Origin of the sequence: Paenibacillus paridis, assembly GCF_006345825.1 — a bacterium.
Taxonomy (GTDB): domain Bacteria; phylum Bacillota; class Bacilli; order Paenibacillales; family Paenibacillaceae; genus Pristimantibacillus; species Pristimantibacillus paridis.
Map to the genome: position 1 here is coordinate 2,246,241 of NZ_VCIX01000092.1, position 57,671 is coordinate 2,303,911.

38 protein-coding genes and 3 pseudogenes (2 of these 41 cut by a window edge) are annotated in these 57,671 nt (G+C 44.2%); 11 read left to right on the forward strand and 30 right to left on the reverse strand.

Annotated elements, in window-relative coordinates; genetic code table 11:
• The 8 genes from FJQ58_RS31810 to FJQ58_RS31845 all read right to left on the reverse strand — a co-directional run.
• Positions 1–816 carry the 5' portion of a response regulator transcription factor gene (locus tag FJQ58_RS31810; RefSeq protein ID WP_139999843.1) on the reverse strand. It extends 783 nt beyond the left edge of the window, so the window shows 816 of its 1,599 coding nt (coding positions 1–816); it begins with the start codon at positions 814–816; its stop codon lies beyond the left edge, outside the window.
• On the reverse strand, positions 797–2,548 hold the full coding sequence (locus FJQ58_RS31815) for a sensor histidine kinase (RefSeq protein WP_139999845.1): 1,752 nt from the start codon (positions 2,546–2,548) through the stop codon (positions 797–799). Before FJQ58_RS31815 ends, FJQ58_RS31810 begins: the two co-directional genes overlap by 20 nt.
• Positions 2,548–3,417: a helix-turn-helix transcriptional regulator gene (locus tag FJQ58_RS31820; protein WP_162341905.1), complete on the reverse strand. Its 870-nt coding sequence runs from the start codon at positions 3,415–3,417 to the stop codon at positions 2,548–2,550. The genes FJQ58_RS31815 and FJQ58_RS31820 overlap by 1 nt, the downstream gene beginning before the upstream one ends.
• Positions 3,418–3,552: 135 nt before the next feature.
• Positions 3,553–3,933: a Rieske (2Fe-2S) protein gene (locus tag FJQ58_RS31825; protein WP_139999849.1), complete on the reverse strand. Its 381-nt coding sequence runs from the start codon at positions 3,931–3,933 to the stop codon at positions 3,553–3,555.
• On the reverse strand, positions 3,930–5,060 hold the full coding sequence (locus tag FJQ58_RS31830) for an amidohydrolase family protein (RefSeq protein WP_139999851.1): 1,131 nt from the start codon (positions 5,058–5,060) through the stop codon (positions 3,930–3,932). Before FJQ58_RS31830 ends, FJQ58_RS31825 begins: the two co-directional genes overlap by 4 nt.
• 160 nt (positions 5,061–5,220) lie before the next feature.
• Positions 5,221–8,349, reverse strand: coding sequence for a fibronectin type III domain-containing protein (locus FJQ58_RS31835; protein WP_139999853.1), 3,129 nt, complete (start codon positions 8,347–8,349; stop codon positions 5,221–5,223).
• Between the two features lie 258 nt (positions 8,350–8,607).
• Positions 8,608–10,014, reverse strand: coding sequence for an ADP-ribosylglycohydrolase family protein (locus FJQ58_RS31840; RefSeq protein ID WP_139999855.1), 1,407 nt, complete (start codon positions 10,012–10,014; stop codon positions 8,608–8,610).
• An 83-nt stretch (positions 10,015–10,097) separates the two neighbouring features.
• On the reverse strand, positions 10,098–10,952 hold the full coding sequence (locus tag FJQ58_RS31845) for an AraC family transcriptional regulator (protein ID WP_139999857.1): 855 nt from the start codon (positions 10,950–10,952) through the stop codon (positions 10,098–10,100).
• 415 nt (positions 10,953–11,367) lie between these two features.
• Here FJQ58_RS31845 and FJQ58_RS31850 point away from each other — a divergent pair, with 415 nt between their 5' ends.
• The gene (locus FJQ58_RS31850; protein WP_139999859.1) at positions 11,368–11,754 is read left to right on the forward strand and encodes a hypothetical protein; all 387 of its coding nucleotides are present in this window, start codon (positions 11,368–11,370) and stop codon (positions 11,752–11,754) included.
• Between the two features lie 451 nt (positions 11,755–12,205).
• Here the strand turns inward: FJQ58_RS31850 and FJQ58_RS31855 are convergent, their stop codons facing one another.
• Both FJQ58_RS31855 and FJQ58_RS31860 read right to left on the reverse strand, forming a co-directional pair.
• Positions 12,206–12,604, reverse strand: a complete 399-nt coding sequence (locus FJQ58_RS31855; RefSeq protein WP_139999861.1) for a hypothetical protein — start codon at positions 12,602–12,604, stop codon at positions 12,206–12,208.
• 470 nt (positions 12,605–13,074) lie between these two features.
• Positions 13,075–13,842 carry a MarR family transcriptional regulator gene (locus FJQ58_RS31860; protein WP_238404417.1) on the reverse strand — a complete coding sequence of 256 codons (768 nt, stop codon included), beginning with the start codon at positions 13,840–13,842 and terminating at the stop codon, positions 13,075–13,077.
• Between the two features lie 135 nt (positions 13,843–13,977).
• On the opposite strand from FJQ58_RS31860, the gene FJQ58_RS31865 reads away from it, so the two are divergent.
• Positions 13,978–15,516 (forward strand): FAD-dependent monooxygenase, encoded by a 1,539-nt coding sequence (locus tag FJQ58_RS31865; protein WP_139999863.1) that lies wholly within the window; start codon positions 13,978–13,980, stop codon positions 15,514–15,516.
• 709 nt (positions 15,517–16,225) lie between these two features.
• Here the strand turns inward: FJQ58_RS31865 and FJQ58_RS31870 are convergent.
• The 3 genes from FJQ58_RS31870 to FJQ58_RS31880 are packed head-to-tail and all read right to left on the reverse strand — an operon-like array spanning position 16,226 to position 17,331.
• The gene (locus FJQ58_RS31870) at positions 16,226–16,795 is read right to left on the reverse strand and encodes a manganese catalase family protein (protein ID WP_139997396.1); all 570 of its coding nucleotides are present in this window, start codon (positions 16,793–16,795) and stop codon (positions 16,226–16,228) included.
• A 45-nt stretch (positions 16,796–16,840) separates the two neighbouring features.
• Entirely contained in the window at positions 16,841–17,104 is a 264-nt protein-coding gene (locus tag FJQ58_RS31875) for a spore coat protein CotJB (RefSeq protein WP_139999865.1), read from the reverse strand.
• Positions 17,105–17,121: 17 nt separating this feature from the next.
• Positions 17,122–17,331, reverse strand: coding sequence for a spore coat associated protein CotJA (locus FJQ58_RS31880; RefSeq protein WP_139999867.1), 210 nt, complete (start codon positions 17,329–17,331; stop codon positions 17,122–17,124).
• Between the two features lie 366 nt (positions 17,332–17,697).
• Here FJQ58_RS31880 and FJQ58_RS31885 point away from each other — a divergent pair.
• The 5 genes and pseudogenes from FJQ58_RS31885 to FJQ58_RS31900 form a co-directional block, all read left to right on the forward strand.
• Positions 17,698–19,193, forward strand: a pseudogene (locus FJQ58_RS31885) (ribonuclease J); the annotation flags it as partial.
• Positions 19,194–19,629: 436 nt separating this feature from the next.
• Positions 19,630–19,782 (forward strand): annotated as a pseudogene (locus tag FJQ58_RS32475) (WGxxGxxG family protein); the annotation flags it as partial.
• Between the two features lie 959 nt (positions 19,783–20,741).
• Positions 20,742–22,241, forward strand: coding sequence for a spore germination protein (locus FJQ58_RS31890; protein ID WP_139999869.1), 1,500 nt, complete (start codon positions 20,742–20,744; stop codon positions 22,239–22,241).
• A 6-nt stretch (positions 22,242–22,247) separates the two neighbouring features.
• Positions 22,248–23,333, forward strand: a complete 1,086-nt coding sequence (locus FJQ58_RS31895; protein WP_139999871.1) for a GerAB/ArcD/ProY family transporter — start codon at positions 22,248–22,250, stop codon at positions 23,331–23,333.
• Positions 23,326–24,456: a Ger(x)C family spore germination protein gene (locus FJQ58_RS31900; protein ID WP_139999873.1), complete on the forward strand. Its 1,131-nt coding sequence runs from the start codon at positions 23,326–23,328 to the stop codon at positions 24,454–24,456. The genes FJQ58_RS31895 and FJQ58_RS31900 overlap by 8 nt, the downstream gene beginning before the upstream one ends.
• A gap of 136 nt (positions 24,457–24,592) precedes the next feature.
• Here the strand turns inward: FJQ58_RS31900 and FJQ58_RS31905 are convergent, their stop codons facing one another.
• The 9 genes from FJQ58_RS31905 to FJQ58_RS31945 all read right to left on the reverse strand — a co-directional run bounded on the left by FJQ58_RS31905 (position 24,593) and on the right by FJQ58_RS31945 (position 43,913).
• On the reverse strand, positions 24,593–25,933 hold the full coding sequence (locus tag FJQ58_RS31905) for an ABC transporter substrate-binding protein (RefSeq protein WP_139999875.1): 1,341 nt from the start codon (positions 25,931–25,933) through the stop codon (positions 24,593–24,595).
• Between the two features lie 22 nt (positions 25,934–25,955).
• A complete protein-coding gene (locus FJQ58_RS31910; protein ID WP_139999877.1) occupies positions 25,956–27,533 on the reverse strand; it encodes a response regulator in 1,578 nt (525 codons plus the stop codon).
• 2 nt (positions 27,534–27,535) lie between these two features.
• On the reverse strand, positions 27,536–29,311 hold the full coding sequence (locus FJQ58_RS31915) for a cache domain-containing sensor histidine kinase (protein WP_139999879.1): 1,776 nt from the start codon (positions 29,309–29,311) through the stop codon (positions 27,536–27,538).
• A gap of 87 nt (positions 29,312–29,398) precedes the next feature.
• Positions 29,399–31,039 (reverse strand): extracellular solute-binding protein, encoded by a 1,641-nt coding sequence (locus FJQ58_RS31920; RefSeq protein WP_139999881.1) that lies wholly within the window; start codon positions 31,037–31,039, stop codon positions 29,399–29,401.
• A 71-nt stretch (positions 31,040–31,110) separates the two neighbouring features.
• Positions 31,111–32,013, reverse strand: a complete 903-nt coding sequence (locus FJQ58_RS31925; protein ID WP_139999883.1) for a carbohydrate ABC transporter permease — start codon at positions 32,011–32,013, stop codon at positions 31,111–31,113.
• Positions 32,014–32,031: 18 nt separating this feature from the next.
• The gene (locus tag FJQ58_RS31930) at positions 32,032–33,024 is read right to left on the reverse strand and encodes an ABC transporter permease subunit (RefSeq protein WP_238404418.1); all 993 of its coding nucleotides are present in this window, start codon (positions 33,022–33,024) and stop codon (positions 32,032–32,034) included.
• A gap of 202 nt (positions 33,025–33,226) precedes the next feature.
• The gene (locus FJQ58_RS31935) at positions 33,227–38,980 is read right to left on the reverse strand and encodes a carbohydrate-binding protein (protein WP_139999885.1); all 5,754 of its coding nucleotides are present in this window, start codon (positions 38,978–38,980) and stop codon (positions 33,227–33,229) included.
• A 72-nt stretch (positions 38,981–39,052) separates the two neighbouring features.
• Positions 39,053–40,069, reverse strand: a complete 1,017-nt coding sequence (locus FJQ58_RS31940) for an S-layer homology domain-containing protein (protein ID WP_162341909.1) — start codon at positions 40,067–40,069, stop codon at positions 39,053–39,055.
• Between the two features lie 787 nt (positions 40,070–40,856).
• Positions 40,857–43,913, reverse strand: coding sequence for a glycoside hydrolase family 2 TIM barrel-domain containing protein (locus tag FJQ58_RS31945; protein ID WP_139999889.1), 3,057 nt, complete (start codon positions 43,911–43,913; stop codon positions 40,857–40,859).
• A 212-nt stretch (positions 43,914–44,125) separates the two neighbouring features.
• Between FJQ58_RS31945 and FJQ58_RS31950 the strand changes: the two genes are divergently transcribed.
• A complete protein-coding gene (locus FJQ58_RS31950; protein ID WP_139999891.1) occupies positions 44,126–44,965 on the forward strand; it encodes a helix-turn-helix domain-containing protein in 840 nt (279 codons plus the stop codon).
• A 132-nt stretch (positions 44,966–45,097) separates the two neighbouring features.
• Here FJQ58_RS31950 and FJQ58_RS31955 read toward each other — a convergent pair whose 3' ends face one another.
• Complete coding sequence (locus FJQ58_RS31955) at positions 45,098–47,800, reverse strand: glycosyl hydrolase family 95 catalytic domain-containing protein (protein ID WP_139999893.1); 2,703 nt, start codon at positions 47,798–47,800, stop codon at positions 45,098–45,100.
• A gap of 134 nt (positions 47,801–47,934) precedes the next feature.
• Here FJQ58_RS31955 and FJQ58_RS31960 point away from each other — a divergent pair, with 134 nt between their 5' ends.
• Positions 47,935–48,822, forward strand: a complete 888-nt coding sequence (locus tag FJQ58_RS31960; RefSeq protein WP_139999895.1) for an AraC family transcriptional regulator — start codon at positions 47,935–47,937, stop codon at positions 48,820–48,822.
• 802 nt (positions 48,823–49,624) lie between these two features.
• On the opposite strand, the pseudogene FJQ58_RS33465 reads toward FJQ58_RS31960, so the two are convergent.
• From FJQ58_RS33465 to FJQ58_RS31975, 4 genes and pseudogenes are all read right to left on the reverse strand, one after another.
• Positions 49,625–49,866 (reverse strand): annotated as a pseudogene (locus tag FJQ58_RS33465) (glycosyl hydrolase family 95 catalytic domain-containing protein); the annotation flags it as partial.
• On the reverse strand, positions 49,781–50,074 hold the full coding sequence (locus FJQ58_RS33495; RefSeq protein WP_139999897.1) for a glycoside hydrolase family 95 protein: 294 nt from the start codon (positions 50,072–50,074) through the stop codon (positions 49,781–49,783). The gene FJQ58_RS33495 and the pseudogene FJQ58_RS33465, both read right to left, overlap by 86 nt.
• 24 nt (positions 50,075–50,098) lie before the next feature.
• The gene (locus FJQ58_RS31970; RefSeq protein ID WP_139999899.1) at positions 50,099–50,278 is read right to left on the reverse strand and encodes a hypothetical protein; all 180 of its coding nucleotides are present in this window, start codon (positions 50,276–50,278) and stop codon (positions 50,099–50,101) included.
• 42 nt (positions 50,279–50,320) lie between these two features.
• Positions 50,321–51,910, reverse strand: a complete 1,590-nt coding sequence (locus FJQ58_RS31975; RefSeq protein WP_139999901.1) for a GH39 family glycosyl hydrolase — start codon at positions 51,908–51,910, stop codon at positions 50,321–50,323.
• Between the two features lie 222 nt (positions 51,911–52,132).
• Between FJQ58_RS31975 and FJQ58_RS31980 the strand changes: the two genes are divergently transcribed.
• Together FJQ58_RS31980 and FJQ58_RS33475 are read left to right on the forward strand one after the other, a co-directional pair.
• Positions 52,133–52,747: a hypothetical protein gene (locus FJQ58_RS31980; protein WP_139999903.1), complete on the forward strand. Its 615-nt coding sequence runs from the start codon at positions 52,133–52,135 to the stop codon at positions 52,745–52,747.
• A gap of 981 nt (positions 52,748–53,728) precedes the next feature.
• Positions 53,729–53,872, forward strand: coding sequence for a helix-turn-helix transcriptional regulator (locus FJQ58_RS33475; RefSeq protein WP_139999905.1), 144 nt, complete (start codon positions 53,729–53,731; stop codon positions 53,870–53,872).
• Here the strand turns inward: FJQ58_RS33475 and FJQ58_RS31990 are convergent.
• The 3 genes from FJQ58_RS31990 to FJQ58_RS32000 form a co-directional block, all read right to left on the reverse strand.
• Complete coding sequence (locus tag FJQ58_RS31990; protein WP_139999907.1) at positions 53,866–54,618, reverse strand: response regulator transcription factor; 753 nt, start codon at positions 54,616–54,618, stop codon at positions 53,866–53,868. The genes FJQ58_RS33475 and FJQ58_RS31990 overlap by 7 nt on opposite strands.
• Positions 54,593–56,356, reverse strand: coding sequence for a sensor histidine kinase (locus tag FJQ58_RS31995; protein ID WP_139999909.1), 1,764 nt, complete (start codon positions 56,354–56,356; stop codon positions 54,593–54,595). Before FJQ58_RS31995 ends, FJQ58_RS31990 begins: the two co-directional genes overlap by 26 nt.
• A 102-nt stretch (positions 56,357–56,458) precedes the next feature.
• A protein-coding gene (locus FJQ58_RS32000) for an extracellular solute-binding protein (RefSeq protein ID WP_162341911.1) crosses the window boundary here: on the reverse strand, positions 56,459–57,671 show its 3' portion. It continues 359 nt past the right edge of the window; 1,213 of the gene's 1,572 nt are visible here — the last part of the coding sequence; its start codon lies off the right edge, out of view — the gene reads right to left on this strand; it ends in the stop codon at positions 56,459–56,461.

Below are 57,671 nucleotides of genomic sequence, written 5' to 3' on the forward strand. Positions count from 1 at the left end.
CGCGCTGGCTGTTAGCTTCAAACAGGATTTAACCGTGCTCAGCAACCTGCCAAGGTGCTGATTGACTTTGAGTTGAAATCCTGACACCTCTACACCCGAAGGGGCAAAGAAAATAATTGCTGTCAATCCGTCATCATCATGTATAACGATACCATCCATATCTTCCATGACATCCCGTGTAATGTTGAAGAGAGAATACTGAATTAACGGCCGCTCCCCTGAATGGAAACGGTTATCGGTTTCAGCAATCGGATCCATATCGAGCGTGACAGGCAAATAGATGTTGCCTGCTAGAGAGAAGCCGATCTCCTGACTGCGTTTCTCTATCTCCCACGTAGACAAACGCCCGTTCAACCAATTTTTATAAAAGGATTGTTTAAGATGCGGCAGATGCTCCATCCATCTCTGCTTCAGCAGAACGATGTTATGAATGGCGTTCAGTTCCTGTTCACGAAGCTGTTTGGCTCTTATCACCGTTTCCAGTATGAGCTCATTTTCCGCTGGCTTCACTAGATATTTAACGACTCCATAATCGATGCTGTCACGTGCATATTCGAAATGGTCAAAGCCCGTTAAAATGATGACCTTAACATGAGGATATTCACTCTTCAGTTCCTTTGCAAGCTCAAGGCCACTCATATCGGGCATATGGATATCGGTAATGACGATATCAATGCATTCCTTCTCTACAGCCATGATCGCTTCCCTGCCGTTTGCGACAGCTCCAGCAATTTCAATGTCATAATCTTCCCATGAAATGCCATAGGCAATCCGCTCTCTGACTTGAAATTCATCTTCAACGACGAGCAGCTTCATGTTCTTCCTCCTCCTCTCGAATAGGAATGATTAAGGTGACCTTTGTTCCGAGTCCCTCTTCACTTTCAATCTGGACATCTGCTTCTTCTCCATAGTAGAGCTTCATTCTCGATTTCACATTTTTCATGCCAAAAAATTGAACCGAAGGGCTTTCTTGCGGCACGCGATACAGCTTACTTGTCAGTATGCTAAGCTCACGTTGAATTTGTTTCAGCAAAGTATCTGGTATTCCCAAACCAGTATCCTCTACTTCAATGAATAAAAAATGTTGATGAACTCTGGAGCGTATGCGCAGCTCGCCCTCGAACGGACATTTCTCAAGTCCATGAATAATGGCGTTTTCCACTATGGGCTGCAGCAGCAGCTTGAGTATAGGAATGGTCTCAGAGCCTTTCTCCAGATCAATCTCAACTGAAAAATGTTCTGTTCGCATCTGTTGGACACGTATGTAATACAGTAAATGCTGCATCGTTTCCTCTAATGTAAAATGACTCCGTCCTTTTCCCAAGCTTACTCTAAAAAATTTGGCCAAATTTAAGACCATTTCACTAATTTCCTTCATTCTGAATTTGATAGCCACCGAATAGATCGAATCTAGTGTATTATACAGAAAATGTGGATTAACCTGGGATTGCAGCAAGCTGAATTCCGACTTAGCTAGGCGCAGCTCCTTCTCATAATCCTCCTCGATCATCCTTCTCTGTGACTCTGCCATCTGATTAAAACCGTTCATCACGAAGCCGAACTCATCTCTCCGAGCATGCTTAATTCGATAATTCAAATTTCCCTTGCCTACGAATTTGAAAGCGCTTGACAATTGGTGCAATGGCTTTAAAATTTGATTGTAAATCAACCAAGCCGTCCACACAGCAAGAAGGATGCTGAGTAGAATCGTAACGTAGGTAAAGAGCTGCAGCCGATGCGATTGCTTGAATATCTCATCCTTTGGCTGCTCTAATTGAATAGACCACGCACCGCTAGCCTCTTTCATAGTGAACATATCAGAAGCATAGGCTTGCTTAGCTGCAGGATTCGTTTCCAGAATGAGTCTGTTATTATAAAATAAAGAAATGTTCATTCGTTCAGTCGTTTGGAGATGTTGAATCATATTCTGAAGCGACGATTTATTTACAGCAAAAATCAACGCATTCGGCTCAGGATTATCTCTTAAAACGTCTAGCAGTCGAATATAGTATAGATTAGATTCTCTTAAATAGTAGTTTTGATCCCCGCTGGAATCCTCATCAGGTATATAAATGACGAGAGAACCAATTCCTTGAACGACTTGCTGGAACCAGCCTTCTTCACTTACCTGAGGCCATCTGAGTGCCCCCAGCGCTGTAGAAACGCCATTCCCACTCGCTCCATGTACAATATACGCTTCCTGAATGGCACCGTTAATATTGACAAGAGAGCTTAGCTGTTGCATAACGGTATGAATATCATACAAATGTGCAGGGTTAAGCGGATCTTCAATATCTCTAAAGATGTTTACAATATTAGGATTGGAGCTAATCAGCAGCGTTTGCTGATCCATCGTATTCGCTGTTTGCTCCATATAAGCAAGTGACGTTAGGAGTGCCCCTTTCGTCCGGTCACTAATTTGCACATTCATAATGCCCTGCGAATAATTGTTTGCAAATAGACTTACACCGACCAAAGGAATGAGGATGAGCAAAAAGGTTAAGGTAAGCTTGAGCTGCAAGGAAAACGTAGTTCGCGTGCTCTTCACTATTGCTCCTTCCTTTCTATGCCTGAAACTCGTTGCGCAGCTCTCCAATCGCCTGGAGGTCTGCCGTAATATTTGCTGAAAGCATGTGTGAATGCATAGGAATCAGAATAACCTAACATGGATGAAACCTCACTAATCATAAATTGAGAGGATAGTAGCTCTGCTGCTTTTTCCATTCGTAATCGGTGCAAATATTGGATTGGGGATACCCCCATAGCCTCCGAGAACATCTTCGAGAAATATGTACGATGAAGAGATAAGAAATCAGCAACATCACGAACGGTAATATGTTCCATATAGTACGTGTCCATAAAAGCAACGCTTTTAGGAATCCAGTTTTCTTTGCCGCTCTGGTTCTTTTCGGACGAATCAGTTGAAATCATCAGACCAAATATGCGATATAGGAGTGAACAAATTTCATTATGCCGTTTTAGATCATATTTTTGAGGAAGAAATAGCTGTCGAAACGTGGTCTCAAGCTCCTTGGTCATTATCCCTAGAAGGTAAGGAGATGCCTTACTAAAGCCAGCCGCGGCAAAGAGCTCCGGTGCCTGCGGTCCGTCTATGGAAATCCATATCATCTGTAGATGACTCTCACTCGGAGCTAACCGGTAACGAAATGTACTTCCCGGAACCATCGCAAACACATCGCCTTTAGACAACACAACGTGTTCTTTGTCAAAGGTAAACTCTACCTTACCTTCCATAATAAAATGCATATTATAATACTCTAGAATCATTGGCCCTGAATGATAGCTAGGCTTAGCAATATTTCGACCAAGTCGGAGCGGCCAGATGCCTCCTTTTTTTGCGAATTCGTCAGGAACGAATAGCTTAGATTCAAAAAATTCCTTTGCCGTTTCTTGCATGCCGATCACCATCCTTTCATTATTCACTTCTATTGTAGCAAATGATTAAGAGGCTTGAATATCACGTATAAGCGAAATAAAAACCTCTCTCTTTGGCAGCTGCTACTGGCCCATCTGAGAGAGGTCTTCATTGTCTTACATATGAATTAAAATAAGATCGTTATCAATGGAGACACCGAACTTCTCCACCGTGACTTCATACGTTTTGGTGCGCATCACCGCATCCGTGATCATGCAGCCTGTAGGGATATCGAACTCCCACTGATGCCAAGGGCAACGTACGATTTCACCCTCTCTATCGAACTGAAAATCACCTGGTCCATCGGAAGTAACGTAGGCACTGACTATTCCTTTACACAGCTCCGCTCCCTGATGCGGGCAAATATTTCGCAGGGCATGAAAGGCTCCGTTGATATTATAGATGCCGACACTGCGTCCCCCGACCTCAACAATCTTATGAGTGCCAGGAGGAATCTCACCTACCGTCCCTACGATGTGCTGCGAGCTTGGCTTCATTTTGTTTCCTCCGCTTTGCGAGGAGGCAAGCCATATAGCTTAGCTGCATTCTGGTAGTAGATGCTGTCCCATAGCTCCTGCTCCAGTTTCGGCAATGCTTGACTCGGTGAATCATAATCCCAATGCGGATAATCACTGCAAAACATGAGCGTTTCCTTGGCATAAATGCTTTCTAATAAATGATCAAAGATCTGACGATTTGGTGTCTCCTCGAACGGCTGTGTGGTCACGCGAACATGCTCTCGGAAATATTCGCTAGGCTTCTTGCGAACCCAAGGTGTCTGCACCCGCAGCCCTTTCCATTCTTGGTCGAGCTTCCATAGAAATGGGGCGAGCCACAATACGCCAGCTTCCTGTAAGACGACCTTCAATGTTGGGAATCGCTCAAACACCCCATCGAAGATAAAGCTTGCCAAATGCGCACCCATTACCGCGGGACGTGCACATCTTTGCTCAATATAGTGAGTGACATACCCTGCCCCTGTGTGCGGGCTATTAATACCTTCTCCTTCTAATCCAACATGGATGGTGAAGGGAAGATTATGACGGACGCACGCTTCATAGATGGGATCATAATGCCTGTTTCCATAAGGTATGGAAGAGCCACTGGAAACAATAACCTGAACCATATCCGATCGGCCACCGACCCGATCAATTTCTTGCGCTGCAAGGCTTGGCGCTTGCTTCGAGATAAATACGGAGCCTCTCAGCCTGCTATCTCGCGATAGCCAATGTTCGATTGTATATTCATTAATCGCCCGGCACATGGCAGCAGCGTAATCATAATTGGGAATCGCATGCACAGCATAGCCCTCTCCAGTGAGAATGCCATACTCGACATTGTAGCGATCAAGATGCTGCTTTTGCATCAATTCCAGATCACTTCCTGCATTCCCGCCGCCTTCGGGATACGCGTCAGCCATTCGGCCGCCGACACCTCCATTAAAGTGCATGCCTCCCGGCAGCGCAGGACCGTATTGCTTCACAAGCTCTTGATACGCTCGCGGCAAATAAGGCTTTATTGCATCCAGCCCCGTTCCCTGATGAATGTCGCAGTCAATAATGGATCGTTTCAGCTTCGGACGTTTGTCCGCTGGTAATTGTGTGTTGGTATTCGAAGTCTGCATATCTTTTGTCCCTCCAGCAATTCACATTAGATAGCAGGATGTGAGGTCGTAGCTACGATCCATCCTTGCTCCTTGACCTTAATGTTACGTTTCCAGCGGACAAACAACAATGCTGTCGTGTCTTGTATCATTTGCGATTTTGTAAGGTGGCTACATTCTCCTAGAGAATCGCTCTAACAAAAACATCATCAAAATCGGCCTGCGCAAAATGTGTATATACACCAATTTTCCCTGTTGGCAACGCACTCTCGGTAACATCAATTTTGAGCTGTCCATTAACATACGCCTTAATGGCGGTTCCGTTAACTTCGAGCTTGAACAAATGCTGAACGCCAGTACTCAGAGATAATGAAACATTCGCAAGGCTGCTTTCAACGCCGTCCACAGTCTTTCTGAGAATGAGTCGCCCTGCATGATCGTCATAATACACATAAAAATAATTATGATTATCACTAAATCTGGCAACCAGCCCCATACGGCCAACAGTACCACTCCAGCTGTTCGCCTTCACTTTAGCTTCTACGCTATAATTTTGCCAATTGGTATCCCCGGCTGTGGATTTGGAACCGCCTTTGGTGAAATTGTCAGCCCGATAGGCACTCAAGCCTCCGTCTGTAACGATGCTGTAACTGCCCCAGGAACTCGCTACTGTCCACGCTGTACTCCCACTCTCGAAACCTTCATAAAAGATGATATCCGAGGTGGTCACCGATACTGTACTGCTCGCAGATGAATAATTTCCAGATGGATCAATCGCTTTGATCACGTAGTTGTATGTCGTTAATGCATTTACTCCATTATCTGTATACTTGTGCACATTCCCATTCACTGACGCATATTCAATGCCATTGCGATAGATTTTATATCCTGACACACCAGCGTTGTCTGTAGATTTGTCCCAGGATAGATCCACCTTCGTTGAGAATGGAGAAACAGCTGTAACATTGGCTGGGGATGTAGGGGCCGTCACATCGGTACCGATTAGCGGCGCATACACAAGTTCAAAGCCATAACCCTTGTCGGTCTCCATTGGAACTGTAATCGTATCGCCAAGCACTGTTGTTGGAATTTCCTGCAATCTTACGCCATTCATCGATAGCTTATAGGCTTTGTAGTCTCCCGCGGGTCGAGTGGTCTGGAGTTGAACTTCCGCAGTGCCATACTTAGCGAGCGTCGGTGCTGTTCCGCGATGATAATAGGTCGAACCGCTAACCGTTACTTCATATTCACCAGTCGCTGCAGCGTCAGTTGTATAGATGATCAGCATTCTATCACTTTCATCCAGCGGTTCGTTATCTAATGAGGCTACAGATAAGGTTCCTTTCGGCAGATTCGCTGACATCGTAACAGGACCAAGCTCATAGCTGTTGTTATCCAACGTCCCTGCTGCGGCCACCACGTAAGGTGTGTTGATGAAATAGGTGTTCAAGTTAAGGTCAAAGAGGAGTTCGCCCGTATCGGAAACTAGCTTGTTATTATTTAAGTTCGTTAACATACTGGTTTTAAGACCGATATCATCAATTGCATGGATAAAGGTTTCTGCTACTTCCTTCAGCGTCATACTGTTCGTAATCGTAATCTTGTTGGCTGCAGGAATATCACCGCTTGCAATCTGCTCGTCCGTAAGTTCAGGGGTAATCTTATAGATGGCATAAGGCTCTGCTGGATGATCGGCATAGACTGTTACCATTTTGAATAGATGAGGAATGTAATTTCGATTCCTTTCGGGAGATTCATTTTCCGTAGCGGAGGCATGTGTCTTCACATAGGTTTTATCCCTCACAATTACAAATTTCGCATCCGCTGGCGTGAGATGGGCTTGCCTGAATACAAGCGTACCCTGATACTCGGACATAGTCGCAATCACATCGGTCAAGGAGTCAAATGAGGTCGTTCCTCCTTGCGGCGTTTCATTAATGGCTTCATTAACTCGGCTCACATAATGAAATCGGTTCAGCATATCCCATCCTTGATACGCACCGGTCGCTGCCGTCATCAAGCCAATGTCGTCTCGGCCTTTATTGGGAAATTCATGATTGAATTCTGTCAACGCAAACGGCTTGTTATACAGTTGGCCCAGTGCAAGTGCCGGTACATAATTTTTGAAAATAAACGATCCAAATTGTGGTGCATAGTTCGCGTTCGATTCCGGAGCAAAAATCATGCTATAACGCGGATGGGTCAACGGATTGTATTTGAAGCTTGCCCCTCTGCCATCAACAATACCGTTGTAGAGATGTGTTTCATGTACATCAGCCTGCGTCCGCCAATAATTTGCTAAGGAATCATTGATATAATTGATGCCGCCAATCGGCGCTTTCACTCCAATCGTGTCCTTAAGATACGACATCATTTCACCATAAGTTGCAAACTGCTTCTCTGTGAAATACTCAGCGAGATCATCTCGAAGGCTGGAAGGTTCTCCCCAAAAACTGTTGGGAAATGTAGTGATTGACGATTTTCCTTTGCCAGCCAAAAAAAGATTGAAATCAGCAAGCACCCAAGCATTAAAATTGGGGTTTGAGAAATTCGCATTGTAGAGAATCACTTCGTTTATAGGAGACACGCCCATAACTTGGGGCTCATCCTTTAAAGCATAGCCGGTATACGGATTCACATGGTTAAACAGCTGATTAGCAAAAGATTTCCAGATCGCTTTCCCATCCGGAAGGAGTGTAGCCAAATACTTGGACGCAGTTGTGCCGTACACACTTTCACCTATGCTAGGCACATCTTTAAAATTAGCAAAGGACATGATATCCAGATCAATGTACACGCCGCGCGACTTCAGCAAGGCGTTAAAATAATCAAAATTATCAAGTTTGTACGTATTCAAGGTCACCGTCGTGGAAGTGAGCGGCTGCATGAGTCCTTTGGCCCAATCATAATTTTGGTCTATGGACGAATAGCGCACCACATTGTAGCCCATTGCAGCGATCCGGTCTGCCATGACGACCATTTCCGCTCTCGTTGGATCGACCATATAACTGCCATTCAAATTTCCGCCATAGAACTTTACTTTCGTTTCGGGATCATCCTCAAAATAATAATCACCGTACTCATCGATTTGTACGTTACCATACGTGCCCGCTGGCTCGGCATTCAAATGGGACAAATCCATTGCACTGCCCGGTGCTACGACCATGGTTGTATCAATTGGCCGCCAATTGATATCTGCTACAATGGGGGCTGCGCTAACTGCTGGTGCATGACCTAAGGTACTGCCAAGGGGAAGCACAAGGGCTGCAATCAATATTCCCGCAAGCTTTGATCTTATCTTTTTTCTCATCTTTCATACCTCCTGCATTCGTTTGAGTTTTTTAAAACACTCTAATGTAAGCGCTTTTAAAAATTTGTTGCCTTCGTTAACCTCCCCCCCTTATGAATCGTTTCATTTAGAATGAGATGCCAGATTAATATAAGGGATTTCCCGAGAAAGCAACAATGATCAAATGTCTTTGAAATTTGTGATTTTGTAGGCTGAGCAGTGTGACCAATAAAAAAAGACCAGCCCACTTGAGCTAGTCTTCGACCACTATGCATGAATCTATGAAAGCTTCTTTCCAGCAGCATAATCGGCAGAAATCTTCTTAAATACCTCATAGCTGCGGTTGGCGCATTCTGAAATCGCAATCGGATGAAATCCAGTCACTTCTGCGTATAGCGTATCGTGAAGCGGTTCGACCCACGGTGCTGGAAGCTTATCCGCTCCTAGCTTTGCACCTAGGATCGAGCCAACAGTTGCTCCATTGCAATCGGTATCCCAACCGCCTAACACAGCTGTCGTAATAGCGAGTTCAAAATCATCCTTAGCGAAAATGAGTGCAGCTGCAACTAAAGCGGCATTATTGTTCGTATGGACACAATGATAGTGCTTGAACGATTCCCAGATCCGATCGACCAAATCCAATTGATCCACAGCTGTATGCGCAATTTCTACCGCTTTGCGAATATCATGAGCCAAACGACAATCCTTCGGTATTTCGCTAAGTCCAATTTCTACGATACGTTCATTATTAGTTTCGTTAAAAGCCGCTGCAATCATAGCAGCCACAAACATCTCCCCATAAATACCGTTCTTCACATGGGAAAAGGAAGCATCCCGCCAAGCAAATTCAGCTGCCAGCTCTGGATTTCCCGCCGCACCGTAAGCAAAACCATCGGCTCTAATCTGTGCTCCAATCCACTCCCGATACGGATTTAACCAGGTACGCACCCATTCACTTTTCTGTGGCCAGTCCTCTGTTTTCTCACCTTGTATATGGGAGGTTACGTGAGCGAAATTCAAATAGGCCTGCGTCTCCGCTGTGCACACCTGCTGATAGGTTAAATATTTATGCCACAGCTTGCCAATATCCCAAGAATCAAACTCCAATCCCTTTTCCTCTAGCAGAATTAAGCCTAACACAGTATAACGAATATCATCATCGGATTCCATATACTGAATCTGCTCTTTCCAGCTCTTCTGGCACCAGTCGTTTACTTTCAAATCGTACTCAGCAGATGCCCGTGAGCTCCCCGGGGTATAGCCTTGAATCGGCCAAGCATCTGCCCCTTTGAACCATAGCTCGATATTTTTCCAGCCCGCTCTACCTGCGCTTCCATCCATAAATTGACGGTTTTCAAGTGGCTTCCCTAAGGCACACCCTATACTTCGACCGAGCCACGCACCTTGAAATTGGTTAAGCCATTCCGATTCAGATTTATCTACCGTTAGTTGCCTTGGGCCTTCAGGCCTCGCAGAAAGAATACCTGGCAAATCTGAGGGCTCTATGTACGGGAAATCTGCACTAATCGCAAGCTCCATCAACTGCTGATATACTGTCATTAGCTTCTGTTCATCATCACCAGCTGCGGCCCACTTTTCTTGAAATCCGCTTACATCGCAGCCCTCTTCTCCCCTTTGTATGATTTCCAAGTAAACAATGTCCTTCAATCGTTCCCAGCCAGCCATCGTACAACCACCTTTTTTGTCAGATTTTAAGCTGATTATACGGATTTGGCTTTCGTGAATCTTCTCAATTTCTTTTACATTTCTCAAAATAATTGCTTAACGCCAAATTGTTTTCGGTAATCTTGCGGTGATATGCCGACAACAGCGCTAAAGGCTCGATAGAAGGACGCCATGCTCTGAAACCCGCTGGAAAAACTAATATCTGCAATACTATCAAGGTTTGTGACAAGCTGCTTCTTAGCCTCTCCAATCCGCAGCTGTGTCACATAAGCATTAAAGCTCATGCCTGTATGCTCCTTCACAAATCGGCTTGTCCGTGCGGTACTCCAACCCAGATGCTCAGCAACATCGGTTAGCTGCAGGGGCCCTTGAAACCGTTCTTTCATAAAAAAAATCATTTCCTCAATCTCGCGCTTCGAATTGTACATTTTCCTCCATTGCTCATTGCTAAATGCACTTCTGTAATGGCGAAGCAAAATGACACCAAGCTCTAGCAATTTGCATCGAGTAATGGTTAGATAACCCTCCGCTTTTGCGTTAAGCTCATCATGTATCTGTTGAATAAGCAGACCGATTTGCTGCGAAAGCGGTGTTCCCGCTGCAATATGATTCTCAAATCTCTCCGATCGATAGGCAAATGGAAGCAATAATTTTTCATCCTCCGCGAGAAAGAGACTGGGATCAAAATTCAAAAAAATATATTGGCTTGGATCATGCAGCGCGGATTGGGCAATATGAAGCTCTGTATTATTGACAATGAAGACATCGCCTTTGCGAACCTCATAAAGCTTATTTTCAAAAATAAATTGCCCCCGCCCTCCCAGGCAATAACCAATTTCCAAGCTAGAATGGAAATGAAGAGGCTGCGGATACGGTTTTGGACACCAAAGATACGCATTAATCGGAATGAGATGATCATATTCTATCTTCTGCTTCATTGGGTTACAGTCCACCTTTGAATGAAGCCGCCTTGAACATTGCGCAGCCTCAGAATGTTCTCTCCATTATACGTAGTAGAACGTTTCTATCTTCAAGACCAAGGTTCTTCGTTTTCACAAAAGCACCAATAACGAATAACTTTAGTCCATATTTTAACATACTTTATTTGGATACACGTATGGATTAATTTGAATCACGACGTAGAAAAATCATTAAGCTATCGTTACGATCCATACCCATATCCTTCGTCCCGCATCGTGTTGCTTTCTTTACTGCCTCTGGGAAAAAATGATTTCATTCTTTATCACTTGCTAAGTGACTAAAAAAAGCCCCTTCTAACGAATAGTATGATATAAAACCAAAATGGTAACAGCACCTTATAATACTATTCCCGTTACTAGGAGGGGAAAATCCATGACTATCCAAATCACTGATAGTATCAATTACTCCAATCAAAAAAATCATAATATACTTTCTATTATGGCAGAAATGATCGCAACTATGGAGAATGATGCCAAACTCAACAAAGAAATTCTATTCAAAGTTGATGAAATCAGTATGGAGATTTCCAGAAAAGATAAACTCTATTATGACGTAGTGAATGCTACTGGTCATAACAATGACTATTACAAAGCTAAGATGGTATGGGAACAATTTAGAAATAGAGTAGAACATGCCCTTGGAAAGCTGAATAAGCGAATTCAAAGGACAAGATACCCTGACGAGTGGAACGAGACATATGAACTCCTAAAGCGTCGAGCAGCTTTACATGATGATGACGTGGAAAGATTAGAGCGGTAAAAGTTATTGAGCGTATCACCTGACGTTTAGATTCTCTCCATAATTCTACCATCTCCCATTAGTATTCCTGTATAGTGTTTATTTTGCGCTGTGCACAAAAACGAGCGACTCCGGTTCGATGGGGTAGTCACGGGGCATAGCACTTTAGCCATCTTTAAGGAGATTGCAGTTACAAAATGAAGAATATCCTCATTTGTTTTTACCTCATAAGGGTTTAAGCTCATTATTTTGTATCACCTCTGGAAAGATACTTAGCTAGCCTTATTGGTTATTTATTTTTAGCACCTATTGAAACTATTCTGCTGTTCGTATTATGAATCCTTATACCTTATCCTTTAAGGGATAGGCAATTAATAAGCAAAAAAAACCACCCAAAAGGTGGCACGTACTCATGATGAGCACTATAGGATTTGGATAGGAGTGGAGAGTCCTGTCCTGAACCTATAGATTTTTAGTTGTGATTAATAATAGAATTTTTATTGTTACCAAAAAACATTTGTCCCCAAAATCCTTCATGTAAATATACAGTCTTTACTCCCTCTTTGTCATGAGTCAAACGAACTTCACCAAGGATACGGGTATACGATGGATTGGCACCTAATAATTTTGCGATGGAGGCTTTAAGTGGCGCAACTTTACCCAAAACACTTATCAAGATGATACCTCTTTTTCTAATAAATTCAATCATATAAGTTTCCGAATTGGAGACCAGTTGTTTATAAATTAGGTGGTTATCTATAATTTTTTTGGTCGTAGGATGTTCAAATGTGTCTTCCCTGGTAATCTGGGTAATGGACTGGTCATCGGTTAAGATTTCACCATCTTTTGCGATCATAAAGACCTTATTCATGCCAATATTTCACCAGTTATGGTCATGATAGCCCATTCCTTTAAGTTTCGTTGTTTGGTTCCCAATGGTTAAATTAGCTTCGATAGCCGAAGCAGGCTGAGCGACGAACCATACAAAAAATTGTTCATCCTAATCACCATAAAACCAATGTCCTGTATCAGGACGCCAGTATCACAAATGTCTTTTTTTGCGTTGATTACCGTCCCTTTAGCTTGTCAAAAAGACTTTAAAGTCTTTGTACCATCAGGATGTGTAATATCAATATCCACTGTCGGTTGTGCGGGACCAGGAACATCAAAGTAATTTTTCGTATAAAAAATAGTTATTGAAAATAATTTAATCAACCTGTTGAATAAAACAATGCCAAACGAACAGTTGGCATTGTTGGTAAGTGATATTCTTGATGATTGTTTTTTTGTTTATAATGAACGTCGCTCATTAAGTAAATATTTGATTTAATTTTCGTATTTCTATTCCTCATAAACGGTAAAAAAAACATCGTTAAGAATCGTTTTCGCCTTCTTTAAGCTTCGTGAATCCAACTTACCGAGCATCACTATAATATCGTTTATTTCCTCATTCACAAATAACGAACCAAGATTTATGTTCGTTTCTATCTCTTCGCTTATGAGTGAATTCTTCTGACTAAGTGCGCTTGATTCAGAAATTGTGTTCGGATAAATCCATGATGTACGAACAATTTCCCCAAGTGAACTTACAATAAGTCTCAAATCATCTTCTTTATAACGCTGCAAGAATCTATTCATATTGCTTTCAATTTGATTATGTAACGCTGCATGCAAATGATAAATCTCTTTGCCCAACGAGGTAGTGCGAAACAGAATTTCTTTTTTGTTATCCGGCAGATGTTCAATAATGATGAATTGTCGATCAACCAGTTTTCTTGTAATTTTAGAGACACTTCCTTTGGGAATGCCAAATTTCTTTGAGATCGTATTCCCGTTTACAGGCTCAAGCTTGCCAATCGCATCCAGCACATGAAGACTCAAAACGGTCATTTCTTTCATCATTTCTGCAATAACAAGATTAGGACTATTCTCGATCATCCATTTTTTCTCTTCATCATCTTCCGTTTGAAATCTACGCTGTATTTCATTTGCTGTTCCCAGAAATTCCTTGATCAAATCATCTTTATTCTGCTTTTCCTTTGAATGATAGATAATTAATTCCCCTCCAATTGTTGATTTGATATCAGTATACCAAAGGAAAAGCTGCAACTAAAGTTTCCTAGAAACAATATTGACACATAGAATAATATCATTCATTATAGTTTCAAGGAAACTTTTTATTTCTCAGAAACAATATTCAAAAAAAGTAGTCATTATATTCAATACCATTGGAGGTCGATTTACATGACAAAACAACACGACATTGATGTACTCATCGTCGGAGCCGGCCCTTCCGGTTCCACATTAGCGGCAGACCTACTAAGGCGTGGACTTCGAGTACGGCTAGTCGACAAGGCACCGCACGCATTCAAAGGCTCCCGTGCCAAGGGTCTACAACCACGCACACAGGAGGTATTTGAAGATCTCGGCGTCCTGGGCGAGGCTTTCGCGGAAGGCGGCCCCTACCCTCTCGCTGGCTTCCACCTCGGCCCTATCACCATACCTTGGCGGATGCAGAAGCAAAGCAAAGTTATGCCTGCCGTACCTTATCCGAATATTCTTCTGATAGCTCAGCACCGCACTGATGCCATCTTGCACCGCTTGCTCGTTCGCCTCGGCCTCCGTATTGAGTTTGACACCGCATTAGTTAGTTTCGAACAGGATGCCTATGGAGTAACGGCGACACTCTCTTCAGGGGAAACAGTCACCAGCAGATATCTGATTGGAGCCGACGGCGGCTCGAGCACCATCCGTAAGGCCGCTGGTATACGGTTCGTAGGAGAAACCGATAACTCTGATCGAACGCTCATTATCGACGGCACGATTGACGAATTATCACGCAACCGATGGCATATGTGGCCGCGCACATACGGGAAGTCGGTCGGAGCCTGCCCACTGCCCAACTCCAACCAGTTCCAAGTCATGATTCGTCTGAATGCAGACGAATCATCTGATCTCGATGAAGCTGCCATGGCCGACCAGTTCAAGACGCTTACAGGTTATCATCTCCATGACATTACCTGGACGTCGGTGTTTCGGCCTAATGTCCGGCTCGTCGAGAACTACCGTGTAGGCGGCGTCTTTCTAATTGGCGATGCCGCACACGTCCATACTCCGGCCGGCGCGCAGGGGCTCAACACCGGTGTACAAGACGCTTACAATCTCGGCTGGAAACTCGGTCAGGTCATCGCGGGCGCACCCGACTGTCTTCTCGACAGCTACCAGGCCGAACGGCAGCCTATCGCTGCACGCGTCCTTGGCAAGTCAAGCGAGCTATACTCTGGTCTCGACAAGCATCGTCTTTCCAGCCTTAAGCGTGGAGACGAGGAGCGACAGCTCTTAATCTCTTACTACGCTGGGCCACTTGCCCACATCGATACTCCGGCCACTAAGACTCTGAAGGCAGGAGACCGAGCGCCAGACGCAACCTGCACAGGATCCGATGGGGTACAACGTCTGTTCGATGTGCTCCAAGGGCCACATTTCACCCTGCTGGCCTTCGGTACCAATGCTTCCTTGGCTCTCTCTGAATTGACCTGGCCAACCAGCGGGGCGCAATTGCGTAGCTATTCCGTAGTCACAGGGAATCAAGCGGACGAAAATTGCCTCCATGACACAACTGGCAAACTAGCAAGTATCTATGGCATTTCCTGCGACACGTTAGTGTTGATACGACCAGACGGTTATATCGGAAGCATCATTACAACCGATTGGTTAACAGCCTTTGATAACATAGCTAAAATGATTACTCCACCACTAACCAGTACGGCACATATGGTCTGATGATCAAAAGAAGTACTCTGAGGGGGCTAGTCCCACTATCTCGATTAGCGACCTTTTCAAAAGCTAGCTACGCGATGTGGCATAATACCGAGAAAATTTTTAACTTTCGTGGATGGTACGTACGATTCATTTTTTTCATTTGGCAGCAGTTGCTTTATTACTGAGGCTTGTCAGTATATTTAGTTACTACGTTATACGTCCTTGTCGATCAGGTGTACATTCATACTCGGAAGTTGCTAAAAACGGAGTTTAATTAATCACATACGAAGATTACGAACAGGCTACCACAGTTCGCCCCTTTTTAGCCGCGAGTAATTTAGGCTTTTCGTAATATCGCCTATGCAGTAAATCTGTTCTCGCCATGATGGTGAGCATTTGACCGAGCAAAGAGTGAGAAATAATGAATGGAGGGCAACTTGCCCTCTCCATATACAAGAAACCCTGCAAATACTATGATCTGTAGGCTCCTCAAAGATAATGTTTAAAGGGCAATGACCCGTATAGAACTTACATTGTACTAAAGCGCTTTTTAAAGTATAACGTGGAGTTGTAGGACAGCTTGAAGCTCCTTCGTGAACAAAATATTGTACATTCGCTGCGTTTCCTTGAATCTTTTTCGCTTGTCCTTGGTGCCTTTTGTTAGGCTTCGCCCTTTATCCCTAGTAGCAATACAACTTTATTTTTAGTGCACTCGGTCGAGAGGTTCCTTCTAATAAAAGATCTTCTCATCCCGTTTTTCCTTAAGTATTTCCACCGCTTCCCGAAACCGCAGCGAATGCACGATCTCGCGCTCCCGCAGGAACTTCAAGCTGTCCTGCAAATCCACATCGTCTGTCAGGTCAATCAACCACTGATATGTAGCGCGAGCTTTCTCCTCCGCTGCAATATCCTCATACAGATCCGCGATCGGATCGCCTTTGGCTTGAATATACGCAGCCGTCCACGGAACGCCGCCTGCGTTCTCATAGAACAGAGCGCTGTCATGGGCAACGTAATGTGCGCCAAGCCCGGCTTTTTTCAATTGCTCCGGCGTGGCATCCTTTGTCAGCTTGTAGATCATGGTGGCGATCATCTCTAGGTGAGCAAATTCCTCTGTTCCTATGTCTGTAAGAAGACCTATTACTTTATCCGGTATCGTGTAGCGCTGATTCAAATAACGCAATGCTGCTGCCAGTTCACCGTCTGCACCTCCATACTGTTCCATTAAAAATTTGGCCATTAAAGGATCACATTTACTAACGCGAACGGGATATTGCAATTTTTTCTCATACACCCACATATGAACTTTCCTCCCATAAAAGAAGATTTTAGCAAATCGCTTTGATTAAACCTGCCATGGCCAGGGCGTTAAATTCCAAGTCCAAGGAGTACCGGTTAAGCTCTGCCCAAAATGTTTTAAAGGACCATATTTTAATTCATAATGATGAGCGATTTTCTGCCTTAATTGTGCATATTGATTGTATCGCTGAATTGAATTCATATCCTCAGGATGCGTATCCAAATATAAGTTCAGCTCCACTAAAACAAAATCAACAGCCTGTAGCTCATGCAAAAGCTCATAATATTCCTCGTTTAAAACATTAGTCATAACCAGTTCCCTTCTTTCTATTTAATACTTTTCGGGTTATATGGACTGTATAATGCAGGCCAAAGAGTACCATATTTCAAGGCTTCGATTGGAGTGAATTGGGGTAGATTTGCGGGCTGAAATGGAATAAATAATTGTGGTGGTGTGCTGTAGCTCTTTACCAAAATCGGTGGACAAGGATCGTGTGGACTTACAAATGGCTTATAAAAGCGTACTTGATTATCCAAGTTGAAGTCTCCTCTCTTTATGTTTTACATTTCAATATATGTAAAGATACTTGCCCATAAGTACAGCTAGTTTCTTAATGTATATTTATAATTGTGTATAAAATCTCACTTAGCTTACCGTAGCAGATAGTAATATGCTTCTGTTGTATTCTAAATCCGTTCTGAAGTATATCAGACTCACTAATAATGAATATTAAAGATTCGAAAGGAAATATTATTCGAGAATATTAATAATAGGAGTGATATTTTGAAAAAGGAAATAATTTTTAAACCGAAGCAGCCAAACCTTTGTAAAGGTTGTATGTGGGGAAATTGGGATGGCCTAAAACAATTTTGCTCGAAGCAAATTTGCATGAAATCAGAAAATTGACGGAAATATACCTTTTAATTGAAAATCAAGAAAAAGTACGCGCATTAGTAATTACGCATGGTCATGAAGATCATATCGGCGGAATTCCTTATATTTTGAGACAGCTAAATATTCCTGTTATGGAACTAAGTTGACACTCGGATTAATCAAAGGAAAATTAAAAGAACATCGACTCAAAGGAAATATATTTCATGAAGTTAAATCAGACTCATTAATTCAGTTGGGAAGAAGCTTTCAGCTTTCTTTTTTCCGGACAAACCATAGCATTCCTGATAGCATTGGGATCGTATTAAAGACTCCGGAAGGTACTGTCGTTCATACCGGAGACTTTAAATTCGATTTATCCCCTTCAAATAAACAATTCCCTGACATTCACAAAATGGCAAAAATCGGTGAATCAGGAGTGCTGGTTTTGTTATCTGAGAGCACGAACGCAGAACGACCAGGCTTTACTCCTTCTGAACAATTGGTTGGCGAAAAAGTTACTGATGCTTTTCAAAAAGCAAAGCATAAAATATTTTTGTCAACGTTCGCCTCCAATATTAATCGTTTGCAGCAGGTTGTAGATGCTGCCACTCTAACCAACCGCAAGCTTCTACTGCTTGGACGCAGTATGATCAATGTAGTAACTATTGCTCAGGAACTTGGTTATATCCATATTCCCAAAGGCATGTTAATTGAAGCGAAAGAGGCAAATCTGCTCTCTAGAGAAATAGTTGCTGTACTGTGTACCGGCAGTCAGGGTAAACCACTTGCTGCACTTTCTCGTTTAGCCAGTTCCACGTACCCTCATACTGAAATCTTAGCTGTTGATACGGTTATCCTCGTCATCACCAATTCCTGGAAATGAAAAGAATGTAGCAAATATGCTAGATCATCTTTACATGCTTGGTGCACACGTCATTCAAGGGTCAGGTGTATCCACAGGGATGCATGTGTCCGGTCACGGAAGCCAAGAAGAACTTAAGCTAATGCTGACATTAATGAAACCAACGTATTTCATCCCTATCCACGGAGAAAATCGCATGTTATATCAGCATCGATTGCTTGCTGAATCAGTAGGAGTAGAGAAGGACAATATATTTATATTGAATAACGGTGATGTTCTTGACCTATCAGAAAATGGTGTACAACAATCACGAAAAGTTACTACCGGTAATACGCTTGTCGATGGTTTTGGTATTGGTGACATCGGAAACATTGTATTGCGCGACAGAAAACATCTCGCTGAGGATCGCTTAGTCGTATTGAAGGAACCATTCTCTCCGGACCCGATATTATAAGCCGTGGTTTTGTTTACGTCAGAGAATCCGAAGCTTTCTTAGGCGAAGTTAGTCGTCTTGTGCTGAAAACTATTGCTGAGCTACAAGAGAATGGTAATGATGGAAAATAATCGATTTTAAAGCATCGTATTAAAGAATCCACAAGCAAGTTCCTCTATACAAAAACGAAAAGGCGGCCCATGGTTTTGCCAATCATTATCGAAATTTAATGAATTCTAGTTTGTTGCCTTTACTTCTTTCTGAGGTAAAGGTTATTTTTCATATTTCAGTGTGCTAAGTCATTGTATCGATGTGTATTTAAGCATGGTTAATCTGGAAAAGAAATAATGCAGCTTCAGATTAAAAAACGTGGAAAGGATTTGTTTTACTACCAATTTACTTCTTAAGTATATTGAGTATAAATTTAAACTTAACTACAAAATATACGATTGTATTAAAAATAAAACAGAGCGAGGTAATCAAATGAAAATCTTAGTAATTGGCCTTATCAGTTGTTTAATGATGTTTAACTCAATTTCAGTATCAGCAGAAAGTGCCGCTAATACACCAGGACAGGAGCTTCGTTACGATGTCAATCGCGTCACTAAAGACACTAATCGAATATTAAATACAGATGATACTTAAAATTACCGAACCAATAATTACAATACATCTATGAACGCTAACAACTATAGAACAAATGCAACAGCAGACAATCGTGGTTCTAATTGGGGTTGGCTTGGTCTTCTAGGTCTTCTTGGATTAGCAGGTATGAGAAGTCGTGCAACTGATCGTGATCGTGACCGAGAAGGTGCATAATTGAGTAACAGGGGGCAGCTAGCCCCCAAGCCTTACACTACCGTACGTATGAGGCTGTTAATAGCTGAAGTAAATACCCATTTAAGTAATTTCCATTCATTTCCTCTACAGTTGAAAACTTAAAAATCAATATAGCTGCTGCTGTATCTTCCATAATCCCCTATGCTCACCCTCAAATTTTTCTATTTCCATTTTAATTGATTCGCGAGTTTACAAATTTCTTTTACAGACTCTTTCTCTCATCGACATAGTGAGTCTCTCAAATTCTTTGGCACTCATTTTCAACACTACTGGGTTTTTGTTACTATTCATTACTCAATTTGGTGGCTAGTGTGTCTTTGTTCGTATTTCACTTACGTTCTATACAGTCGCTTTAATAAGAAGAAATTTCAATGCTAAATAAGAACCTGCGGTAATAACTTTATAAAAATAAAATAGGCCTCTAATGGCATAACGCCTTCTATTACATAGATTATTTCAAGTCATTTGATTATTTCAATTAAAACCCCTTTTCGCTAAGGATATGGACATACCACTTTTGTTTCTGAACATAGCCTAGCCTGTTAAAAGAGTGTTTTGCACTCAATAAGAATGCAAAAGTATAAATATGGGTGGGGAGGTCCGTCCTGAACCTGTAATTCCAACTGCCCCAAAATCACTACATGCCCATACCGGATTCAAATCTTACGATTAACAACAGTTGCCGCCAGACGAACAGGAAGGATCAAGGCGGCACCGCTCACCATAATCGTCCAGATGACCTCTGGCTCTGACTAACCGTGTACCCCACATGATGAATACTACAGAATTTAGATAAGAGTAAATAAATGTCCTCATTCTGGTAATAATACTCACGATGAAATAAAGGAAAAAGCTCAAATTCATGATAAGTTTTCAAACTAAACGCATGTTATTACTCTATCAGCTGGCCCCATTACAAAATAATTTGATCGAAGGTGATGATATTGAAAGGACTCCTTAAGTTACTTCTTCACTCCTTTTCCAATTCTAATAATGAGCAGCATGACGATCAAAATAGAAATGAACAGGATCATAATCAAACAGAAATCACACTTCCTCACTTACTCAATGAGTTCAGTGACTGCGCTGATTTTATCCACCATACTTATGCAGCCAAACGTATAGACGTCCTTTTTTTTGGACATATGATCGACGAGACGAGGCTTGCATCTGAACTTATGCACTATCTGCATACCAATGAAGATCTTTATACACTTCTGCAACATTCTAATTTCATTCGAACAAATAATTCAAAAGAGACGGTAGAAGGTATATTAGCGGGCAATGCAGTCATGCTATACGGTGATATGGCCTACTTTATCGATGTTTCTTCTGATATATCACGAGCAATTGATCAATCCGAAACGGAAACCGTTATCACAGGTCCTCATGAATCATTTAATGAAGTCGCGAGTACAAATCTGTCGCTAATTCGTAGAAGAGTAAAGAGTTCACATCTTAAAGTAGTCAAGCTACCTGTAGGCGAAGTAACTAATTCCAACATTTACGTCCTCTACATCAAAGATCTGGTTAATATGGAGCTTGTACAGTTAATAACGAAAAGGATTGAAAAAATCGAAATCGATGCCGTATATGACATCAATATGGTGATCCAATATATTGATGATGACCCCTATTCGATCTTCCCTCAGTTTCTTACATCAGAGCGTCCCGATGCCATTGCCTCTAAACTCGTTGCTGGCAGGATTGTTGGTATGATGGATGGTAGCCCGTCTATGTTTAGCGCGCCTACTTCCTTCTTTGAATTTTTCTCGTCATCGGACGATTATTATCAGCGCTGGATGCTCGGAACTGCTACAAGGCTTCTGCGCTTTATCGCATTCATCATTACGATTTCATTTACCTCTTTATATGTCTCGATTACTACCTTTCAATATGAAATGATACCTGAAAATTTGTTAATTACACTTGCTGAGTCAAGAAGTCGCGTCCCTTTCCCCCCGGTGTTAGAGGCCTTGCTAATGGAGACAACCATCGAACTGCTAAGGGAAGCAGGAGCGCGTTTGCCAACCAAGATCGGACAAACCATCGGTATCGTTGGTGGTATTGTTATTGGACAGGCAGCCGTATCAGCTGGGCTCACGAGCAATATTTTGATTATTTCCGTTGCTGCCTCCGCTATTTCATCCTTTGTCATTCCCAGCTATATCATGAGCGCTTCATTTCGATTAATTCGGTTTGGATTGATTTTATTAGCTGGAATATGGGGAAATATGGGGATCGCATTTGGTATTTCGTATATTGTGATTCACTTAAGCGGACTGACAAGCTTGGGAACTTCATACGTCACCCCGATTGCTCCATATAAACCCAAGGATTGGCTGGATGTCTTTATTAGGGCCCCTTTCAGTATGATTAGAGAACGTCCAAGCCAGTCCAAAACCCCTAACAAAATAAGAAATCGAATGAGGAGGTAATGAATCTTGCAGGAAAAGTTGTCCAAATTCCATACAGCGATTTTGATCTATATGACACAATCCGGAATCGTCGTATTTAGCATTCCGCAGATGGAGGCCAAGTATTTCGGCACAAATGGATGGCTTATCCTTCTACCAATTTTTCTGCTTTGCTCCTTCAACATATTCCTTATTTCGAGTGTATATCGCCTAGGCAAAGGCCGTTCTATCTTTGATATTCTGGAAACAAGCATCCCTAAAGCACTGCTCATCCCACTCTATTGTGGACTTTCCGCCCTGTGGACAATGATTGGATGTCTTGTGGCCAAGCAATATATGCTCATTTTTCAAATGTTGGCTTTTCCTACGACCAATCCTATGATATTCAAAGCCGTATTCGACGTGCTGGCTTTACTTCTCCTGACTAAAGGGATTTATAATATTGGAAAAGCCTCAACCATTTTCTTTGGGCTGGTAATTTGGTTGTCCTTCTTGCTCATTTATTTCTTCTCGGATTTCGAATGGGTGAGAATAACTCCGTTTGTTCTTAAGGGTGGACATGATTCCTTAAATGGATTCTTACAGATCTATTCTGCCTTTCTAGGGTATGAACTCTCCTTACTCCTATTTCCTTATGTGAATAAAAATACCCGATTACCACTCGCGATTCAATCGGGATTAATGATTACCACTATTAATTACGCAGCAGTCAGCTTGATCAGCTTTGGTTTCTTTGGCTATGCCATGCTTGCTGAAACGTTCCTCCCCGTTATTGATCTGCTCGCTTACATTGAGCTGCCTTTCGTTGAAAGGTTGGAGAACTTATTTTATACTTTTGTCCTATTCTCTACAATCATCACTTTTGTCATGTATGTATGGGCTGCCAATGAGAGTTTGCAACGAGTTATACCAAAAGTGCCCGTCAAATGGTCTGCTGTATTCCTAATTGTAGCTGCCTTTATCGTTGCTTTTATCCCCGATGTAATGTCTCAAGTACAAAGCTGGCTGCATTTCTTAACCTATATAGAAATTGCGGTCTCTTTCGGTTTACCGCTCTTACTAATTGTTATCATATTGTTGTCGAGTACAAGGAAGGCACATACACATGAATAAATGGACAAGAAACCTATTGTACATGCTACTTATCGTTGTCATTACAGGCTGCCAGGATCAGCATATCTTGGAGAGACAGGGTTTCACTCAGACTATGAGCTATGATCTAGCGCCTGAGGAACAGGTAGAAGTTACTTTATCGGTACCAAAAGCAGACCCTAAATCAATAACAGATCGTGAAGTTCTCACTACAGTGGCATCTGGAAGCAAAGAAGCACGCATTAAGCTTTCAAGGCAGTCGGATCTCCAATTAGTTAGTGGTCAATTGCGTAACGTCTTGTTCGGTCTGTCTTTAGCAAAACAGGGCCTTGCCGAATTTACTGACACACTTGTTCGTGATCCGGCAATTGGTCCGCATTTGAAATTAATCATTGTCAATGGTCACGCAGGGCAAATCCTGCAGAAAAACTTCTCTCAACACCCGCGAACTGGTAAATATATTGACAAATTAATGGAGAAAGAGGAAAACGACAATTCAGTGCCCCGAACAACGTTGTTAAGCTTTGTAAGGGATTATTATGATGATGGAATCGATCCTGTGGCGCCTATGATTAAAAGTTTGGGAAGCAGCCTGACAACTGATGGCATTGCTCTGTTTAAGGATGACAAGTTCATAGCCAAGATAAATTCGGAAGACGCTTTGATTTTTGCTTTTCTCAGAGGTAGTTTAAGACAAGGAGAGATTAGTCTAAAATTGGAAAAGGAAGCTGGTCATGCGGACAACAATGAGAGCAGACTTCGTCAGGAAATTGTCATGCTTAGCTCAATCATCAGTTCCCGAAAAGTAAAAGTATCTAACTGCCAAAATAACCATTGCCAAATTGATATTCATCTCAACATTGAAGGATCCGTTCTCGAATATATCGGAAATTTAAAGCTTAGTATTCCCACAGACCGCAAACAGTTGGAGCGACGAATGTCCACTGATATTACCTCCAAGGCCGAAAAGCTCATCAATTATATTCAAAAGAGAAGCGTCGACAGCCTAGGATTAGGTCAATATGTTCGGAATAGTATGAGCTTCGCAGCATGGAATAGCCTGGACTGGAAGACAGAATATCCACAAATCAAAGTCAATTGCAAGGTTGAAGTTATAGTGAAGAACTATGGAAAAATGCAATAAGAGATGATCTTTGCTTACAAAAGCATTAAACAACTACAGGCTGTACTATTTCAATAAAGAGCAGCTAGCGTATTAACCTCATCATATTTCTAGACCGATTTAATATTAAAACGAAAATGCTTATGATGAATATCAATTATGGAAATTCTAAGAGGGTACCAGACTCATTTCGTTCCGCTATCAGTCGATCCCACTCTTTATCCGCCTTTTGCATGACTTCATATATAGTAGGCTTTCCCGTCAACAAAGACTCCTTGACCAAGCTGTAGAACCAATCGCCAAATGTCGGGGGCATCGTATTCATACCCCAAAAGTCGTTCAACTGCCTGCTTGGAATATGTTTCTCCGCAGCAGTTTCCAATACCAACTCCATAGGCTTTGTATATTGCTGCTCCATCTGGTATTTGGTAGCAGGCAGAGCGCTGCCTCCCAGAAACTCGGCATAATTTTCCATTTTATAAAAGTACTTAATAAAGTGTGAGAAAGCCTCCAGCTTGTTCGGGTCCTTAGCCGCTTCAGCCGAAAGAGCTAGCCCAGCCTGACCAGGCAACGTATTTAGCACTAGCCTGCCCTTACGATCCCTCGGAACAAAATATCCAATCTTGAAATAAGTATCTGCGGCTATGATCGGATTAATCATGTGAGAACCGCCATATAGAATCGCTGCTTTACGCGACAGCAGTACGGTAATGGTTTGGTTCTCTGAGGTTGCCGCCCAATCCGTATTCACATAACCTTTCTTGAACAGCTCGGCGAAATCATGCATGGCTTGCATAACTCCAGCATCTGTAAAGCTTGCCGTGCCAGCCGTCCGCTTGCTGTTCCAATTCTGGTCATCGGCATATACATTATCCATAAGCAGCTTATTCAACAGTTGGTTAAAGTGTCCGAGGTCTTTACCACCAATGACGAGCGGAGTAAAGCCCAGCTGTTTAATTTTCTCGCAGGCCTTCAGAAACTCCTCCCACGTTCTTGGTGGGGAAGTAATGTTTGCCTGCTCGAAAATATCTTTATTATATAGAAAACCGGAAGGAGCTGGGCCAGTCATTGGAAGCGTATAATGCTTGCCCCCTACTTCAGCCGGCGTATCTATGAGAGCCGTCAGCTCCTCCGGCAGCTCGGCAAGCCTTCCCGCATCTACGTACCACTGCGTATCGCGCATCTCCATCATATCCGGAAACTCTCCCACAACATCTTTCATTTGCAGATAATCCGTATAGGAGCCTGAACCTGAGGAGTCCTGTAAGATCGTAATTCCCGGGTTCTCAAGCATAAAGCCTTCCACTGCATTCGCAATCGCCGCTTTGATGGTAGGATCGCCTCCTGCATATACAAAGGAAAGCTGTACCTGGTTGGAGCTGGGAAGTTGCTCCTTATTCGGAGGCGTAACGTTATTCTGAAGCCCGAAGCTGCATCCTCCTAGCAGCAGCAAACTCGCAACAAGGAAGACCATCACTTTATAACAACCTGTCAGCATTACTTTTCACCTCATTTGCCATTTAACTCTGCCTGTAGTCATTAGGAAGCTTACCATAATGCTTCCTGAACATATCGCTAAAGTGCCGGGGGTTATTATAGCCTACCGCCTCTGCTACCTCATAGACCATTAAATCCGTTTGCATCAGCAGCCGATGTCCTTCCTTCATTCTTAATTCAGTTAAATATTGCTTGAAGTTTTTGCCCGTCTGTTTCTTGAAAAATGTACTGAAATAGGAAGGATTCATATACACTAGTGCAGCCATCGATTCCAGCTTAATCTCTTCTTTGTAATGCTCTGCAATATATTTTTTTACTCCATCAAGCTGCGTAACTTCCTTATGATCTCCTTTAGGGCCAACAAGCAGCATTAGAGATACAATCTCTTCATGAACAAATCCCCCTAGTTCTTCGCATGTATGAAAGCTCCATAAACGTTGTGTCAGCTCTTGCTCATCTCTCAGTTCTGTCTCACAGCCTAGCTCAGAAACCTGATGGGCAAGTACATGAAGCAGCGCATACGCGCAATGGACCACCATTTCCCGGTTCCCCCATGCTTCTCCACTTACTGCTTTAACCCACTCCTCGCATAGCCTCGTAGCTTGGGAAGGCGTCGAGTTGGTAATGGCCTGCACCATATCTTTCTCAATGGCGTCCCGTGGGCGTCCACTGTTCTCTGGCGGCTGTGGTATTTGCTCGTAGCTAATGTAGGAACGCGAGCCGAGAAAGAACCGAAAGCCAATTGCCGTCTCTGCCTCCGTATATCTATCATACAATTGCTCAAGACGAGAGCCTGTGCTCAATCCGAGCGTAACGCTTATTTTCAAATAAGCAGAAAGCCGTTCATGAATACATGAAATAGCGCTTAAGGGATCACTCCCTTCATTCAAGGAAAATATGGCGCATATCTGTTTCTGTCTAACGAGCACCCAGCCTAAACCGCTTTCATTAATCGTATCCTTAATTACATTCTGTATCGCAAATTGGAGCAGCTTCCAGCCACTTTCTTCCCAATTGCCCTGATTGATCAATATATCCTCTTGCTCGATCAACAGCACTGAATACAACACATCAACCTGTTCGCCAATGTACTCTTTCAGAGCCCTCGTCGTCAGTTCAACCCGCTCGCCTTCAATCAGAAGCTCAAGCAGCTCTTTCTCCTGTGTTTTACTTTGCTGCTGCTCCAATTCGGCAAGTCGACTAAGCCTGTGTTCCGAATGAGACACCTCTTTAACCATCGCAAGTGCCTTCATAATCGCGTTCTCCAGCTTCGTTTGATCAACCGGCTTTACCAAATAATCGACAGCTCCAAGGGCAAGCGCTTCCTGCGCGTATGTAAATTCACGGAAAGCACTCAGAAAAATAACATAAGTGCTAATACCCTCTTTTTTTATAAGCTTTAGTACATCAATTCCTGTCATCCCCGGCATCACAATATCCGATACAACAAGGTCAGGACGAAGGGTTTGGATGGACTCCAGCAATTCCGTTCCGCTGTACACCTCTCCGATAATTTCCATACCAAAGGCTTGCCAATCAATCAACTTATGCAGTCCGCGTAAAATAATTCGTTCATCATCTGCCAGCAGCACCTTAAGCATGGCTAATTTCCTCCTTCCGATAGGGGAAGCGTAAACTGTACAGACGTTCCAATATTAAGTCGACTCTCAATGACCAGCCCGCTCTCCTCACCAAACAGAGACTTTAGCCTGTCATGTACATTTTTCAAGCCTACATGCTTGCGTAGATGCGGGGCAGTATCTTCCTTCAAGCTGCTCAGTACTTCAAACAGCTTGTCCTCGCGCATGCCAATTCCATCATCTATGATGCGAATAGAGAGATGACGCCTATCCAGAAGCTGAAACTCAATGCAGATTCTACCTTTGCCGGATAACGGCCAAATGCCATGCTGCACAGCATTCTCTACTAGCGGCTGGATTGACATTTTGAGTATTTGCCAAGAAGACTCAATTTGATCAAGGCCTTCAACCTCAAGCTGGATCATATCATCGGTGCGGATGCGAATCAACTTGAAATAATGATGAACATGCTCAAGCTCCTCCCCGATGGACACCAAATTCTCACCATAATCCAGCACGTACTCCATCTGTTGAGACAACGAATGAATCATATCGGCTACCGGACGATCATCATTCGTAATGGCGCTCATGCGAATAACCTCCAACGTATTATAAAGATAATGTGGCCTTATCTGGCTCTTGAGTGCGTTAAGTTCTGCCTGCTTCTGCTTGATTTCCGCCAAATAGGCAACATTAATAAATTGGCTTAGCCGATCAGCCATTCGGTTAAAGCTGCGAGCAAGCTGACCAACCTCATCAATGGAATGCACCGGAACGTGCAAATCCAAATTTCCTGATTCTGCCTTAGCCATTTGTCGTATGACCTCACGAATCGGCCGCGACAATCGTTTCGAGAATATAACGGCAAGCATAATCAGAAAAAGAATGCAGCCTGCAACAATAAAGCTTGTCCATTGCTGAATCACAATCAGACTGGAATACAGCTCATGCTTCTGGAAAGCTCCCATTAGCTTGAAATCCGTTCCGGCTATCTCCTGCTCCAGAACGAGAACATCAGAGTCATTCGAATTAGCAATCTTTTCGTTAACCTGCTTGCCGTTATGGTCGTGATTGCTGGAATAAATAATGAAGCCCTCAGCATCGACGATATTAACCGTTTCTCCATCATTAAGCTGTATTTCCGAGAAAAGGTTCTCAAACGCTTTCAGATCCACGTCAAAAAACAGTGTCCCCATCGCGACCGGATTTTGGTTAAAGGAGATTGCTTTGTTCATAAATTGTCTGCCAAATGTAAAAACGCTGCTATTAGAGCCGGCGTAATAGGTTTCAGGATGTGTCGGAATAAAATGTATATGCTTCGGACTTTCATCAAAAGCCCTACTCCATTTGCGCCATAAAAATTGATTCGATTCGAACCGAAGCGTATTTCGGCTCTGAGTGTACAATTCATTCGTATAACGATTCACAAAAAAAGCATTTTGGATATATGGATTGGTACTCATTAACGTCTTGAGATAGTCATTGACAGCTACGCTATGATCGTAGCCTTGATAATCGGAATCCATCGTGAGCGATTGATAAAGCTGCTCGTACAAATCGTTATTCGTATACATAAGTTTGGAAATAGTATTGAATTCCGTAAACTTCTTCTCTGCATTGTCGGATAGATTAATAATCATCTGGTTCAAATTATTCATGGTATACTGCTGAGCTTGGGATGTAATCATATTCATGGCCAAATAGCCCATAACCGCTATCGGTACAAGTCCGACTAGAATGAAGGAAAAGGTGAATTTCACAAACAAGCTGCGACGAAAAATAGTAATAAGGACCTTCATTACAGCCTCCTCCTTCTGTTTATGCGAGAAACCCCCCAAAGAGCAGCGCCCCGCAAGGGAAGCGCTGCTTCTGAGAGTATACAGATATTAAGCTCCTACCTTTTCTTTAAAAACTTGCAATTGGGTGTTCATTTCGTCAATGATCGCATCAAGGCCAGCAGCTTTCAGCTTTTTATTCATATCAGCCAAAGCATCTTCAATCGATTTGCCGCCAGTAATACCGGAACGAGTCGCGCTAGTTGCCGCAAGAACGTCATTTACTGCAAGCAATTGGTTTTGGATTTTCTCAGGATTGAAGATAAAACCATTAAGCGGATTATCTACAGCAAGAGAATCCAGATTATTTTGCATGGTTGTCAAATCCGCTGCCAGATCCTTATAACGAATTTGTTCGGTACGCGCCATATCATTGTTCGTGAAGCCAGTACTCATTTTTCGATACATTTTCTTCTCTGCAGGAATTGTACCGAAGTCAACTGTAGCATCAGTTGGGAAAGAAACATAGCTTACGCCTTCCTTGCCATATTGGAACTTATCAAAGAACTCTTTGTCTGTGTGTACAGCTTCGATAAACTTGATAATAGCTGCTGCTTTCTCGTCGCTTGTGTTAACACCGATTGCTACGCCAGTCGTATTGCCCATGTTCGCAGTAAGTAGTTTACCAGTACTTGTTACGTAAGGGAGGAAGCCAAATTTAATGCCTTTCGGATTCGCCGCATCCGCATCCGCTTCTCCGCCATTCAGCTTGTTCATGGCAGGAGGGATAATATTAACTTTGGCTGCCGAGAAGTGATTCAAGAAATGTGCAGGCAGCAAGCCATCTTGCATCATAATACCAGGGTCAGCTTTAGAGTTCAAAATATCTGGGTCGGAAATACCGTCATCATACCATTGTTTTGCTTGTTTCAGTGCTTCCAAATACTCAGGCTGCTCGAACAAGAACACGGAGTTGAATGGATCACTTTGTTTGGACGCAATCGCGCTGATACCTGCAGTAGCGTCACCCGTTACATCCATATACATACCAAGCGCTCTCCCAGCGATACCGCTGCTGTCCGGTGTGCCTTGAATGATTGGCTTTTTAAGCTCTTCCTTTGCTTTGTAAAGGTAAGCGTTCAGTGATTCCAGATCCGTAACAGGTTTCACACCCCACTGCTCAGCCAGATCAACACGGTATAGGAATCCATTTGTAGTAACGTTCGTTTTGCCGCTAAATTGCGGAATGTAGTTAAGCTTGCCAGCAATCTCAAGCTTTTTCAAGCCATCAGCTCCACCAAATTTCTCGGCCAGCTTCGGTGCTTGATCGATCACTTTGTTCAAATCATAGAAAGCGTTGGATGCTGCCAGTGTTGCGTAGTTTGACCAAGGACCAATCGTAATCAGGTCGATGTCGCCAGCTGCAATACGAGTTTGCAGCGTCGTCATTTCTTGACCCCAAGGCACATATTCAACCCGCAGCTTGATGCCCCATTGTGCAGTCAGCTCATCAAGAATAGGGTAGTATTCTTTGTCCAGATCAATAACCGGTTTGTCTCCCATGTTAACGACCTTAACAATGCCTAGATCCTTAACCGGCGCATCTGTTGGCTCTGCTGAAGCTTCAGTGCCACCTGCGTTAGTAGGCGCGTTAGTAGACTTATTGTTGCCATTGCTGCTGCATGCCGCAAATACGGTTACAAACAAGGCAGCCATCAAGCACATGATCGTGATGCGTTTCAAAGATTGCATGTACGTTCCCCCTAAAAAATAATTGTGTTTATTTATGTCAATTTGCACAAGGGTACAAATAACATACTACATTAGCCTTTCACTCCGCCAATCGTTAGACCTGTTACAAAATATTTCTGTGCAAAAGGATAGAACAACAGCACCGGTCCTGTCGTAATAACAGCCATCGCCAGCTTCATCGTTTCGCTTGGAAGCGCCTCTTCACGAATAACGCTTGTATCAACAACAACAGAAGCGCTGGACAAAATACGGAACAACAGGAATTGAAGTGGATGCTTGTCCTCCTCTGTAATGAGCAAGGAAGCGGTAAACCAGTCATTCCAGTAATGAAGTGCTGTAAACAACGCAATTGTAGCAATCGCCGGTTTCGCGAGCGGCATCATAATCTGACTAAAGATTCGAAAGTCGCTTGCTCCGTCAATTCTTGCTGATTCAACTAAATCATGTGGAATGGCGCGCATAAAGTTTTTGAACAGGAAGATAAAAAAGGCATTCATTACGCTTGGCAGAATCAGTGCCCAAATGCTGTTTTTCAAATGAAGCACTTGCGTATTGATAATGTACCAAGGGATCAGTCCTCCGCTGAACAGTGTGGTGAAATATAGGAAGAATGAATATCCATAACGATACTGAAAGTCAGGTCTCGACAAAACAAAACCGGTCATGGCAATCGTAACGACACCGATAACTGTACCGACCACTGTAACCAGTACGGTAATCGTATAGGCATTAATGATAGTTTTGGCATTCTCGAATATGGTCTGATACGCGTAAGTCGTAAAGCCTTTCGGCCATAGCGAGTAGCCTTCTGCTGATATAATTGCGTTATTGCTCAGCGAGCCTGAAATGACCAGGATGAACGGAAGCAGGCACGCCAGAGCAAGCAGGCCGATCACGACGAAACCAATCGTATAAAATAAAATAGCGGTTTTTTCGGTTTTGATTTTTGTTTTTGAAGCTGCGGCTTGAGACATCATCATTTCCTCCTACCTTTAGAACAATGCGTTGTCAGGTTCAATTTTTTTAACAACCCAGTTGACGAGAACGACCAGGACAAGACCGAAGAGCGACTGGTAGAAGCCTGCTGCGCTTCCAAGTCCGATATTTGGACTAATCGCGACTGCTCGATACACGAACAAATCGATAATATTCGTCGTTGGCAAGAGCAGACTGTTGTCGCGTACGAGATTATAGAACAAGTCGAACTGTCCCTTGAGAATGCCTCCTAGCGAGAACAGCGTCAGAATAATAATGGTTGGGCGGAGCAATGGCAGCGTAATGTGCATAATTCTCTGCATCAAGGTAGCTCCATCGATATGGGCTGCCTCGTAGACGCTTTCATCAAATCCCGAAAGAGCTGCGAAGTAGACGACTGTACCGTAGCCAAGTCCTTTCCAAATCGCGAACAAGACGATAATATATGGCCAATATTGAGGCTCCTGATAGAAGTTGACCGTATCCACACCAATGCTTGTCAGGAAGGTATTGATGAAACCATGCGTACTAAGCAAGTTGTAGGCTATGACACCAACGACTGCGAATGAAATAAAGTAAGGCAGAAACATCGCGGTTTGAACCGATTTCCTAAACTTCTTGCTAGGCAATTCCTTCAATGTGATCGCTACCACTACCTGTAAGGCTGTACCGAGCAGTAGGATAGCTAGGTTATACAGGAGCGTGTTGCGCGTCAACATCCAAATCGGCGAGCTCCAGAAACCGCCTTCCGTACCTACCCCAAACAAATACTCGAAATTTTGAAATCCGATAAACTTGCTTCCGAAGATGCCTGCGCCATAATCATAGCGCGTAAAGGCGATGTATACGCCAATCATCGGAAGATATGCGAATAGAATGAAAAAAATAAAAGACGGGATCAGCATAATCCAATAGGTCCGTTGATGAACTAGTGAATGAATAATACCTTTCTTTTTTTGTGTTTTCTTCTGCAGCGTTACTTGATGTGTTATGGTTTCCAGTTGTGCCACCTTCCCTTGCTCCTTTGTCCTTATGTTTCTATAGACCTATGGTATCATAGGGCTTATTTGGGTTGAATGCCATTTCTCTAGGTACTATTGCTGTTTTTTTGGATGTTTATGATGCCCCTGGACGCCTCTGCTTGAACGCAAAAAGGGAGCTGTCAGGCAGCAGCTATAACTGCCCGCCTGACAACTCCTCAACTGATTTATGCTACTCTACTGCCAACCAATCGGCAATAATCAACCGTGCGACTGCTGCAAGGGTCACGATGTTAATTTCATTTTCTCCAGTAAGATCCGCTTTCTCAATATCAGACCAGCCTGCATCCCCTTGCTTCACGCCAAAGTATTTGGCAATGATGGAGAGATCGCGTATCGAAATACTTGTTGCCCCGTTCACAAGCGACACAATTGTAGAGTTAAAGGTTTGTAGCGCATGGTTGAGATCAGTAACAGCCTGATTAACCTGAGCCTGAGTCGTACTGCCGCTACTCAGCACATTCTTCGCTGCTGCAATGACACTGTTAAATGCCCCTCTGGCAGCCTGTGGATATTGGCCTACCTTGTTACCTTCAACCGTCTTGCTATAACGATTCTCTGCTGAAGTAATAGCGTTTTGCAACGCTGCTTTATTCACAGGTTCAATTGGCGGATACGGAGTGACCGCATTCTGAAACGTTTGAACAGCTGACTGCAATACGCTTATGGCTGCAGTAATAGCAACTTGATTTGCTGCTGCATTCTCATTGACCGCTTGCGCAGCTTCAATCGCCGCTTGCAGCGAATTTTTCGCGCTCTGCGGATATTGCCCAGGCTGCGATCCTGCCACTGCTTGTGCATGAAACTGAGTTGCGGTTGCGATGAGAGCATTCAATGCTGTTTTATCTACGCCAACTGCGATACCATGGACCGCTTGCTCGACATGGAAAGCTGCCTCATTATCCGTACCCGCAGATGTAAATTCAGTTATCGATACAGTCGCCGCGCCCGGTTCTGCATTCGCCAGTATTCGGCCTTTCAGCTTGAGTAGTTCACCATCTGACCATTCTTCATTATTTGTAAGCAAGAGAAGAATTTCTCCAGTTTCCGGCTTAATGGCGCTGCCGATCAATGACTGCTTAGTACTATTTAGCGCATAGGCCTGTTCATCGAGCATAACAATATCATCCTCGGAATTGTCCGGCGTGCCATTGTCATCGACAATTGAAGCAAATTCAATCTTAGCTGGGTCATATTTCACAACGGCTTTTATCGTCTTGTAATCAGATGGGAGCTCCACCGCCTCCAAGCTAACTGACCATTCGATTGTTTGTCCCGCAAAGGCCGAAGTAGGACCGTTTAGTACCACTGTGTTTTTCACTTGCAGGCCTTCCATGGCTGCTTGCAGCGAAGCTTGTGCAGCATCCAACTGCTGCTGCGTCAAGCTGTTTGCTAATGCAGACTCTGCTGCTGCAATCGCTGTTTGAAGCGCAGCAACAGAAACTGCCGTGTATGACTCGCTGCTCGTCGCTTTTGCTGTTCCTACTAAAGTTATTAAAGACTCTTTATCCAGAACAGCTAGCGTTTCAGTCGTTACAATTAAAGCGATGCGATAATTCGGGTTATCATATCTGCTCGCTCCATATTGATTGGCATTCTGAGCAGCAGAACGGTTCATATGGAAGGAAAAGATTCCGTCACTCTCCTTCGCGTCGCTAGCCGCTTGGGTCATATCCACGTAATAGAAGCCTAACCCATTGGAATTAAATCGTGCAAATTCAGCGCCGGTTTCCGGTTTGTTATTATATGTTGTCGTATCTCCCCAATGATCAGCAATGCTGGAGAATAGGATGACCGAGTTCGGGCCGTATGTTTTATACAGCCTTAAGGTTGCACCTACAATTCTGCTGTTGGCGTCGAGGTGGGACAAATCGAACTTCACCATTCCTTCGCGGCCGCCTCCAACAACAAGTTCGGTTTCCTTGAAGGTCATATTGCCGTTGCTTCCGCCTGCACGAACATAAAAGTCATTTACTGGCGATAGGCTATAGCCCTTTCTTGCAGGCTCTGCTCCAGCTTTAACCTCAGCAAGAGCGTTCAACAGTGAAGTTGTAAAGCTTGCAGCAACCTCACTAGTGAGCACAACACCTCCACTGCTGTAATTCGGTGCCTTAGTCATTTCCAGCGCTTCTTTATACAGCTCGATCAGATGATTCAGCTTCTTGCCTGCATTTTTCTCTTTCTGATCCACATATGGTTTTGCTGCTTCTAGAGCCTTAATCATCTCTGGGCGAATAGAGAAATCAACGCCGTCCCCGAATACACCTTTGTACGGATAGGCTGTGTATACAAGCTGCGGATCAAGCTGCAAGCCGGAGTAAACAGCCCAGCTTAATGCTGCAGTATCAGAAATCGTATAACCCTCCACCCCATTTGTAATCGCCGGCTGATACTTAAGAGTACTGCTTAGATCAGATGCAGACAGGGCGTCATATTTAATTTTATGGCTTTCATCCGTATTCGACAATTCAATGGAACGCACATTGGCAGGGTATGCCCAGACCAGCTTTAAAGTGTGTTTTCCAGAAATAGGCTGATTCAAGGGGATCCAGTCACTATTCGTGTACGTATTCCAATTAGTCGAACTAATTGCTCCTGTTCCACCAATTTTTGTACCTGCATTCGTCGCCGTTCCATCCAGATAGAAAGAAAGCATATCCGAGTTAGCCGTGACATTGGCTGTACCATTCGTGCTGTAGTTCACTCTGATTTTCGTATAGGATGGAAGTGTATTTATGACTAGGCTAATCGCTTCCTTCAACTGACCAATGCTTGCTGCTGATGGTGCGCTTTTCGCTAAAGCTTGCGCTGTAACCAGCTGATCATATACTTCTTTGTGTTCCAAATATAAATCAACAAGTCTTTCTTCGGTACCTGATTGCTTGATCAGATTGTCAATATAGCTGCTGCTGTCAAGCACTTCAACCTTAAGCGATTTGACCGTATAATTACCGCTGTCATCCTTAGCCGTAATGACCAGCGTATAGAGGCCTGGTGTCACTCCTGATGGATCAATGGTCGCTACCCCGCCATTTTTACCATCAAAGTTGGTTTCTACAAAATTGATGCCGTCATGAAAGAGATCAACATGGACCGAATCTCCGTCCTGAACGGCAACATGGACATTTACAGCTTCTCCATTCGCCATAAGGGTCACGGCATTAAGCGTCATATTGGCTTCGGAGGTTAAACTAATGGACGGAGGCAGATTCCCCGGATCCAGCTCATAGCTATCAAGCAGCACTTCAGCATCCGCCGATGGCGATTCAATCGCTAAGAAAACACTTCTCAGATTAGTTGGATAATCGAGTACATTGACATATTGCTGAGCAATATTAAAGCTGACCTTCGCCCATTCTCCATGCGTATTCGGAACCGTCATGGTTGCAAACGGCACTGATACAGAGGTTCTTTGCAAAAGAAGCTTTGAGACTGCATCAGACTTAACCATAAAGGCCACATAGCTGTCCTTCGTTCTGTCGGTCTGCAGCGCTCCCTTGCTCAAATACAGCACGGAGCCATGGGAAACCTTGACGTATACGTGCTCACCTTCAGTACCAAGCGTGAAATCACCTCTCATAGGGATCGCCTGATCTTCGATTTGAATCGCTTTGTTTCCCGTTTCAACCGCTACGAGGCGGTCACGCTCTACGTTTTTGTACGTTTTTAATACAATCGGCGACGTACCTTCGTATTTCAAGGTAATATCTTGAATTCCGGTAATTTTGCCAATGTCTTCAGTTGGAATTTCCGCCGTCACTTTCAGGAAAGAGCCCTGTGTGTGAAGCAAGCTGTAAGTGGCGATTTTGTTTACACCGCTGTACATGCTGATTTTCCCAGTCGCATCTGTTGTCTTGACATTGAACTCCGCATTGTTGTTACCGCTATCAAAATTCATCCGATTAAATGAAATCGATGCGCCGTTAGTCATCTCAACGCCTTCTTGCGTTACACTTGCTCCATTAGCCAATACATCCGCTCTAGCTGCCTCGTTCTCGACACCTGCGAAATGGTTGGACAGAGCGAACCAGTCGAACGCAATTTGGTAGCTAAGCGCATTCGCACTACCGTAGTATTTGAAAGCGATTAAGTGCTTGCCTTGCGACAGCGGCTCGCTTAGCTTACCGGATATGGTTGCGTAATTCGTCCACCAGCCTGTGTTCGGTGCCTGTAAAGTAGCTAGCAATTTACCCGCCTTTACATTGTCAAGCGTCACCTTAGTACGGTCTATTCCTGCGACGTTATCAAGCAAAACGACATCAATCTTGGTGCCGACGCTCGAGTTGCTGGCCGTACGCATCGTGATTGTATTGAAGCTTTCTTCCACATCCAGATCGTACCATGTGAAATTATCCGCATAACGAACATCGTAAAGTACCGAACGCATGCCATCCACATCCTGGTATGTATTCGTGCTGATACTAGAGCTTCTACCAAGGAAATCATACGCTTGTTGTCTGTCATAGGCAGCTTTCGTTTCGGCATAGGTTGGCTGCTCAAGCGGTTGTGGAGCGCCCTTCACTACACCAGTAGCAAGATCTGCAGTACCGTACATCAACACATACCCCGTTGATGCTCCCAAACCGCCTGATTTGGTAATCAGCTCATTCAAAAATTTAATTTTGTCTTCCGTTCCGTTTAGCTTCGTCTCTTTATGATGAAGGTAGTAGCCATAAACATATTCACCCGCTGTATTCAGACCACGGCCATTATCGCTTACTGTAGTAAAATAATTGGTGTCTAAGGCTTCGCCTATCACACCCGAATTCGTATTGGCCCTCGTAAACGGAACCTCGTATCCCAAGTCATATTCGGCTAAATAGTTGGCCCCAGCCAATATGCGGTCATCAAGAAATTCAAATAAATCTTTACCTCCAGCTTGGTCCGTTACTTCGCCAAATGTCGCCGATGCGGGATCTGAATCAACCTTTGTACCCTGTACCTTCGTCATGAACGCGATCTGAGCCAATAAATCCACGTTAATGGAAGCATGACCGATATCCCTGCCTATTTCAATAAGCTGTACATGGGGCTCGACAGGCTCTCCTGTTTTCTCGTCCACGGTCATAAATCTGATTTGGTTAAAAATATCCCCTGACTTGCCTCTGAATTCAGCGGTTTTGTTCGTAGTTGCCCATTCTACCGCTTCCTTGTACCAATCCATATTGTCAGAGAAAATAGCAGCCATCATGAATGCCGACGTATTAATGCCATGCTGATTCATCCATCGGCTATTGCTCCGGTAGAAAGAGCCTTCATTAAAAGCCATCAAGAAATTATCGATGAAACGGGTGGTATCCTGATCCGTCCAATTCCAGACGCTTTCTTCATCCGAATTCGTATAACGGAGCAGTTCAGCTGCTCGTACCATATTTTGCATCGCATCGCCCATACTGATATGTGAATCATAGAACCCGACCGGGTTTGTGGGGTCGATTTGCGACCATAGACGAATAACCTCCATCGCTTTAGCTCTGTATCTTTCGTCGCCTGTTGCCGTCCACATGACCGCATGGCTAAATGCCGCGGCGGCATCAACTTTGGCTTCCTTCGCTTTGGCATCGTTATCAATTTTTGTGTAGGCAGGTTGTGTAGGATCAACTTTACTCTTGTTGCGCACATCATAATCAAGCGAAGCACTAGGCGTTCTCCGGAAATTATCAAAAGCGCTCAACCACGGTTCTGCGCCGATAGCAATCTTCTCTTGCATCAGCTCAAGCGAATCAGCGTTCAAGCCTGCAGATGGATGAACGATTCCACTTGCACTCGTCGTTCTGATAATATCTGGTTGTGTCTTGATAACTGATGCTGTCGCTTGTGACTGATCTTTTGCTGCCGCGGCCGGCAGCGTCAATGATGTGATGAGCATGACAGCTGCTGTTACAACCGCTACAAATCTAGTAAACTTTACTTTTTTTAACAACATGCTTGTACCTCCCTATTAGTCATGAATCTTACTATAATTGCTCATTTCGATGCTTCAATTTAAAACACGTTGCTATTGCGCCATTTTGTTAAGTACATTCATTAGTACCGTGACAGCTTCGGCTCTCGTTAGCTGATCATTTGGTGCAAAGCGATTGTCCCCTTTCCCTTTAATAATTCCTGCATCTACAGCGCTCTTAACATAAAGCTTAGCCCATGCAGCAATCTCGCTTTCATCAGCGAAGCCCGTCTCTCCCCCTTCACTCGAATACAGAGTTGCTGCCCTTACGACCATTGCCGCCATTTCTGCTCGGCTGATAGTACGATTGGCACGAAACGTATTGTCGTTGTATCCACTGACCGCTTTGGCTGCAACAGCAGAAGAAATATAAGGCTTAGCCCATTCGGGTATTTGTGCAGTGTCCGCGAAAACCAGCTCTGAACCTTCAGGAAGTTTAAGCGCTCGGGTGAGCATGGCAGCAAACTCAGCTCTCGTCACTTGTTGATTCGGCATGAATTGGTTATTTTTGTATCCGCTTACAAAACCAAGCTCCGCAGCAGCTTTGATATTTTTCTCGGCCCAATGTCCGGATATGTCAGTAAACAAAATCGCTCCCGCTCCACCATCTACTTTGACATTTTGGTTAATTTTAGGAAGGGTTGATTGCAGTTTAGAATCTACAAGTGTAGCCTTGTTTAGTGTGAATTTTGCTTCACCGCCCCCAATTCGTTCAAATACTAAATCGGCGATAGAAAAACTGCCTGTATTGCCCTCGACTGGGCCTGTTTTGGTATGGGCGAATGCAATTGAATTGCCTTTAATAACAGCTGGAATGGTGAAACCCATCATCGTACTTGAGGATTTCTTCAACTTCATTCGAAGCGGATCGAAGGTCAGTGTCAGGTCAAATGCATATAAATCATTGAAATTGGTCCCTGAGATGTTGATTTGAACCTCACCTTTCACTTCATTCGCCGATAACTGCAATTCAGGGGAAGCTGGCGCTGGCGCTGCCATTGCCGTTGTTGGTACAAGCAGTATTGTACATAGACAAACAATCATTAACCAAGATAAATTTACTTGCTTCAAAATCCCTACCATCCTTTCATACTAATATTAGAATGCGCTTACAACTTCGTGCCATCACAGCTCCCTTGGTCGTTCATTGCATGCTTCCATACAATAAAGCAACTCTAGCACAGTTAGCTTTTTTATTGAGTGATATAATTTTGTGAAATAGTGCCATTATTTCTGATTTGCATGCAATCACAAAAGTTTTTCTTCTGTAATTGGATAATTTTAGTTAAAAAATAAACAATATACAGAACCTTACATTCTAGCGCTGCTGACCATAGAACACCATGTAATAATCACATAGTATCTCAAGCCCATATGCTCCCCTTAACACTATCCGCGTTGGGTAACTTGCATTTCAAATTTCTCAAAATCAACCTTCATCTTGACCGTGATCGGCAGGCAGCTGAATTACTCACCCCAAAAGTCGTTGTCCTCCATACAGACCATCGAATGTGCTCATGGCTCAGTGAATGGAAGGCGAAATCCCATTGGGCAGTACTTGAAAATCTACTATTTTAATCTGCTATCATCTTCATTCCTGACAAAAAAAACAAGACCTGCCTCTATTTCGAGATAGCTGGTCTTGTGTATATTCCATCTGACTGACTTTCCAAAGCTTGAAAGCTTCATCTGCAGTAGCCACAAAGAATCCCTCCCCTTTGTAGCAAATTGGTATAAATCCGGAATTTCTGTTATCAAAATGGATAGATCGGACTTGGGAATCCTGCATTTATGAACCGATGCTTGTCTCTCATGATCCACCAACTCCCAATGAAATACTCAATAAAAAAAATCGCGCTTAGATTAATTCATCTTCTTTAAAGACGGGTAAGATCGTCATAGAGAATTGAATGTTCTTCTCCTTAAGCTGGTACGTCTCAAGCAACTCAGGGCCACATGAGGCCGAACCGACACCGCTCATTTTGTAATCGACATGAACAAACGTTTGCTCCCGCTCTTGTAGCTCATGATCATGAGCCGCTTGCTCCAAGTCACTGATACTGTATTTGGAAGCATTAAATGAGAACGTTTGCTTCGAACAGAATAGAAGCCCCATGCCTAAGCGGTTGGATACGACAGCCCATTCCGTCCCGTAACGGGACCCATTTTCTTGCGGCATAATATAGTTTTCATGGAGCTCCTGGACCGTTTTTACAAAACGCCCCATTCGGACACTGTGCCTCTTATCGATATAACTCTCGTGGGGACCAAAGCCCAAATATTCTACTTCATTATTCCCTTGCGGCATGACGATCTCGAAACCAAAACGAGGTAAATAAACAAAGCTCTCTTTGTCTCTTATCTTAGCATCCGTGGACAATGTAATGGAACCTCCTGCCTCTACACGCCATACCGTTGTACCACGCATAATCGTATATCGGTTCGAAGCTGCCAAGGAGAAATATACCTTTACCTCAACAGATGACGGGCTAGTTTGCTCCCAATGGCATTCATAAACTTTGGTCTGCGCACGGTCATAACCTTCTGCCCGCCAATTCCGAACGGCATGCATATCATTATCCAGCGGAGCTCGCCAAATGGAATAGGTTATGGGACGATCCAGCATTTCAAGTTCATTTCGCTGAATGCTTATGAGCGTTCCTTGGTCTAAACAGAAGACATAGCGGAAATCATGGCCATCTACCCTTAACACGCCATTCTCTTCAACAACGGTCAGAGAAGAATTACCCTTTCTATTGCAAATCAGATTTGAAAAGTCGTTCTCCTCTGCCTTTTCTTGAAGCGCGAATTGCGCAAAGGCGATCTCATATCCAACTCCTCCCCAAGCTGTATCCTGATTAAGCCGAAATGATAAAGTGAGATAACTGCTACCATACGTATTCGGTAAGCTGTAAGGCAGAACGATTGCCTGTTGTTGGCCTGCTTGTGCTTCTAGCTGCCAGACTTGCCCTTGTTCCTGTAAGATACCATCAAGTTCCACTTTCCAAAAAAGAGAAACATGAGATAAATCAATAAAATCATAAAGATTAACGATTTGTAGGCTTCCCTTCGATAGTTCCTCCGCTATCACCCGAATCGGAGCAATGACTTGCTTGAGCTCAAGCAATCCTGTATGAGGTCTACGATCGGGATAGACAAGTCCATCGATACAGAAATTACCATCATGAGGGCGGTCATGATCTCCAAGGTCACCACCGTAGGCATAATAAGTCCTTCCATCCGCTGTCTTAGCCAGCATCCCATGGTCGCTCCATTCCCATACACAGCCGCCCATCAGCTTGGGATATTTATAAATAACATCCCAATAATCCTTCAGATCCCCTGAGCTATTCCCCATCGCATGACTGTATTCGCATAGAAACATTGGCATCTTGTTATTCTCATTTTGAGCGTAGACTTCCAAATCCTTTGCGGACGCATACATCTTACTTTTCATGTCCAAACAAGAAATGTCCGAATGTCCCTTCATTTCAGGTGCCGTGCATTCATAATGAACCGGGCGTGACGCATCTCTCTCTCTTGTCCATTTGGCCATTGCGATATGGTTCAAGCTGTAACCCGATTCATTTCCCATGGACCAGATGACAACTGAAGGCTGATTCTTATCTCTTTCAACCATTCGAACAGCCCGCTCTTTAAACGCTTCAAGCCAATCAGGATCTGCGGAAAGAAAATGAAAGGAACCGTTCTTGAATTCACCGGACTGACCGGTACCATGGCATTCAAGATCTGCTTCATCCATAATATAAAAACCATACTCATTACACAGCTCCAGAAAGCGAGGATCATTTGGGTAATGGGAGGTACGAATCGTATTGATATTGTGCTGCTTCATAACAAGCAGGTCCTCAATCATGGCTTTCATAGGGACCGTGTGCCCCAATTCTGGATGCGAATCATGGCGATTGACACCTTTAAGCTTTACCGCTTTTCCATTTAGGAGGAATACACTGTCTTTAACCTCTACCTGGCGAAAACCAACTTGGAAAACCAATGTTTCATTACCTGCCGAAACGAACAACTTATACAGGTTAGGCATTTCAGCACTCCAAAGGTCAGGCTGTTTCACCTCAAGCTCTATTGTTCCAGAGCCTTCGATAACAGACTTGCTCTTGGCAATGGAGACTCCTTTCGAATCCTTCAATTCCGCAGTTACCTCAAGTACTCCGGTTGTTTCAATCTCTGACTGTAAAATAGCTTTGGAGAAATCTGCTTGATGGTTCTGCTTGTTAAACACATCGCGAATATGCTGCTTGTCCCGTGCAATCATATACACATCACGGAAAATACCATTAAAACGCCACATATCCTGATCCTCAAGGTATGTTCCGTCACACCACTTAAGTACCATTAACGCCATACGGTTAACCCCTGGACGCAAGTAGGATTGGATATTAAATTCAGCCGGCATCCGGCTGCCTTGACTATAGCCAGCAAAATGACCATTCACCCATAAGTAAAAGCAAGAACTAACGCCTTCAAATACGACAAAGTTTTCCTTCCCCTCGCCATTTGCAGACAGTAGAAAATCACGGACATATAATCCGGCTGGATTAGTGTTCGGTACATAGGGAGGATCGTTAGGGATTGGATAATGATAGTTCAGATAATGCATTTGGTCGTACCCGTTGGTCTGCCAACAGGAGGGAACAAGCAAATCATTCCAACTGCTCGTATCCCATTTGTCCATATAGAAAGGCTCCCTAACTTCCTTAACACTAGAGTGATACTGAAATTTCCAGTTACCGTTAAGAGTCCGATAGCTGGGTGATTGCCCTCGTCGACCAATTGCTGCCTCTTCCACGTTTGAATAGGGAATATAATAAGATCTTGCAGGCTCACGATTAATTTGAAGAATAGATGGATCTTCCCAGTATTTCTGAATTGATAGCATATGTAGTCTCCTCTGCTCATGGTTTAATCCGATTATATCGGTACAAGACCTCAGCAGATAGATTCCAATAGAGACATGTAATAGTACAAAATGGACATCTCTATTTTCACTTGAATCTCTCGATTATATAAATTATTATTTCATATAAGACATATAAGACTCTTAAGGTAGAGTCATATATAATACAAAACAGACATTAGGTGGTGTGTTCATTGCAGTGCTTACCTTTGAGGAGCAACGTTTCTCTTAGCCTTGCAGACGGCTTGCCCATTCGAGTCTACACGGTTGGAATGGATCGGCAAATTTCCATAACACGTCTAGAGGGCTTCTCTGCTCCACAAGTTCTTATCACATTCAGTGGAACAGGCAAGTTCCGCCAGCTTGGCCAGTCTTGGAAGATTCTTGAGCCTGGCTCACTCCTCTTTATTCCGGCCAACCTGCCAAATGAATATATGCCAATTGGCGAGGAGAACTGGCATGTCGGATATGCCACATACTTGGAGAATGAAGGCGGAGTCCTATCAAGCTGGGGATTCAAAGGACAATCATTTGTCGGTAAGCTAAACAATCTAACTCCTTTTTATTCTTTAATAGATAGAATCTGGCGTCACTCCGGTCCTGCATACGATCCTTGGGCAGCAATAGAGGGGTTATTTTCGTTATGTATTGAAATTCTCAAACAAATGCACAGTAATAATCCTAACCCTTTGCCTGTTCCGATATCATCCCGCACCTTGAAGGACAATATTGTGGACAATGCCCTTCGTTTTATCCATGACCATTTGAATCGCAACATTAGCGTCACCGAACTGGCTTCTCGGGCAGGTTATTCTCCTAAACAGCTGACCCGTCTGTTCAAACAACAAACCGGTCAAACTCCGCTGCAATATTTGCAGGCACTTCGTCTGCAAACCGCGCATCTCATGCTGATTGACAATCCGGGTATGACGGTCCGTCATGCAGCTGCTGCGGCAGGTATGGAGTGTGTGTATTTCAACCGATTATATAGGCGTACATTTGGATGTACGCCTACGGAGTCCAGACGTTTATAATTAGGTTTGGAACTTTTTTCTTAATTCTGTAGGAGAAAACTGTCTTCTTGTTAAATACATCGCAAAAGTACGATCGTTCTTCATAACCGACTGCGTTTCTGCAGTCGGGTTGTTTCTATATAAGGAATTACTCTAAATAAATTCTACCGTAATATCTACTTCATCACTTAGCGTTAACGTAACATACTTGCCCATTTCATCTTCATGCGCTTGAACTTCCTCGCCGTTAACGATGGCTCTCATCCACGGAATGCCGGCACTTAATCGAATAGTATTGTCCTCAATTCTTGATTTCAATGTAGCTTTAGCAGTCCCGTTTAACAGATTCCAAGATAAGTGTTTAACCTCCACTTGTGTTCTTGCCATAAGGCCATCCATTGATCCCGATTGCCAATCGGAGGGCAATGCAGGAAGCAGCTCGATTTCGCCTGTATTCGAAAATAGAAGCGCCTCATTAATTGAAGCTACGACGCCAAATGATGTATCCGTACAATAGCAATGACTTCTTCGATTTGTATCATGGTCAGTCATTAAAGACGGGTAATAACCAGCATGTGTCATCATGGGCAGTAGCGAAGCGATAACGTCGTTGCCTCCTTTAAGCCTTGCGCTAACGAGAGCCTTATGCATCCAGCCATGTCCCGCCGTAGCATCCCCCGTATTGTATTTATCTCTATTGTCGAGCGCAATCTTCGCTGCTTTCGCAAGCGCTTTATTGTTCTGCGTTTCATAAGCAGGCCATGCCACATATAGGTGGCTCAAATGGCGGTGGTTATTATTTTCCGTATATTCGTTCATAGCCCATTCGCGCAACGCGCCATCCGCGTCATATTTATAATCAGGCAGCAGATCTAAGAGAACCTCCCATTTGGCAATGGCAGCTTCATATCCTTCACGTTTTACGGCTTTTTCCATTGTCATTACCATTAATAACCCATCCCGAGCAGCCGAAATATCCATGGTCGCATTAGCCGTTATCGTGCTGTTATAACCAATCGGATTATTTTCCGGCGAATAGGTTGGTATAATCATATATTTCTCGCCAGGATTTAACGCTATTTTGCCGCTTTGATGACAAGCGTTGCCGTTCTTGTCTGTGTAGTATTCAGGCGTACATATTTGTTCCCAGAAATTAGCCTGCTTCGTCAGGAGTGGGAGCAAAATATCTTTCTCTAATTCCAAATGTCCCCTTCGCAATAAATTAGAGAAATCCTCATCGGAAAGTCCCCCGTCATGGACGCTGAGCAATGATTGCAACTCATGAATTCTCATCGCATCTACAATTGGGATTTGCTTATTCCCGTAACATTGCCAGTATTCATAAATCGGTAGAAGGCACCAGCTTGCGCCGGCATTCCAATACTCAAACGGGTAATCGTTGTCATATTCCACATGCATGCCGCGGTCACCATCAGAGTTGACGGACACCTGAATAGCATCATGCATCCCGTAAGCCATGCGTGCATTGTAGGCGAAGTCCGGCGTATTCCGTAGGAAAAACGTGATGTATCCAAGCTGCGCCTGCGTCATATTCCCCGTATTCATGGCCGCAACCTGCAAGTTCACATTTGCGTCAAGGGTGTAAATGCCGCGCCAGCCCGGATTCCATTCGCCGGTCCACATACCATATAAGCGAGGCGCGCTTAAGCCGCTGCAGCATATCATCGCATATCTGCCCTGGTTGTAAACTTGCTCCATAAAAGCATGATTAATTCTCGATAACGTCGCTTGTTGGGTATGAATTAGCGTAAGATTATCCGCGTGCTTATCAGAGTCATCACCGGCTAACGAGAAACCGATGGCATTAAATTCAGCAGCATGCTGCTCGGCATGGGGAGCAAGGGCTGCTTCATAATCAAAACCGCCTTGAGGATCAATATACTTCTGAGCGACAGCATTCGTATGCCGGAACAACTGCTCAACCAGAGCGTATTCGGCCTGTTCGGCAAAATCTTCAATTCTGCCCATCTCATAAGTTCGATTGGATTGTGTAATGAGATAAACGGCATCGGCTTCTATAATTTGAATTGCTGGGTTCTGCTCACTGCCAACGTTCATTATTTCATTCGTTTCAGCGAGCAGCACTCTTTTCTTGGTACCGTTCACTACGAGTACCTGTGTTAACCCCGCATATCCTGCGTTACGAAGCTCACTGCCCGGATAGGAAGGGTAATGCGCAACTTGTGCGATATATTCCGCCTGTGTATCTACCAGCTTCTTGTATTGTAGCGCTGATACCTCAGAGGTGCCGTTTTGGGCACGACTCATATTCGATATATCATCGATAGAGATCATCATATTAATTTTAGAACCTATTGAAGCTTTCTCTATCTTCGTTATGGATACATTGTCTGTCCTAGAAGTGAAGGAGGTTCGAATCCAAATCCCGTATTCATCGGTGTAACGCACGCCCGTCTCCGCCGTCTCATAATTCGTCCAGCGCTCATAGCCGGATACACTTCCTCTATTTGTCGAGCTTAACCGAAGCTGATGTCCAGGATGATAACTGTAGTAAAATGTTCTAATTCGCGTCGAGTCGTTCTCATCCTTAATCTTCCATTGGTCGTTTTGATTAAAAACGTTCCATCTCGCATCTTCAAGCTGTTCCGTTAATTCATTAGGAATAAATCTAGGATCTTTGGATGGATAGTTGAACCACATATATTGAAAGATGAAGCTATCCGAATACGGTGCGCCTGACGTAATATAACCGTTCTCACCGTTGCCACTGACCATGCCGTCCCGCCAAGCGTATCCGAGGTTGGACCCTGGTAACTCCGTATAGGCGTAAGTATAATTTCCTTTTTCAAACATGCGTGCTGTTGGCGTTGTCATAATCTTTTTCCCCCACTTTCCTATGATCTTTGCTTTTCGCTATAATTATATCGATACAAGGATGAAGACGTTATCAATTAAGACGCCCAAAGGTACCCTTCAGGTGTCGCATTTTGACAGAGGAGAATAATGAAATGAACCTCCCCCCGATTAACATTGGTAATATGAATATTAAGCTTGTGCTTGGCGGCTTTGTATTGAATGTCTTGTACGTGAAGTTCGGTTTTTTTCACAGCTCGATGCGAGAACATAGCCACAGCCACGGAAGCTACGAGCTTCATTACATTCCTAGCGGTCACGGTATTCTAATAGCGGAAGGAAAACGTTATCCTCTCACACCCGGAACGTTGTTTATGACAGGACCAGATGTCGCCCATGAACAGATTCCAAATCTAAGCGATCCTATGGCTGAATACTGCATCTTCTTCGAAGTGATTCAAGAGGATTCTCAACTTATTATCAATAAATACAACGCCCATAAGGATACTCTCCTGTCGGAATTACTGGTGAACACCCCGTTCTGGATCGGTCCTGACAATGAAAATATGATGGCTTTGTTCGAAATGCTTGCAGACGAGCTGTCATCGAAACGCCTCGGCTTTCACCATATGGCAACGAATATACTGGAAATAATCGTTACCCGTATGGTTCGGCAGTATACCGAGCACGGTTCCTCTCTACTGGACGTTCCGGTTAAAACATTGGATGACAACAGGCTGCTTACAATTGAAAACAGTTTCTTATACGAATACCCTTCCATTACGCTAGGACAGCTTGCGGACAAGCTGGGTCTGAGCACCAGGCAGACAGAGAGGAGCGTTCAGAAGCAATACGGCGTATCCTTCAAGAATAAAAAACAGCAATCCCGAATGAGCGCCGCAGCCCAGCTTTTAACAACAACGGATATGTCCATTAGCGCTATTGCTGAGGTAATTGGATTTGCAACACTGGAACAATTCAGTCATTCGTTCAAACACTATTACGGAATGACCGCTACCCAATACAGGTCTCAAAAGAAATGACTAAAAGCACTATAAGAATGACCTTCATTTGTAGGTCATTCTTATAGTGCTTGTCTTATTTGACTCAAAATAGCAAATGAAGATGTTCATCCGTTATCAAAATCCTCATGGATGAAGAAGATGAGTTAAGCAAGTTGAATCATTCTCTACTTATCTTAACATCAGCCAATGGATGCCATACGGTTCTATCACATGAACATCCAATTTGTGTCAGCTAATACCAATACTCACGGCCGTCGTGCGACAGGAATGCAGGGCGTCGATGAACCCTCCTTGATTGGTCTCATCTCCATTTTGCGGTTCCGTAAGGTTAATCATCTGACGCTGCGTCTGGAATGCCTCGATTCTTCCGCCGTTTCCGACCCTGCGTAATTTCCCTCGCTGTCGTATTTGTCGCTATATATGCTTTTGATCATATGTAGAACAGGCAACCTTTGCCCATTCCATTTCTCATTGTTGTAGATGTAGATTTAGTCCGAGATTCCCTGATTCTCCCCGTTTCTGCTACTGAAAGTTATCTGTCCGATTGCCGTGTCGAGCTTGAAGCGAATGAACTTGGCGCCTCCCGCCTTATATACACCCCATAAGACCGTTCCTTTCCGTTTAGGAATATGTGCGGTATGAAGAACACTTCTGCTATCGCCCTGATGAACCAGTGAGGTGCGGTATTAGCATCGGATATGCCCCGACTAGCGAGAGTGGTTCGCCCTGTCCTCTGTCCAGCACCTCGTCTGCGGCGTATGCGCGGCGTATATCCCCAAATGTCGGTGATGTAATGCGCGACAAAGCCTCCGCAAGCTTACATTTTGTTCGCTGTCAATCTGCCCGGCTCACGCATGAGTTCGATCATTTCAAACAACGGTTCATAGCACTCAGACAGGTTGCAGCTCTCAGCTGGCCAATAATTCATTTGCGCATTGATAGGTGTACTTGCTGTTCTAGGGAGGGCAGCATATGCTCATTCCAGATTCCTTACAGGTTGGTCGGCAACGAACCGGGATGGCTGCTGGATTGCAGCAAAATTCGCTCGTAATGGAACAAGAGCACCGCCCGCGGCAATATCCAGACCACCGCTTCCTCCGCTGTTGCCGCTCATCATTATTGTTACATCATCCGCATTGCCAATCGACTCTAGATTTCTATTGCGTCCCCGGGTCAGTCTGGCTTTGAAGGTAAGCAGACGGCCGGAAGCAAGGAAACGGAACACCATAACGCTATCCGGATAACTGGCGTATACTTCTCTTTCATACATCACCCAGCCTTCCCCATGTCGCAATCAGGCAATACTGGAGCTCTTTTCCAGCTTCCGGCGATAGTCTGTAGGCTCAGCGGCTTCCTGAAAATCAATAACAAGATCGCCGAGGGGGAACGCCGTTGACCGAAATATACGGTAACCGTTCTCCGATTCGGTCGCACTCGGCCGACATCTTGCGATCGATCTTACGCCATAGCTCATCCAGCCACTTTTTATCGTTTGAACGTAATAAAGGACTTACACTCATTCACTCTCCCCGATCAATTCGTTACATTCTTCCAGCAGCGCTATAGCCCACGCCGACAGCGTGAAATCCAGACTCAGCTTCCCGTCGGCGTCTGAGACAAACCTCACGTACTTGTAGCGATCCGCCCACGCCTGCAGCAGTTCCACCTGATCCCGGGACGGCGATTGCGGCGCTCCCATCTCATTCCACAACGAGACTGCAACGCCATGCTCGCGATCCACGACTTTCAGCACATAAACCGTATTCGGTCGCACGCCTTCGACTTCAAGGATGAATCCCCGATCGCTGCCAATGGCCTGAGCGTCCTGTGCGATCTCCTGATTAGGATACATAGACATCGGAACAGTATCCTTGAACTCCGCAGGATAATGATAGAATAATGCACGCAGCTCCTGCTCCCTGGTACGGGTAACGATAACGCCCTCATCGCGCGCAAGCTCCTCCTGTCCCAAGCGGTTTAGGAATCGGTAGGCATGAAAGGTCGGCTTGTGGACGCCTTGCAGCGAGATGAGCCCGAACCCACCATGAAATGCGGACGGTCCGGCGCCAACCTCCTCGAATACATCGGTAAAGACCCAATAAGAAAGCGAATCCGTATAGGCCGCTGCGGCCAGATTCGTATGAACGACATATGCCGCAGCTGGCAAATAATCATGGCTGTAATCCCGCGACGACGGACTGCTGCTCCATTCCGTCAAATGGATCTCGGCATTTGTATACGCGCTGTTGTCAACGACCCTGCTAAGCCACTTGATATCGTCAAGCGTTGCGTCCCTGCAACGGGAGCGTCCGCTTGTCTCGCCGTGTCCATCGAGCGCAAAGTCGGTCGGATACGGGTGAGTCGAAATAAAATCGACCGGCAATCTCTCCTTCTCGCAGAATTGAAGAAAATCCTCGATCCATACCCCCTTCCAGTTCAATTCATTCAAGTTGTCCGTCCGGAATGTCATATGCGCGTCCAGGTCCTCGGTTTCTCCATCAAAGCGAGAATCGGGAACAAAATTGCTTGTCGCTGGGCCGCCGACCCTCAGCTGAGCATCAATGGCTTTAATCTCTTGCACGGACACTTGATACAAACGGAAATAGTCCGTTTTGGTTCCCGACCAGAACGGCCGCAGATTGGGTTCGTTCCAGATTTCAAAATACCAGCGTCTCACCTCGTCCAATCCATAACGTTCAATCCAGTGCAGCACGCATTGACTCACCAGATTGGCCCATTTGCCGTAATCAGAAGGCGGGGTAATATTACCTTTCCACCAGAACTGGGTGTGCTCCCCCGAAGCCAGATCATAAGGCATAAACCCGAATTCGACAAACGGACGTATATCCAGGTCAAGCATATAGTCGAACAGTTGATCCACGTATTGAAAATTGAAGACGTCTTCTCCATCCACAACTTTATACACATGCATATCGTCATGCAGTAGTCCGTGGAAACGTAAATACTTAAAGCCGCAATTCTGCACAGCATCGCCCAGTTGCCTCTGCCAATCGGCACGAAGGCCTTCATTAGCACGTCCGGCACCAACGCATACCGACCAAATATGTTGAAGCTGTGCGGCTTCGCTTTGGAAATTGACATTCATAATAACCCCTCCATTTTTCAATTGCTCATTACGAGTATAGCGAGCAGCGATGATACCGGATAGAATGCAAATGGGACAATACCTATGACAAATAGGACATCTTGCTCTATTCCTGCGTTTAGGATACGATACCTTTACTGCTTCTTCGCAGAAACGTTTTTTCGAGGCGAGAACGCTTACAACATTTGCCCCTGAGAACAAATAGCTCGCAAGAACGGAACGATGCACTGCACTGCCCTTCTCGGTCTAACGGCGGGGACGGAAGTACAAATTCCAATTACACTCATTTACGGATTTTCCGCGAAGCAGCTCCTGCTGACTTTCTCCGGTCAGGGGCTCTTCCGTCTCCTCGGGGAGAGAAAGTGGACTGTTTTAAAGCCCAGACTAATTCTTTATATTCCTGCAGGCGTGCCGAATGAATATAGGCCTGAAGCTGATCACGTCTGGGAAGTGGGCTACGTCACATTTGACGAAAGCCAGTTAGGACTGGACCATTGGGGCTTCTCCAATACGGCCTACCTTCATTTAGTATTGGATACGTCGTCGTATTTCCATTACATTCATCGGATATGGACAAATCTGGGCATCCAGTCCGATTCATGGGAAGCTGCTCGTCTGCTGTTCTCTATGCTGCTAGACCTCAAAAAGGAAATATCACTCCACCGGGCCGAACATTCTTCCCTTAGCATCGACGATATCAAAACGGCTCACAGCACCATAGTCGAAAGCGCCTTTCGGTTTATCCATGACCTGCTGCCGTTCGAGCTCGGCAAGCCTGCTCTGCCTATTTGTCGTATGGGAAACCTCTTTAATTATGGACAGTGCTTTCATAATTGACAGCTCCAGTTTAGATCGAATAACAGGTTTGACGAGGTAGTCGACTGCGCCATAGGCAATAAAAGGAGAGGAGAACCAGGAGAAAGAACGCCGGAATCAGGATCTACATGCGGAACTAGCCATTCTAAAAAAAGCGCTGCACATCTTCAGCAAAGAAAAGAACTAAGGTTCCAAGTCATCGATGATCATCGATTCGAGTTTTAATTGTTGAAGATGTGCGATATCCTTGAGGTTTCACGGAGTGGCTACTACAAATGGTAAAGGAGAAGGCGAACAAAAATAGCTACGAGAAGCGCCAGCAGGCTTTGCTATCGCGTAATTTCCTGATTTACTGCACACGCTTAAAAACCAAAGTTCAAGCTCAGCAAGAGATCTTCGAATATATTGAAATTTTTTACACCCGTAAATGAATTCATGATTCTTTGGGCTACGTATCACCCGCTCGATTTGTGAGCATGTATGACCAAGAGTCTAATTAATTTACACTAACGTGATGTCGAGGTCTAAATATCGGATAGGCATACAGCACCGCACATCATCAGCCAGCAGCACCTTAAGTATCATAATTATCCTCCATCAGGTACCATTAGTGTAAATTGAACCGCGATTCCGATATTTAATCGAATCTCAATTACCAATCCCCTATTTTCCCGAATCCCTAAATTAGCCGATCATGTACATTTATTAAGCAGACATGCTTGCGCAAATGAGTTGTACTATCTTCCTTTAAGCTGTCTCGCTCCTCGTTGGGCGAGCGCGGTCAGGAAATGCACATATCCCCTCACAATGACTGCGGTCCACTGCTTGATGGTAATTTGACTGGAATACAGCTCATTTTTTTAAAACGAGTCTGTCATCTTGAAGCTGGTTCTCTTTATCGGCTGCTCTAGCGTTAGCGTATTGACTGCGTCGGACACAGCGAGCGTCGTATCGACAAATGTTGCAATCTTAGACTGATTCTCTTAAAACCGCGATCCCCCTGTGTCAAAGCAACTTCTGCTGACTACCGATTGGAAAACAGCCCGCATTGCAGATGAGCTTGGCATGGAGCGTTCCCATTTCTCCCGGTTGTTCCTCGCCTCTACGGATATGACACCGCGGCAATTCAGGAGCCTTCATCAATGACAACCTGATTTCCTATATTCTCCAGGAGTGACGCCTACCGTTTTCCGAAAAACCTTATAAAACGTGCGGCTGTTGTCATAACCGACGCATTTGGCGATTTTATCCAAGGGGATATCTTTGGTACCCACGAGCAATTGCTTCGCTTTTTCAATGCGTACCTGATTCATATATTTGACAAAGGTGTCGCCCGTTTCTCTTTTGAATATTTGTCCGACATAGCTTGGATGAAGATTTAGGGTTGCCGCTACATCAGGCAAGGAAATATCCTTCATGTAATTCTTTTCAATAAAAGCCTTCATGAGCGAAATATTCTCATTCTTTGGGGACGCCGTTAGGTCATTCAATGATAACGGATCTGGAAGGTGCTGTTTTTCTTCCAGCAGCACCAAGGCGATTCGCTTCAGCAGCTCGGCGAGCTCCTGCTGATTGACGGGCTTTAGCATATAATCCACGACCTGCAGTTGAACCGCTTTGCGAGCATACTCAAATACATCATGTCCGGTTAGAATAATGAACCGCTTCACCTTCTTCTGCTGCGCGTGTTTAATGAACTCAAGACCATCAATTCCCGGCATATGGATATCCGTAATGATAAGGTCGGGTTGAAAATAGTCAATTTTCTCCAATGCGTCGATCCCGTCGTTAGCCAATATGATTTTGCCAAACGGTGTATTTTCTTCCTCGATCATATCGCGAATGCCTTCAAGTATTATAGGTTCGTCATCCACAATCATCAGCTTCAGCATGCTTGATCTCCTCCGTGTGCAGAATAAGAGTAAACGTCGTTCCCTGGCCTTCCCCACTTTTGACAAGCATTTTCGATTCCTTGCCGAAATATGCCTTTACACGCTCGGTTACATTGCCGAGACCAATGCCCGTCCCAGTCGATAATGCGAGATCGGCTATACCGCTGTGAAGTCTTATTCGAAGGTTCGATAGCTTCGGTTCTGGAATACCCGCTCCATTATCCATAACATGGATTTCAATCGCATCTTGAGCTCTTTTGAAACGAATGGCTATCTTCTTCGTTCCCCTGATGTTCGACAGTCCATGAATCATGCTATTTTCTACGAGCGGCTGCAAAATAAATCTCGGACAACGAACCTTGAGCAGCTCTTCATCCGATTCAAGCTCGAACAGAAGATCCCTCATCCGAATCTGATGAATGGCGATATAAGCCTTGACATGCTCCAACTCCTCCTCAAGCGTCGTATCATCCGTTTGCGATAAGCTGTAGCGAAGGAGATTGCCTAAGGAATATGCCATCTCAGCTACCGTGTAATCCTTGTTCGACCTAGCAAGCATTCGCATCGTCTCCAGCGTGTTGTATAAAAAATGAGGCTGAATTTGCGCTTGCAGCATTTTGAAATCTGCATCCTTCTTCAGAAGCTCCACCTTCTGCACGCGATTGACGAGTTCATCGATGCGCCCGATCATGGCGTTGTAATTAGATAGGAGGAAGCCAATCTCATCCTTGCCCTGTTTTCCCGAATAGGGGGTTCCTATATCATCCAAGCCGACTTTACGCATATGGCGGGAAAGCAGTAAAATCCGCTTTGTAAGCGATGACAATAAAATGTAGTAAAATACCGATAGAAGGCCAAGAAGTACGATCCCAGCGCCTGCAAGCCAAAGCTTCGTCCACAAAAATTGGAACAGGGCGTCTTGTTTATTGATTTCGACAACTGTTAAGCCGAGGCGCGGCACTTGTACGGAATTGACCATCAGCTTCTTTCCGTCGACAAGAAATGTACTGTCCTCTCTAGTCAAAACGGATGATTTGATCCCCGCAAGCAGTCCGGCGCGGATGACCGTTTCCCTCCTCGAGCTGAAGACCGTGCCCTCCGAATCCATCAGTAAAATCGTATTTTGCGGATGAATAACGCTAAGCGCTTTCATAAACTCCTCTAAGAGTGCTGATTTTACCTTAATTTCAACAATGCCAAGCTCGCTAGTATAGGTTTCACTATAAAGCTTGTGGTAGTACACCAAGAAAGGTTCCGATCCGGCTTCGATTGATTTCTTCCATAGCCCTTTTACCGGAAGCAGCTTTTTCTTCTCCTCATTGCTCAGCTTGCTCACTATTTCCGAATAGTCCACGAATTCAGGAAAAGATAACAGTCTGTTCTGCGTTTTAGGGTACACGACAAGCTGCTCTACCATCGGCTCGCCAAGAGATGCGAATGCAAAGGCGGGACTGATTTCCTTTAAATACGAGTAAATAAGATCCCTGTCATACACGTAATCCCCCCGCAAAAAGTCTAGCAAGGCGGTATTATTTTGGTAGATGGAATACAAAGATTCGATCTTAGACAGGCTGGCTTCCAGATTAGCCCCCTGCTGTTCGATATTTTGCTGATTAGTCAATTGATACTGCGTGATCAATCGTCCATAGAGCTGGTTATAGACAAACGCCGAAAAAATAAGGAACGGAAGAACAATAAGAAAAATATATCCAACAACCATTTTAGTACTTATGCGCATAATAACTAATCTCCCCGATGAAATAGAAAATGGAAGCAAGCGAGCTCATACGGAAAGCCGCCCTTCCGGGCTGACCTTCCATATGAGCTTATAAGCAACCCCTTATTTCGTCAAGCTATCATACTTTTCCTTTAAAGGCCCGTATTGCTCGGTTGCCCAAGCTTCTAGCTTCGACATTCCGATCTTCTCGGCTTTTTTCAATATTTCTTCGTAAGCTTGTTCAGCTTCAGCTTCCGTTGGTGCCAAATACACCTTCGTGACCTCCGTTTTCACCATGTTGTCAATATTGGTACGAATGATCTGTTCGGGAGAATCCGTATCCGGATTAATCATGCCGATTGCTGGGTTAAAGGTTGTAATCTTCGAATACGCTTCGCCTTGACGAGTCGTTTCCGAATCGCTCTTGTATGTTCCCAGTGCCATACCAACACCCGTCTCGGTTGGAACACCCCACCAATAAACGCCTTTTCCTTTAAGCGTCTCCAAATCCTGAACATTATAGTTGAACTCCGGATATCCAGCCTCGTTCCATGTCCAGTCCTGTCCTTCAATTCCCCATTCCGCTGTACGCCAGCCCTCTTCCGAATACATATATTCAAGGAATTTCACAGTCGCTTCTACATTTTTGTTGTTCTTCGATACATACATGCCAAGTCCGCCGGTTCCGGTACTAACAACCGAAGCTTCAGCTCCGAGAGGCTCGGCGAGCTGGACAAATTCTAAGCCTGAGTCTTTACTGGAAGCATTGAGACGATCTGCGCCAGAATAGGTCCACGTGTAAGCAAAGCCTTTGCCGGAAACCATCATTTGCTCCGTCTCCGATTCATTTTTGTAGGCAAAGTTTTCCGATGTAACATATCCATTGCGGTACAAGCTGTTCACATACAGCATTGATTTACGAGTGGCATCTTGTCTGAGATAATATTCAATTTTCCCGTCTTTATCAGCAAATCCGCCTACTGCTCCATATTGTGTGTCAAAGTAAGGACGCTGCCAGTTTGGATTAAGAATAAGCGGCGTCATGTCCGGATGTTTTTCCTTAACAGCAGCGAATGCTTTATCTAAATCTTCAAGCGTCTTAATAGCCGGATTGCCGATTTCCTCCAAAATATCTTTGCGAAGCGTTATTCCCGGAACCATCATATGGGCATATGGACTGGCTTTCCATTCCGCTTCGGTTGAGAAATCGTTCCGAATCGCGTAATAGTTGCCGTCACTTACCGTATTGACGAGCTCCTTGACCGGATCGAACTTCACGCTAGGGGCATATTTCGGAAAAATCTCATTGTAAGGAAGGCTGATGTTGCCATCCGAC

Coding starts and splice junctions, on each gene's coding strand:
- FJQ58_RS31820 (WP_162341905.1), bottom strand. CDS start 3,417: ATGCAAGAAACGGCAAAGGAATTTTTTGAATCTAAGCTATTCGTTCCT.
- FJQ58_RS31825 (WP_139999849.1), bottom strand. CDS start 3,933: ATGAAGCCAAGCTCGCAGCACATCGTAGGGACGGTAGGTGAGATTCCT.
- FJQ58_RS31830 (WP_139999851.1), bottom strand. CDS start 5,060: ATGCAGACTTCGAATACCAACACACAATTACCAGCGGACAAACGTCCG.
- FJQ58_RS31835 (WP_139999853.1), bottom strand. CDS start 8,349: ATGAGAAAAAAGATAAGATCAAAGCTTGCGGGAATATTGATTGCAGCC.
- FJQ58_RS31840 (WP_139999855.1), bottom strand. CDS start 10,014: ATGGCTGGCTGGGAACGATTGAAGGACATTGTTTACTTGGAAATCATA.
- FJQ58_RS31845 (WP_139999857.1), bottom strand. CDS start 10,952: ATGAAGCAGAAGATAGAATATGATCATCTCATTCCGATTAATGCGTAT.
- FJQ58_RS31850 (WP_139999859.1), top strand. CDS start 11,368: ATGACTATCCAAATCACTGATAGTATCAATTACTCCAATCAAAAAAAT.
- FJQ58_RS31855 (WP_139999861.1), bottom strand. CDS start 12,604: ATGAATAAGGTCTTTATGATCGCAAAAGATGGTGAAATCTTAACCGAT.
- FJQ58_RS31865 (WP_139999863.1), top strand. CDS start 13,978: ATGACAAAACAACACGACATTGATGTACTCATCGTCGGAGCCGGCCCT.
- FJQ58_RS31870 (WP_139997396.1), bottom strand. CDS start 16,795: ATGTGGGTGTATGAGAAAAAATTGCAATATCCCGTTCGCGTTAGTAAA.
- FJQ58_RS31875 (WP_139999865.1), bottom strand. CDS start 17,104: ATGACTAATGTTTTAAACGAGGAATATTATGAGCTTTTGCATGAGCTA.
- FJQ58_RS31890 (WP_139999869.1), top strand. CDS start 20,742: ATGATATTGAAAGGACTCCTTAAGTTACTTCTTCACTCCTTTTCCAAT.
- FJQ58_RS31900 (WP_139999873.1), top strand. CDS start 23,326: ATGAATAAATGGACAAGAAACCTATTGTACATGCTACTTATCGTTGTC.
- FJQ58_RS31905 (WP_139999875.1), bottom strand. CDS start 25,933: ATGCTGACAGGTTGTTATAAAGTGATGGTCTTCCTTGTTGCGAGTTTG.
- FJQ58_RS31910 (WP_139999877.1), bottom strand. CDS start 27,533: ATGCTTAAGGTGCTGCTGGCAGATGATGAACGAATTATTTTACGCGGA.
- FJQ58_RS31915 (WP_139999879.1), bottom strand. CDS start 29,311: ATGAAGGTCCTTATTACTATTTTTCGTCGCAGCTTGTTTGTGAAATTC.
- FJQ58_RS31920 (WP_139999881.1), bottom strand. CDS start 31,039: ATGCAATCTTTGAAACGCATCACGATCATGTGCTTGATGGCTGCCTTG.
- FJQ58_RS31925 (WP_139999883.1), bottom strand. CDS start 32,013: ATGTCTCAAGCCGCAGCTTCAAAAACAAAAATCAAAACCGAAAAAACC.
- FJQ58_RS31935 (WP_139999885.1), bottom strand. CDS start 38,980: ATGTTGTTAAAAAAAGTAAAGTTTACTAGATTTGTAGCGGTTGTAACA.
- FJQ58_RS31945 (WP_139999889.1), bottom strand. CDS start 43,913: ATGCTATCAATTCAGAAATACTGGGAAGATCCATCTATTCTTCAAATT.
- FJQ58_RS31955 (WP_139999893.1), bottom strand. CDS start 47,800: ATGACAACGCCAACAGCACGCATGTTTGAAAAAGGAAATTATACTTAC.
- FJQ58_RS31960 (WP_139999895.1), top strand. CDS start 47,935: ATGAACCTCCCCCCGATTAACATTGGTAATATGAATATTAAGCTTGTG.
- FJQ58_RS33495 (WP_139999897.1), bottom strand. CDS start 50,074: ATGTATGAAAGAGAAGTATACGCCAGTTATCCGGATAGCGTTATGGTG.
- FJQ58_RS31970 (WP_139999899.1), bottom strand. CDS start 50,278: ATGAGCTATGGCGTAAGATCGATCGCAAGATGTCGGCCGAGTGCGACC.
- FJQ58_RS31975 (WP_139999901.1), bottom strand. CDS start 51,910: ATGAATGTCAATTTCCAAAGCGAAGCCGCACAGCTTCAACATATTTGG.
- FJQ58_RS31980 (WP_139999903.1), top strand. CDS start 52,133: ATGCACTGCACTGCCCTTCTCGGTCTAACGGCGGGGACGGAAGTACAA.
- FJQ58_RS31990 (WP_139999907.1), bottom strand. CDS start 54,618: ATGCTGAAGCTGATGATTGTGGATGACGAACCTATAATACTTGAAGGC.
- FJQ58_RS31995 (WP_139999909.1), bottom strand. CDS start 56,356: ATGCGCATAAGTACTAAAATGGTTGTTGGATATATTTTTCTTATTGTT.